The 51,781-nt window shown below is 64.3% G+C and carries 43 protein-coding genes and 4 pseudogenes; 20 read left to right on the top strand and 27 right to left on the bottom strand.

The genetic code is table 11. The features are described 5' to 3' along the window. From BN1233_RS46030 to hxsD, 5 genes and pseudogenes are all read right to left on the bottom strand, one after another. A pseudogene (locus tag BN1233_RS46030) lies at window positions 1-766 on the bottom strand (IS630 family transposase); the annotation flags it as partial. A gap of 132 nt (window positions 767-898) precedes the next feature. Beyond that, window positions 899-1,069 (bottom strand): peptidoglycan-binding protein, encoded by a 171-nt coding sequence (locus BN1233_RS44795; protein WP_187144322.1) that lies wholly within the window; start codon window positions 1,067-1,069, stop codon window positions 899-901. 605 nt (window positions 1,070-1,674) lie between these two features. Continuing rightward, window positions 1,675-2,835 (bottom strand): His-Xaa-Ser system radical SAM maturase HxsC, encoded by a 1,161-nt coding sequence (gene hxsC, locus BN1233_RS18795; RefSeq protein WP_046865149.1) that lies wholly within the window; start codon window positions 2,833-2,835, stop codon window positions 1,675-1,677. 5 nt (window positions 2,836-2,840) lie between these two features. Then, window positions 2,841-4,307, bottom strand: coding sequence for a His-Xaa-Ser system radical SAM maturase HxsB (hxsB, locus tag BN1233_RS18790; RefSeq protein ID WP_046865148.1), 1,467 nt, complete (start codon window positions 4,305-4,307; stop codon window positions 2,841-2,843). Next, the gene (hxsD, locus tag BN1233_RS18785) at window positions 4,304-4,603 is read right to left on the bottom strand and encodes a His-Xaa-Ser system protein HxsD (protein ID WP_187144321.1); all 300 of its coding nucleotides are present in this window, start codon (window positions 4,601-4,603) and stop codon (window positions 4,304-4,306) included. Before hxsD ends, hxsB begins: the two co-directional genes overlap by 4 nt. 286 nt (window positions 4,604-4,889) lie before the next feature. Between hxsD and BN1233_RS18780 the strand changes: the two genes are divergently transcribed. The 5 genes and pseudogenes from BN1233_RS18780 to BN1233_RS44790 form a co-directional block, all read left to right on the top strand. Next, complete coding sequence (locus tag BN1233_RS18780) at window positions 4,890-5,573, top strand: vWA domain-containing protein (protein WP_046865146.1); 684 nt, start codon at window positions 4,890-4,892, stop codon at window positions 5,571-5,573. Then, the gene (locus BN1233_RS18775; RefSeq protein WP_048707429.1) at window positions 5,555-6,349 is read left to right on the top strand and encodes a protein phosphatase 2C domain-containing protein; all 795 of its coding nucleotides are present in this window, start codon (window positions 5,555-5,557) and stop codon (window positions 6,347-6,349) included. The genes BN1233_RS18780 and BN1233_RS18775 overlap by 19 nt, the downstream gene beginning before the upstream one ends. After that, on the top strand, window positions 6,346-9,459 hold the full coding sequence (locus BN1233_RS43085) for a peptidoglycan-binding protein (RefSeq protein WP_048707431.1): 3,114 nt from the start codon (window positions 6,346-6,348) through the stop codon (window positions 9,457-9,459). The genes BN1233_RS18775 and BN1233_RS43085 overlap by 4 nt, the downstream gene beginning before the upstream one ends. Window positions 9,460-9,643: 184 nt before the next feature. Next, window positions 9,644-10,060: pseudogene (locus BN1233_RS18765) on the top strand (4Fe-4S dicluster domain-containing protein); the annotation flags it as partial. Between the two features lie 104 nt (window positions 10,061-10,164). Further along, a pseudogene (locus BN1233_RS44790) lies at window positions 10,165-10,339 on the top strand (aspartate 1-decarboxylase); the annotation flags it as partial. Window positions 10,340-10,401: 62 nt separating this feature from the next. On the opposite strand, the gene BN1233_RS46025 reads toward BN1233_RS44790, so the two are convergent. From BN1233_RS46025 to BN1233_RS18750, 3 genes are all read right to left on the bottom strand, one after another. Next, window positions 10,402-12,519 (bottom strand): DNA cytosine methyltransferase, encoded by a 2,118-nt coding sequence (locus BN1233_RS46025; protein ID WP_048707433.1) that lies wholly within the window; start codon window positions 12,517-12,519, stop codon window positions 10,402-10,404. A 333-nt stretch (window positions 12,520-12,852) separates the two neighbouring features. Beyond that, window positions 12,853-13,692 carry a hypothetical protein gene (locus tag BN1233_RS18755; protein ID WP_046865144.1) on the bottom strand — a complete coding sequence of 280 codons (840 nt, stop codon included), beginning with the start codon at window positions 13,690-13,692 and terminating at the stop codon, window positions 12,853-12,855. Between the two features lie 141 nt (window positions 13,693-13,833). After that, window positions 13,834-15,096 (bottom strand): RNA polymerase sigma factor sigma-70 region 4 domain-containing protein, encoded by a 1,263-nt coding sequence (locus tag BN1233_RS18750; RefSeq protein ID WP_046865143.1) that lies wholly within the window; start codon window positions 15,094-15,096, stop codon window positions 13,834-13,836. 1,110 nt (window positions 15,097-16,206) lie between these two features. Between BN1233_RS18750 and BN1233_RS18745 the strand changes: the two genes are divergently transcribed. Further along, window positions 16,207-17,118, top strand: a complete 912-nt coding sequence (locus BN1233_RS18745) for a hypothetical protein (RefSeq protein WP_046865142.1) — start codon at window positions 16,207-16,209, stop codon at window positions 17,116-17,118. A gap of 350 nt (window positions 17,119-17,468) precedes the next feature. After that, window positions 17,469-18,257 carry a DUF5983 family protein gene (locus BN1233_RS18740; protein ID WP_046865141.1) on the top strand — a complete coding sequence of 263 codons (789 nt, stop codon included), beginning with the start codon at window positions 17,469-17,471 and terminating at the stop codon, window positions 18,255-18,257. A gap of 577 nt (window positions 18,258-18,834) precedes the next feature. Here BN1233_RS18740 and BN1233_RS18735 read toward each other — a convergent pair. From BN1233_RS18735 to BN1233_RS18705, 7 genes are all read right to left on the bottom strand, one after another. After that, on the bottom strand, window positions 18,835-19,149 hold the full coding sequence (locus tag BN1233_RS18735; RefSeq protein ID WP_046865140.1) for a hypothetical protein: 315 nt from the start codon (window positions 19,147-19,149) through the stop codon (window positions 18,835-18,837). Further along, the gene (locus BN1233_RS18730) at window positions 19,146-19,661 is read right to left on the bottom strand and encodes a hypothetical protein (protein ID WP_046865139.1); all 516 of its coding nucleotides are present in this window, start codon (window positions 19,659-19,661) and stop codon (window positions 19,146-19,148) included. The genes BN1233_RS18735 and BN1233_RS18730 overlap by 4 nt, the downstream gene beginning before the upstream one ends. A 151-nt stretch (window positions 19,662-19,812) precedes the next feature. Beyond that, window positions 19,813-20,628 (bottom strand): hypothetical protein, encoded by an 816-nt coding sequence (locus tag BN1233_RS18725; RefSeq protein ID WP_046865138.1) that lies wholly within the window; start codon window positions 20,626-20,628, stop codon window positions 19,813-19,815. A gap of 639 nt (window positions 20,629-21,267) precedes the next feature. After that, the gene (locus BN1233_RS47085) at window positions 21,268-21,594 is read right to left on the bottom strand and encodes a hypothetical protein (RefSeq protein ID WP_048707441.1); all 327 of its coding nucleotides are present in this window, start codon (window positions 21,592-21,594) and stop codon (window positions 21,268-21,270) included. 749 nt (window positions 21,595-22,343) lie between these two features. After that, the gene (locus tag BN1233_RS18715; protein WP_046865136.1) at window positions 22,344-22,832 is read right to left on the bottom strand and encodes a hypothetical protein; all 489 of its coding nucleotides are present in this window, start codon (window positions 22,830-22,832) and stop codon (window positions 22,344-22,346) included. A gap of 125 nt (window positions 22,833-22,957) precedes the next feature. Then, window positions 22,958-23,263: a hypothetical protein gene (locus BN1233_RS18710; protein WP_046865135.1), complete on the bottom strand. Its 306-nt coding sequence runs from the start codon at window positions 23,261-23,263 to the stop codon at window positions 22,958-22,960. Window positions 23,264-23,388: 125 nt separating this feature from the next. Next, window positions 23,389-24,222, bottom strand: a complete 834-nt coding sequence (locus BN1233_RS18705; protein WP_046865134.1) for a hypothetical protein — start codon at window positions 24,220-24,222, stop codon at window positions 23,389-23,391. Between the two features lie 866 nt (window positions 24,223-25,088). Between BN1233_RS18705 and BN1233_RS48445 the strand changes: the two genes are divergently transcribed. Continuing rightward, the gene (locus BN1233_RS48445; protein ID WP_063776604.1) at window positions 25,089-27,023 is read left to right on the top strand and encodes a hypothetical protein; all 1,935 of its coding nucleotides are present in this window, start codon (window positions 25,089-25,091) and stop codon (window positions 27,021-27,023) included. Here the strand turns inward: BN1233_RS48445 and BN1233_RS18695 are convergent. Together BN1233_RS18695 and BN1233_RS18690 are read right to left on the bottom strand one after the other, a co-directional pair. Beyond that, the gene (locus BN1233_RS18695) at window positions 26,971-28,266 is read right to left on the bottom strand and encodes a hypothetical protein (protein WP_046865133.1); all 1,296 of its coding nucleotides are present in this window, start codon (window positions 28,264-28,266) and stop codon (window positions 26,971-26,973) included. The genes BN1233_RS48445 and BN1233_RS18695 overlap by 53 nt on opposite strands. Window positions 28,267-28,605: 339 nt before the next feature. Beyond that, window positions 28,606-31,422 (bottom strand): patatin-like phospholipase family protein, encoded by a 2,817-nt coding sequence (locus BN1233_RS18690; RefSeq protein ID WP_046865132.1) that lies wholly within the window; start codon window positions 31,420-31,422, stop codon window positions 28,606-28,608. 41 nt (window positions 31,423-31,463) lie between these two features. Here BN1233_RS18690 and BN1233_RS18685 point away from each other — a divergent pair, with 41 nt between their 5' ends. Then, window positions 31,464-31,700: a hypothetical protein gene (locus BN1233_RS18685; protein WP_147707382.1), complete on the top strand. Its 237-nt coding sequence runs from the start codon at window positions 31,464-31,466 to the stop codon at window positions 31,698-31,700. A 502-nt stretch (window positions 31,701-32,202) separates the two neighbouring features. On the opposite strand, the gene BN1233_RS18675 is transcribed toward BN1233_RS18685, so the two are convergent. Then, window positions 32,203-33,453 (bottom strand): DNA cytosine methyltransferase, encoded by a 1,251-nt coding sequence (locus BN1233_RS18675; RefSeq protein WP_048707446.1) that lies wholly within the window; start codon window positions 33,451-33,453, stop codon window positions 32,203-32,205. Between the two features lie 1,021 nt (window positions 33,454-34,474). Between BN1233_RS18675 and BN1233_RS18670 the strand changes: the two genes are divergently transcribed. From BN1233_RS18670 to ileS, 8 genes are all read left to right on the top strand, one after another. Beyond that, entirely contained in the window at window positions 34,475-34,855 is a 381-nt protein-coding gene (locus tag BN1233_RS18670; protein WP_046865129.1) for a hypothetical protein, read from the top strand. Further along, entirely contained in the window at window positions 34,855-35,109 is a 255-nt protein-coding gene (locus BN1233_RS18665) for a hypothetical protein (protein WP_046865128.1), read from the top strand. The genes BN1233_RS18670 and BN1233_RS18665 overlap by 1 nt, the downstream gene beginning before the upstream one ends. Continuing rightward, entirely contained in the window at window positions 35,109-35,513 is a 405-nt protein-coding gene (locus tag BN1233_RS18660; protein ID WP_046865127.1) for a hypothetical protein, read from the top strand. The genes BN1233_RS18665 and BN1233_RS18660 overlap by 1 nt, the downstream gene beginning before the upstream one ends. A 269-nt stretch (window positions 35,514-35,782) precedes the next feature. After that, on the top strand, window positions 35,783-36,106 hold the full coding sequence (locus tag BN1233_RS18655; protein ID WP_147707381.1) for a hypothetical protein: 324 nt from the start codon (window positions 35,783-35,785) through the stop codon (window positions 36,104-36,106). A gap of 700 nt (window positions 36,107-36,806) precedes the next feature. Then, window positions 36,807-37,358, top strand: a complete 552-nt coding sequence (locus BN1233_RS18645) for a hypothetical protein (protein WP_046865124.1) — start codon at window positions 36,807-36,809, stop codon at window positions 37,356-37,358. A gap of 106 nt (window positions 37,359-37,464) precedes the next feature. Further along, a complete protein-coding gene (locus tag BN1233_RS18640; protein WP_048707450.1) occupies window positions 37,465-37,764 on the top strand; it encodes a hypothetical protein in 300 nt (99 codons plus the stop codon). Continuing rightward, window positions 37,761-39,320: a DNA cytosine methyltransferase gene (locus BN1233_RS46015; protein ID WP_048707451.1), complete on the top strand. Its 1,560-nt coding sequence runs from the start codon at window positions 37,761-37,763 to the stop codon at window positions 39,318-39,320. Before BN1233_RS18640 ends, BN1233_RS46015 begins: the two co-directional genes overlap by 4 nt. Window positions 39,321-39,973: 653 nt before the next feature. After that, complete coding sequence (gene ileS / locus BN1233_RS18630; RefSeq protein ID WP_046865122.1) at window positions 39,974-42,910, top strand: isoleucine--tRNA ligase; 2,937 nt, start codon at window positions 39,974-39,976, stop codon at window positions 42,908-42,910. Window positions 42,911-43,107: 197 nt separating this feature from the next. Here the strand turns inward: ileS and BN1233_RS47080 are convergent, their stop codons facing one another. Then, window positions 43,108-43,254, bottom strand: coding sequence for a hypothetical protein (locus tag BN1233_RS47080; RefSeq protein ID WP_154678275.1), 147 nt, complete (start codon window positions 43,252-43,254; stop codon window positions 43,108-43,110). 395 nt (window positions 43,255-43,649) lie between these two features. On the opposite strand from BN1233_RS47080, the gene BN1233_RS18620 reads away from it, so the two are divergent. Together BN1233_RS18620 and BN1233_RS18615 are read left to right on the top strand one after the other, a co-directional pair. Further along, window positions 43,650-43,970, top strand: a complete 321-nt coding sequence (locus BN1233_RS18620) for a DMT family transporter (protein WP_046865444.1) — start codon at window positions 43,650-43,652, stop codon at window positions 43,968-43,970. 156 nt (window positions 43,971-44,126) lie between these two features. Beyond that, window positions 44,127-44,312: a hypothetical protein gene (locus BN1233_RS18615; protein WP_046865120.1), complete on the top strand. Its 186-nt coding sequence runs from the start codon at window positions 44,127-44,129 to the stop codon at window positions 44,310-44,312. A 90-nt stretch (window positions 44,313-44,402) separates the two neighbouring features. On the opposite strand, the gene BN1233_RS18610 is transcribed toward BN1233_RS18615, so the two are convergent. The 6 genes from BN1233_RS18610 to BN1233_RS18585 all read right to left on the bottom strand — a co-directional run bounded on the left by BN1233_RS18610 (window position 44,403) and on the right by BN1233_RS18585 (window position 49,112). Beyond that, window positions 44,403-44,597 (bottom strand): hypothetical protein, encoded by a 195-nt coding sequence (locus BN1233_RS18610; protein WP_046865119.1) that lies wholly within the window; start codon window positions 44,595-44,597, stop codon window positions 44,403-44,405. 379 nt (window positions 44,598-44,976) lie between these two features. Next, a complete protein-coding gene (locus BN1233_RS18605; protein WP_046865443.1) occupies window positions 44,977-45,606 on the bottom strand; it encodes an FMN-dependent NADH-azoreductase in 630 nt (209 codons plus the stop codon). Window positions 45,607-45,886: 280 nt separating this feature from the next. Beyond that, window positions 45,887-46,102: a dodecin gene (locus BN1233_RS18600; protein WP_046865118.1), complete on the bottom strand. Its 216-nt coding sequence runs from the start codon at window positions 46,100-46,102 to the stop codon at window positions 45,887-45,889. Between the two features lie 281 nt (window positions 46,103-46,383). Further along, window positions 46,384-46,845 carry a DoxX family protein gene (locus BN1233_RS18595; RefSeq protein WP_063776605.1) on the bottom strand — a complete coding sequence of 154 codons (462 nt, stop codon included), beginning with the start codon at window positions 46,843-46,845 and terminating at the stop codon, window positions 46,384-46,386. Between the two features lie 218 nt (window positions 46,846-47,063). Continuing rightward, complete coding sequence (locus BN1233_RS18590; RefSeq protein ID WP_046865117.1) at window positions 47,064-48,137, bottom strand: maleylacetate reductase; 1,074 nt, start codon at window positions 48,135-48,137, stop codon at window positions 47,064-47,066. A gap of 33 nt (window positions 48,138-48,170) precedes the next feature. Beyond that, window positions 48,171-49,112 carry a LysR family transcriptional regulator gene (locus BN1233_RS18585; RefSeq protein ID WP_197094510.1) on the bottom strand — a complete coding sequence of 314 codons (942 nt, stop codon included), beginning with the start codon at window positions 49,110-49,112 and terminating at the stop codon, window positions 48,171-48,173. 315 nt (window positions 49,113-49,427) lie between these two features. Here BN1233_RS18585 and BN1233_RS18580 point away from each other — a divergent pair, with 315 nt between their 5' ends. Continuing rightward, a complete protein-coding gene (locus BN1233_RS18580) occupies window positions 49,428-50,750 on the top strand; it encodes an MFS transporter (RefSeq protein WP_063776606.1) in 1,323 nt (440 codons plus the stop codon). Between the two features lie 76 nt (window positions 50,751-50,826). On the opposite strand, the gene BN1233_RS18575 is transcribed toward BN1233_RS18580, so the two are convergent. Both BN1233_RS18575 and BN1233_RS18570 read right to left on the bottom strand, forming a co-directional pair. After that, on the bottom strand, window positions 50,827-51,024 hold the full coding sequence (locus BN1233_RS18575) for a hypothetical protein (RefSeq protein WP_046865116.1): 198 nt from the start codon (window positions 51,022-51,024) through the stop codon (window positions 50,827-50,829). 193 nt (window positions 51,025-51,217) lie between these two features. Continuing rightward, window positions 51,218-51,427, bottom strand: a pseudogene (locus BN1233_RS18570) (pirin-like C-terminal cupin domain-containing protein); the annotation flags it as partial. Window positions 51,428-51,781: the final 354 nt, after the last annotated feature.

The raw sequence follows: 51,781 nt of genomic DNA, 5'->3' as shown, positions 1-51,781 counted from the left end.
GGACGGCAGGAAGAAGAGCTTCGCCCCCGCCGCCCGGATCGCGCGACGCACCCGCGGTCCTTTGTGGCTCCTGAGATTGTCGAGGATGACGACATCGCCGCGCCTGAGCGTCGGGACGAGCACCGTCTCGACAGAGAGCTCGAACAGCTCGCCATTGATCGGACCATCGATGACCCACGGGGCGTCGATCCGATCGTGCCGCAGGGCGGCCAGGAAGGTCATGGTCTTCCCATGGCCGGAGGGCAACCGTCATCTTCAGCCGCTGACCGCTTCGACACCAGCCACGCAGCGGCGCCATGTTGGTCTTGGCCCAGGTCTCGTCGATGAACACCAGCCGGGTCGCGGCAATCCGGCCCTGATCCTTCTGCCAGCGGGCCCGCTTGCGAGCCACGTCAGGCCGCGCCTGCTCGGCGGCCACGCGGCTTTTTTTGAAGGTCAGCTTCTCGCCATGCACGAAGCTCCACATAGTGTGATAGTCGACCCTGAGGCCGCGCGCGGCGAGTTCCGCGACCAGGCCCCGCAAGGTGAAGTCGGCTTGAGCCATGCGCGCCCGCAACCACGTGGCATCGTTCCCCACGAGCCGCCGCGGGCGATGGCCGCCCATCGGGCCGGCGGCCGCGCTGCCGGTCGCGCGAAAGCGCTGGGACCATTTCACAACGCTCGACGGGCTGAGGCTCAGGGCTTGCGCGACATCGCGGACGCTCTCGCCCGCCTGCACCCGCGCGATCGCCCGCTCGCGCAAATCCAGAGAAGAGGGGCGTGCCATCATCCAGGCCTGCGCTTCCACAACCTTGAAGCAGAACGCCAGCCTTTCGCGAAGCCCCACCGATTCCATCAAACCTCATCGTGCTCTAGCAGTTGGCGCCAATCGAGGGGATCGTCTTCACGCTCTATGCTCTCAATACGTGATGCCGAGCTTAGCAAGTGTGGCATTATCCATGTTGCCAGTCTCGGGCAGTCTCTGAACGAGTTGAAACGCACGGATGCTATTACGCGTATCGATGCTCATCCGCCCGTCGATTGGGCCATCGTAGTAGCCCCGCGACTTCAACTCCATTTGCACTCGCATGACCATGACCTCGGGGGCTACGGGTTTGGTGGCTGTGACCGTGCTTGGCGTAGCGGCGGACAGGCCCGGGGGTAGACTTGGGGACACAGGCCGCAATGGCTCAACCGGCGTTGTGTGCGAGGGAAGAGGTGACGTCCCGTTTCCCGGGACCTGAGGTGACACTCCCGGAGAAGAAGCCGCAGGCGGTGATGTCGGGGTCGGCGGGATGTATGAGGGGGCTGAAGAGGGTCGGGGCGTTGGCGGGCTATAGGATGGCGATGAGAGGGTTGAGGGAGGTGAGGGGGAGTAGAGCGGCGACGAGTAGGTCGATCCGGAGGAGTATCCGCCGCGCGAACCCGAGTAGTGGGATCGGTGGCTTGAGTGCGAGCGGTGGCTCGAATGGCTCCTATGCCCTGCGTAAAGCTGCGGACCGTCGAGATAGTTCGGTCGCTCGAAGGTAATCGGCTGACGCCGCGACGGTGTGCCCGCTACGATGGCATCCGACACAGCGTCGGTGGTTGCGAATGACGGCGTCCAGACGGTCGCCGCAGTGGTGGCGGGCATCGCCCAGGCCAGCACCGTCCTGATCATCTCGGACCATTTCCGTGTCATGCGAACACCTTGCTCTACGGAAGGGGTTGGATACCGCGGCTGCGCCATTGAGGGCCTGCCGACCGAAAGAAGCCGCAGCAGGAGTCGATAGCTGCGCAGTTCGCGCACTCGGGCGCACTGGCGCTCTTCCAGTCTGAGATGCTCTGCCGCGCAAACGGTCGCGACCGCCCGTCCAGCAAACAGAGTTGGACGTTGTAGATCGAGGCGCGCATGCGGCGCTGAGATAGCCGTCGGACGGCCTCTCCGAGCGCGGGAGCGTAGTCCAATGGATCGATCCACAGCAGGTCGCGGTTCATCCGCGCGTAGCCCATGGGCTCAAGCCCCATGAAGGCCACGTGCTCAACAAACGGCATGTTGCGGTAGATAAATTCCGCAAACCGCTCAAGGCGCCCGACTGTGAGACGGTGCAGGACGAACCGAACCTCAATCCGGTGGCTACGTTCGGCGAGGTTGTACAAGCCGTCGATAGTTTCTGCGAAGGCGCCACCGGCCTGGACGATGTGGTCGTGGTCTCGTGCGTTGTCCGCATAGAGCGGGATGGCCCAGAGGGCGCGACCGGTCACCGAATCGAACGAGTCAACAAGGGGTGCGCTCGCGAACGTGCGCCCGTTTGTGAGAACATGAAATGTGGTGTCCGGCAGAAGAGCCGATGCCGCCTCGAGAACGAGGCGCAGTCCTTCCCCGAGCAGCGTTGGCTCACCGCCGGTGATGCCAAGGGCGGGAACGGTCGGATCAATGAGAGGCAGCAGCTCAAGCATCTCAGCCACGCGCCAGCTAGCGTCTTCGTCCCGAGGCGGTTGGCTGCACATAAGGCAGCGGCTGTTGCAGGCTTCGGTCGCGAATAGCGTGTTCGCGTTGGCGCCCCGGCGGTAGAGCACGTTGACCTGTCCCGATGGGTGAACACGGATCGCATCTCCCGCACCAACAACAGCCGGGTTTGACAGGGAATGGAGCCGCGGTAGCGGCGATACGTCGGAATTACCCTCTTCAAGGATTACGGGAACCCCAATACCCTGCAGCGCGTCCCGATCCACATCACTCCGGCTGCGCAAATCAACCATGACTCGGTCCAGGGGCACGTGCGAGCCAAGCGCCTCTTCGAGCCGGAGCACCTTGAACAGCCTCGGGCTTGTGATCCCGTCGGTGGACCCGCGGGTGTGAAGTGGTGGGGCCATGATACTCAGCGCTCTGCCGGTGCCGGGCCATCCACCCAGCGACGGAATACCTCTGTGGCGGTTTGATCGTGCGCCAAGCGCTCAAACAAAATTCGAAATAGGCCCATATGCCTCTTGCAGTGCTCGCTCTCGGCCCGATGCCCGACCGGGTCACCATGTCGGGACAAGGAGCCGGCCGGATCGGGTCCGCAGTACGGGACGAACACGCAATCGGAGCACCCCGGCTGCGCTTCGGAGAGCCCGGCAGCTGCCAGCAACTGCATAGTGGGCGAGCGCATAAGCTCATCGTATGGCTGCTCAACGGAGCCGAGGCGAAGACTATCTTCGCCCATCTCGCGCAGCATCCGGCCCTCATCGGATGCGTAGACGCTGCCGTCATAATTATAGACGAGGGTGCCGAACCCGCTGCCGACCGGCGAGCGTAGATCCATGTAGGTCGTCGGGAACGGTGTCAGGATGCTGCTGAGTAGGATAGAGGCGTAGGTCTCTTCAATGTCGATTCCGCGAGCGTTTAGGGCGATGATGTAGTCGAGTGCTCGTTCATAGAACGCGAGAAACTCATCTGTCCCATAGCCGAGGCGGCGTTCCGACCGGCGAGCGAACCCGAAGGGGCTCAATGGACGCAGAAATACCGAGCGGAATCCGAGCCTCACATACTCGTCAACGATCGCCTCGGGGACTGAGAGGCTGCGACGAGTGAGAGTTGTGAGCGCCGAGATCTGATCCGAGCCGATCGCCTCGCGCACCCGTTCGATACCGCCAAGGGTGAGCGCGTGCGCGTCTTGTCCAGGCAGCGGCCGGTTAGCATTGTGGAGGCTGGCCGGCCCATCCAGTGACGTTGAGACTTGAAAGTCGTGCGCCTTCAGGAACGCAAGGACGTCATCCGTGAGGTGGTGGAGCGTAGTGGCAATAGCGTAGGTGATCCGCCGGCCCTCAGTGCGATTACGCGCCTCAATTTTTTCGACCACCCGACGAATGACCGGGAAGGCAAGGAGTGGCTCTCCGCCTTGGAATTCGACGGTCAGTACGCGTGGTGGGCTCTCGAAAAGCCGATCGACAGCGTGATCGGCTACAGCTGACGACATAACGAACGCGTCCGATGCATGACTCCGGCGCGACACTTGGCAGTACGGGCAACTATGGTCACATCCCAGTGTCACCACGAAGATGTGGAGCGAGGGCCCGCCCCGGAGGAATGATTTCCTGGACCGAAGCTTGGCCGCGAGGAGGCGCACCGCTGTGGACGGGTCTCCAGCATACACGATATGGCTGGACTCGAGGTTGCGCAGCGTCTCGCCCGTGAGCGGAGCTCCACGTGCTAGGGCTGCAAACTCCGTGCTATTCAGGAATTCGTGGTCGCCGGCCTCGGAGGTGACTAGCACCCAGTCGGCCGACAGCCTCGCGAACCGATATGGGAGGGCAGCATAGTCGACCGGAGCGAAGGCCGCTGCTGGTTGAAACGCTGGTCTCACGTTCGCCCCGTACCGGCGACCTCGGCGAAGGCCGTTCGCCAAATCAGCGTGCGAAGCTCCTGCGTCTGCCGCTCCACATCGACGCGTATTGCGAAATCGATTAACGCAGTCTGAAGCCGTTCGCAAACCGCCTCGGCGGACACCCCGGAATGGGCCCGCACATCAACAAGCAGCCGACCGGGCGGCAGATCCCGGAGGGAAACCACGGCCTGGTCCGCAAGCCAGTAGCTCGCGCGCAGGACGGCCTCAAGCGGATAGACCGATAGATCTATCTCAAAGCTCGCCCCCGAATTCATGCCCTGAGTATTGTCGCTGCCCATTACAAGCTAATAAACGGTCTTCGCTCCCGTCTGGCAAGCGGTCAAACTCTGAAAGCGGCTTTTTGTTCAGGGTTACCATAGGGTAGGTGGCGTGCCGGACGCCCTGTGGTGGGGTACCAAAGTGGATTCACGCTGCTCTTCAATGGCGAAAAGCAAACTTCCACTGCAGGCCGGCAGCCACTATGAATCCTCCTAACCGCTGCAGGATGGCGGTAGGTCAAGAAACAGCACGAACGCGGGCCTGACCCGCAAGGGGGCAGAAATGAGCGATACCACGTACGAGCAGCGACCGTTCGGCGACGCGGTCTTTGCAGAAAACCCGGAGAATCGGTGTGCCGTCCTGCTCCTCTTAGACAATTCAATGTCTATGAGGGGGCGTCCGATTGAGGAGCTCAATGCCGGCCTGCGGGCCTTCCGCGACGAGCTGTTCGCCGACAGCCTAGCGGCTAAACGCGTGGAGGTGGGAATTGTAACATTCGGCCCTGTGAAAGTCGAAGCGGATTTCACTGGAATCCAACACTTTTATCCGCCGACGCTTGCCGTGGCTGGCGACACTCCTATGGGCGCGGCAATCGAGCAGGGACTTGATCTCCTGCGCCGCCGCAAGGATGCCTACCGGGCCAATGGCGTTTCATATTATCGGCCATGGGTGTTCCTGATCACTGACGGCGGGCCAACTGACTCCATCGCCCGGGCCGCGGAGCTCGTGCGAGAAGGCGAGGCGAGCAAGGCTTTCATGTTTTACGCCGTCGGTGTCGAAGGCGCCAACGTCGACGCGCTGCGGCAGGTGAGCGTACGCGAGCCGCTGAAGCTGAAGGGCCTCCAATTTCGTGAGCTGTTCCAGTGGCTATCCGCATCGCTGTCCTCCGTGTCCCGGTCGCAGCCGGGCGAGGCTGTGCCGCTGGAGAACCCCGTCGCGCCGAATGGATGGGCAACCGCCGGATGATGCCTTACCACTGGAGCTGGATCGGAGCTTGCTCCATAGGCACTTCGCATCTGAGGGCCGGTGTTGGATGCGATGATGCAGGCGCCTGCGTGGAGACGCATGGCCCTAGAGGATCGGTCCTCATTGCGGTTGTCTCGGATGGGGCCGGCAGCGCGGCTCATGGCAGCATCGGCGCGAGAATCGTCGTGCAGAATTTCTGTCGACGAGCGTCTGCTCACTTCGCACGACCTGATGGCAGGACGATCAGCGACGAACTCGTTAGAGAGTGGCTCGACGACATTCGTGACCGCATCGGCGACCGAGCCGAGCGTGTAGGAGCATCGCGTCGTGACTTTGCGGCAACCCTCGTGGGGTGTGTTGTCGACTCTGACGGTGCAACGATCGTTCACGTCGGCGACGGAGCCTGTGTGCTGAGGCTTGCCGGGGTGGGAGTGTGGGAGGTTCCGAGCTGGCCCACTCAAGGCGAGTATGCCGCCACTACCTTCTTCGTCACTGATGATCCGGAGCCCCGTATTACCGTGCGTCGAGTGTCAGGGCGCATCGAAGAAGTCGCGCTACTCACGGACGGAGTGGAGCGACTCGCGCTCGATTTCGCATCCTCGACGGCCTTCGCCCCGTTTTTTGAGTCCATGTTCCGGGCCCTTCGCAAGTCTTCCCCCGGCCGGCAGCGGCGCCTGTCTGCGGACCTTAGGGCTTTTCTGGACGGATCTGCCGTTACCGAGCGAACCGACGACGACAAGACCCTGATTCTAGCAAGGCTTGCAGAAGGCCCATGACGAGCGGCGTATTCCAGACGCCCCTCGGCCGGACCGTTCAGCTAACCACCCTTCTTGGGCAGGGTGGCGAGGGCGCAGTGTACGAAGTGCGGGGAAGCACAGATCTCGCGGCGAAGATCTATCTTCCTGGTCTCGCCGCAGACCGGCGCGATAAGATCGGTGCTATGGTGCAGGCCGGCTGGCACGAGGGCGCCTCTTTCGTTGCCTTCCCGGTCGAGGCGCTGTTCGCGAGGGATGGCACCTTCGCGGGGTTCACGATGCGTCGGGTGGGCGGGCACAAGCCGATCCATCAGCTCTACTCACCAACAAATCGCAAGACAACTTTTCCGAAGGCTACATTCCCGTTTTTAGTGCGCAGCGCGTCGAACGTAGCGCGGGCAGTGGCTAGCGTGCATGCAACAGGCTGCGTCATTGGCGACGTGAACCACTCCGGTATCTTGGTGTCAGATGATGCCACTGTCACCCTGATCGACAGCGACTCCTTTCAGGTTGTGCACCGAGATCGGACGTTCCCGTGCAAAGTCGGCGTACCAGACTTCACTCCACCGGAGTTGCAGGGCAAGCCGCTCGACCAAGTGACGCGCCAGGCTAACCACGACGCGTTCGGCCTCGCCGTCCTCGTGTTCAACCTACTGATGATGGGGCGCCACCCGTATGCTGGGCGTTACCAAGGACTAGGCGATATGCCTATGGAACGGGCCATCGCTGAGCTCCGCTTCGCCTACTCGGCGCGTAGGCGAGTTACACTCATGGAGCCGCCACCGCATGTCCCAACGCTGATGGATCTGCCGCCGCAAATCGCTGATGCCTTCGAGCGCGCATTTGGGGCCATCGGGGCGAGCGGCAGCCGCCCGACCGCCGCCGAGTGGATGACGCTGCTCGATGCAGCGGAAGCTACGCTTGTGCGCTGCTCAGCGAACGCGGCACACCATCACTTCCGCGCAGCGACGTCGTGCCCCTGGTGTCGCATGGAGCAGGCCTACCCTGGGTTTACGGCCTTTGTGCCAATAGTCCCACAGTCGGCCACCGGCCGGCCGTTCGATGTGGGCCAGCTGATCGCGGCAGTCAACGCTGTCCCCGACCCGGGACCCGCACCGGATTTGGCTTCGCTCATGCGGCAGGCGACGCAGGCAATGCCTGCACAATACTCACAACCCCTGCGATCGGAGCGCCTAAAGACAATCGGGAAGGCTGCGGGCTGCGCGTTCCTGGGCGCAGCGCTGTTGTTCGCGGATGGGCCTGGGCCCCTCCTGGGGCTTGGCCTTCTCGGAGTTGCACTATATCTCGCATCTGTCCTTCCGACCGCTCTCGCGTCAACAGGCCGGGCCCTCACGCGGGCCCGGGATGCGTGGGCCACTGTGGCGGCGCATTGGCACCAAGCCGCTGGCAATACTGCCTTTAGCAAGATCCGCCGTGACGCCCAGTCGCTTGTCGAAACCATCCGGAAGCTTCCGGCCGAGGAGGCCAGGCGACTGGCGGCACTCGACGGTATGCGCTTGGAACTGCAGAAGCGGCAATACCTGGAGCGGTACTCCATCGATCGGGCCACGATCCCCGGGATCGGACCCTCCCGCAAGATCACACTCAAGTCCTACGGCATTGAGACCGCAGCAGACGTCGATCGGCGCCGCATCGAATCTATCCATGGTTTCGGTCCGAGGAGGGCGCGCTCTATCGTGAACTGGCGAGAGGGCTTGGAGCGCTCGTTCGTGTTCGACCCATCGATCCCGGTCAGCCCTGCCGATACCGCAGCGGTGCGGTCGGATATCGCTCGCGTGCGCCTCGATGCAGAGGCGCGATTGCAGCAAACGCTTACGTATCTGCGCAAGGCCGAGGCCGATGCAAGAGCGCTCAGAGCGGCGCCGGGTCAGCCCGTAGCGGCAGCATGGAGTGCGTTGAAACAGGCGGAGGCCGAACAGCGAAGCGCCGCGGGAATCGGACGTGGTGGCGGGATCGTCGGCGTTGTAGCGGCTGCGGTCGCCGGACTGGCTGTCGGTTCCGCCTTTGCAACCGGCGGGACGCCGCACCTGCCGACCTCTCGACCGGTCGTTCACCACGAAATTCCTGCTGTCCCGAGCCGACCCGTGGACGTTGCACTTACTCCGTCCGCTGACGCCGGGGAATCTGCTTCGTCACAGGCCTCGTCTGCTGAGGTCTCGCCCGCAGCACAACAGATAACTTCGCCATCAGCCGAGCAAAGCTCACCTCCGGCGTTCGACGCATTAGCGCCAACGACTGCCGCAGAGCCGGCAACAGTCGCGCCGCTTCCTGCTCCAATCGAGATACGTCCTGCCGCCGAAACGCCAGAGGTCAGCGCCGCACCGCCGCCTTTGCTTGATCTACTCTCTCAGGCCGACGCATCTCGTGTCCAAGATCGCCTGAAGCACCTGGGTTATCTCAACGGACTTGCAGATGGCGTATGGGGACCCCGCTCGCGCGCCGCGCTTCAGGCCTTCCGCAAGGTTCATGGGTTTGGCTTGGACGACCGCTGGGACCGCCCGACGCAGATGGTCTTGCTCTCCGATGCGGCACGGCCCGCGGGATCACCGGCTTTGCCGCTGCTTGGAACGCCAGAGCCTTCTGAGTCCGTGTTTCCGCCGCCACTGGGTGCGACCCGAAACCCGCTTAATCCGACCGATGCTCTATGGATCCAATCCCGTCTGCGGGACCTCGACTACTACTCACTCGACGGGGAGGGAGTCTGGGGAGCAGCCTCCCGTGAGGCGCTCCGGGATTTCCGGGCGATGAATAACATCAGTTCGCCAGACGAGTGGGATGCGGCCACCGAGCAGGCATTGATAAACCCGTCAGCCATTTCAGCCTCGCAAACTTTCGTCGGGCGCTGGGCGGGACAGCCTTCTCAGTGCGGGCCGACGCTGGCTGACGCTCCTGTGGTCATTAGTTCGACACGCGCCGAGGCGAATGGTGGTCTATGTGAGTTTCAGGATGTGCAGGCTGAAGCGAATGGATGGCGTGTTCGCGCACTCTGCACTGCTGCAGGGCGGTCGTGGACCGCAAACGTACGCCTCTACCTCTCCGGACAATCCCTCACCTGGAGCAGCGAGCGAGGTACGACCGTCTATTGGCGTTGCACACGTTCAGGACATTGAGGATACAGCGAAGTACATCGCGCATTGTTGAATTGCGTCCCGAGAATTTTGAAAATCAGGAGATTGCAGACGGTGGAGAGTCCGCCCGTTACTGGTCTTTAGGCGAAAGGCCGACCAGTAACAACAAGCCTAGTTTGTTCCATTCTGGCCTTGCAAACAGCGGGACATATGGCTCACTGAGCTGTTCGGCTGGTCGCCGTTCGGCACGATGCGCCACGGCAAGCCGGATTCCGCATGCCTGAAGCCGCTCGCAGAGGTGAAGCCGATCGCCTATCCGAAGCCCGACGGGGTGCTGACCTTCGACAAGCTCTCGTCGGTGTTCCTGTCGAACACCAACCACGCGGAGGATCAGCCCGTTCACCTCAAGGTGACGGACCTGGCGCTGCAGAAGCGCTCGGAGCACGACGTCTATGGCGGGCCGTCGCAGCGCTATTGTCCGGCCGGCGTCTACGAGTGGATCGAGGAGGGCGGGAGCGTGCGCTTCCAGATCAACGCCCAGAACTGCGTCCACTGCAAGACCTGCGATATCAAGGACCCCAACCAGAACATCACCTGGGTCGCCCCCGAAGGCGGCGGCGGACCGAACTACGTGAGCATGTGAGGTGGGCCGGCTCGAGGCACATTCGTAATTGGGGGCTCCCGTGACGTTCGCTGGCCGACTCTGAAAGGCTGAGAGATGAAGGGTCTTGCCCGACGAGAAAGGGAATCGCCACCAAGCGCCACGGCATCCATGTACTGATGCTAACGTGGATGATCATGGCTCGATCCCCATCACTGCAAGAAAGCCGGGGTCCTGCCGCTGGAGTTCGTTGAGATCTGGAACAAGAACTCTGGCGCCTGCATCTCGACTTATGTCATCCTCGGCACTCGCGGTTCGCGCATGCTGGCACCATGGATCTTAGCGCCAACCGACCCATCTCCCGCCGCAGCATGCCGCTCCGGTCATTCGGCTGCCTCGGCAAGTTCCCTGGCGAGTTCGAGGGCTCTTAGCTCCGCAAGATCGATCCTCTTGAACAGCGGCGCCTGGAGCGCGATCCGGAGATCGATCTCTACCCCGGACAGCGCGCGCAGAATTGCAAGCCCCATGACGCGTGACAGGCGCGGCGGGAATGCGTTGGCGATTTGTCGGAACTGCCAGCGCCTCGACCCGGCAAAGAGCCAGTTGTCCGGGAAGTCCTGAAGCCGCGCCAGCATCGGCATAGTGAGGTATGGCTCGCCCTCGAAGTCTGGTCCCGGCGCCTCGCGCGCCACCCAGCGGGGATTGATCCCAAGCCTGGTCCACGACTCGCGCGATTTCGGCTGCGCGAGGTCCATGCCCATCTTCTTGGCGCTGCCGCCGATCAGGGTCGGCGCGACGCGGTTCGCCTTGGCGACCCACCTGTCGAGGCCTTTCCAGCCACGGGCTCCCATCAGGTCCCTCAGCAGGGTTCCCACCGGCATCGGCGCCATCTCGGGTGGGAGCGGCCAGCGGAACCGATGCATCAGGCCGGGTTGCATCGCGACCAGGATGGCGCGGCGGCGGTTCTGCCCCAGGCCGAAGCTCGGCCCGTCGATCACGCGCCACTCGGCGTCGTAGCCGAGGCTCTCGAGCGCCGAAAGGACCGAGAGCCGCCGCAGAATGTGCGTGACATGCGTGATCCCCACGACGTTCTCGATCATCACAGCCCTCGGGCGGACGGTCTCGATGATCTGGAGCGTGCGGTCGAAGAGATCGCGCTCGTCTTCTGCGCCGCGGCGGTGCCCCGCCTGCGAGTAGGGCTGGCAGGGCAGGCCACCCGCGATCAGATCGACGCCCTTGAACTGGGAGACATCAAGCGTGTTCAGGTCGGCTTCGATGATCGGCCACGATGGACGATTGGTCCGCAGCGTCTCGACCGCCTCCGGGTTGTTCTCGACGATGCCGGCGTGCCAGAACCCGGCCGCGTGCAGGCCGATCGCCTGGCCGCCCGCACCGGCACAGAGCTCGAGCACGGTGTATTGGAACGCAGAAGAGGGGCGGGAGGCGGCACTCCGCGGCTTGCAGTCGAGCGGCGCGACCCCCTTCGGAATGGGGCGTCGGCGACCCTCCAGCTCCGGGATCTCCTGGCCGAGGGCCCAAACGAGGTCCTTGTGAAAGATCTCCTCCATCCAGAGCGGATGGGTTTCCGGCCAGGACCAGTCCTCATCAAGGCACAGCTTTCGATCTGCGATCAGGCGCAGGGTGCTGTAGACCTGCCCCCAAGAGCGTCCGTCGTTTGGCCTTGCGGTGAACAGGTCCGCCGGGGCAGCCGCAGCAAGGCGATCCGCAAGCCGGCGCGCATCGGCTGCCAGCGCGTCGACCCGCGCCACCGTTTCGGGCGAGCGGTCTTCCGGGACGGTCTCGTTGTAGAGAGCCGCATAGGCGTTCGCCAAGCCGGCAAGATCCTGAAGGAGCCGCTCGATGAAGTTGCGCGCCCGGGTTCGCACCGCCCGCTGGAGTTCCTTGATGGGACTGCGGTCCGGCTTGCCGCGCTCCTCACCGGCGAGCACGTCCTGCCGCAGCGCACGGAGGCTGGCCCGCGACAGGGTTCGCCCGGAGCGCAGCATGCTCAAGGCCTCGGTGCGTACGGCCTCAGGCTGCTTCAGCAACTGGAACAGGACCGGGACCTCGACGGCGCTCTCCTGGAGCATCTCACGCTCCGGACCGAGCACTTCGGTGAGCTTCAAGTAGCTCTGTGCTTCCGTTCGCGGGATACGGCACTCTTGCTCGATGAACGCGAGCACCTGAGCGCTCGGGAGTCTCTCCGCGAAGGCACGGCATTGGTCCGCGAACTCGAACGCCTGAGCGACCGCCCGACGCCGCAGCTCAAGAGACCGGTCACGAACCGTTTTCAGGTTCTCGAGCAGCGCGCGCTCTTCCGCAGCGGCCTCGTCGACGGGCATGCCATCCGGAGACTTCTTGGTCCGCCGGGTTTTTCTGGTAGCGCGCAGCGTGCTTGTCGCTATCTGCGCGTGGACGTCAGAATCGATTGCCTCCGAGATCGCGTTCTCGGACTCGACGCGTGAAATGCTGTCGTGAAAAAGGGATGCGGATTCGCTCATGGCCTGGGCTCCGGAAACTGGTCGCGGGCACCCATGCCAGGGCGGCTGTGCAATTCCCGTGAGGGAGATGGATAAAATTCGAGCGATCCACCCTCCGGCGAGCAGGGGATGTGCGGGCGATGTCTCAATGGCCCAGGACATCGGGCGCACGGAATCTCTCTCCCCTGAGACGGTCGTCTATTGTCTGGAGCGTCTGTTGGTTGCCGCTGTCCACGGCAGCTTACTCTTTCCACCAGCTCTGCGTTCTCTGAGCACCGCAGCGATGCTGGGCAGAAATTGACGTTTGTGCTTCAGCTCGTTCTGCGAAGGCCGGATTCAACTACGTTAGATCACTCAACCGACTACCGTATGGGATCGAGAAACTTCGCCCAATTCTGCCGAGCCACGAAAGAACGGCGCGATCCAGCGCCGCTCTTCCAGCGGGCGCGTGTTCTTGCCCCAGGTGTAGCCTCGCACGAGATGCTTCCGGCGCTTGGGTCCGGCGGCACCGGGATCGGTGTGTCCTGGAGTCTCATCCAGAGGCACCCTGATGATGGTGTGGGAATAATCGCGGAAGCGCTTCGGCAGGCCCGCGCTCTTCTTCCGGTCGACGCGTTCGGTGACTGCTTGTCCCGTCGCGAGCGTCACGAGAAACTTCTTGAGCGCATAGACGGCCTCTCCGCATTTGCGCTTGACGTGAAAGCGCTCGGGATAAGCCAAGGGCTCGGCCACGGTCAGCAGGATTTCGACTCCGTTCAAAGCGAACGTATGCTTCGGTTCCGCCAGATCGATTTCGATGCGCGGCTCGAACACGGACAGCCAGGGACCACGAGGCCCCAGGTCGGCGCCGTGGAACATGCGCACTTCGATCCTGGTGCCATGCTCGATACAAAGGTAGAAGTGCCGCTTGTCCGGCTCACTCTCGAACGGGTCTTCGATCCACGTGACGGGATGGGGAAGGTGGAAGAGCCCCGCCTGCATCATCTCGAGCGCCGTCTCCCGAACCGCACCGACGAAGTCGTGATCGTTGTCCGTCCGCGAGTCGAAGATGAACTTCTCCGCGCGTGCCATCTGAGGCGCCAACGCGATGGTGCTCGAATGGGCGCGACGGAAGGAATGGGGGCCGGTTAGGTCACACCAGACGATTGCCTTGTTCGTCAGGTGGTCGAGAACCTTGGGGAGCAGGAGTTTCATTGTGGGCTCGCGAAGAATGAGACGTGTGGCCCGCTGGCCGTGCACGCTGCGTGAGTGCGATGGATTGAATTTGAACTAATTGATCTGCCGCAGCCCCGGGATCCCGGACGGCTCGAGCCATCCGGGAATGTTCTCGCGGCGTCAGCGTCTGACCTGGAAGCCTGCTTCTTCCAGGGCCTGCACGGCTGCGGCGGCCCGGGGTGCGAAGGCGCGCCAGACGAACGACCACGGCGTTGAGAAACCGCCTTCGGGGCTGTCGAACACGCCGTCGAACCTGAACGCGCCGTCGATGCCGTAGACCCCGGCCGCACGCTCGTCCGGGTCGTGTCCGGCGTGCCGGCACAGATCGCGGGCCAGCACCTCGATGGCTCCAGGATCACTCGTGGGGAGCGCCTCGTCAGTGGTTGCGGAACTGGCAGCCTCGGAGGCCATGTCCGGCCTGCTCCGCCCGCCTGCCATGCCCTTCACAAACGACACGCCGAGCTCCTTCGCCCTGATCCGCATCGTCTGCGGCGCGACCCCGGCAATCTCGGCCGCCAAGGTGATCGGCAGGTCGAGGCTGGCGAGCAAGCGGACACCGTCGGGCGTCAGCCTCTGTGCACATGTCCCGGGCGCTTCGTCGTCCATGATGACCTTGCCGCCCGCCGCCCCGATCGCGCGGATCAGGTCGGCTTCGTGGCAGCCGCATGCCTGTGCCGCGCATGAGGCCGGCACCCGGGCCGTCGTGATCGCATCAATCAGAGACGGAGTGATCTGGTGCGCGTCATCCCCGGACATGATCGAGGTGCGAGCAACCGCAGCCTCGAGCAGGTAGGTCAGGTAAGCGTCTGCCGGGGCGGACCTGCGTGCGACGTCGTCGGGGAGCGAAGCCTCCCAATGTTTGCGCACGGTCTCGTAGGAGAGCTTCGTGCTGCGTGCGACTTCGGCGCGCGACGGCAGGAAGCCACGCTCCTTCAGGCTGGCCGCGATGGCATCCGCGACCGTCTTGGCGGCGGAAGCCGTCCGTGGGTCAGCCTCTCCGGGTTCCAAATCCGGGCGCTCAGCGTCAGGAGGCGCTGACGCATCGTCAGCGATCATCTCTTCTGGAGCGCATTCATCGTCGGTCGGGACAGCCAACTCCACCACGCTGGCCGGCTCCGTCGTGCGGGGCTGATACCCGGCCCGGATGAGGGCAGCGCGGACGGTTGAGACACTCAGGTCGAGCAACGTGGCGATCTGCCGGCACGAGAGCTGCGCCTGGTCCGCAGCCTCGAGAAGCTGCCGCGGAATAGGCGGGGAGTGCATGCCGCCGGACAGGAGATGCAAATCCCGGTGACGACGGTAATCGGCAGCGAGCTCATTGAGCCGGAAAACCGGTTCGGTCTTGGAGTGCCAAGGAGCGGGACGAAGAGGTGGTGTAGGCATGGTGCAATCCTCGATCTGGTGGCCGCGACCAGCACTACTCTCGATCGAGCCGAGAGCTGCTGCCCTGTTCGCGACATCTGGAAAGAGCCTGACCCGGGTTTCGGGCCGGCTCAATCCCCAAATCCATCGCCGAGGTTGGGATATGTGCGTATGGTGCCTGGAAAATTTAGCGTTGACACGCTCTCGACTTGTGCATTTGTGTGCGCGCGCATCCTCCACGAGTGCAGTTCACACGGTCGCAGTCGCGCGGTGCGCCTCTGCTGGGCTACCTCGAGCGTGCCCCGCATTGAATCCGGGAGAGATCTTTGCATGGTCCGCCGTTCTCTCGTTGGTCCAGTACGAGTGTCGTGACAGCCGCAGCAGAGCCGGGACGACCGTGAGCGCCATTCTTGAGCAAAGGAAGCCCAGGTCTGAGAAGGTCATGCGCTCCACTTGTAAGCCGGAAGTCCTGCCTTGGAACCTGTTCGAGAAGTCGTAGCTCATTTTCTGTGCCGACAAAATTTCTGCGCCTGCGCAGCGCGCACAGAATGCGATCGCCGAGAAGCGCCTACACCGACGATGTCGTAGCCGCCCCAGCCAGATGAACTCTCTCAAGAGCTTCCAATCCCGTTTTCGGCGTCTCCGTCATGGTCGTTACCGGGTCTGATGACTGACGCATGGGTGAGTGTTGCTGGCACTGTAGTACACGGCGAAAATCAGGATAGGACTCGTCGTCGTGCGAGCGAGCCAGGTGGCATTCACGACTTTGGAACTTGGGGTGGAGCCGGCTTCAAGGATCTGCACCAGCGGGGCCAGAGAATGATTCTGCTTCGACTGTGAGACCGCAGGAGTGACCGTAGAGGATATGTCCCGGGTTGGTGCCGCGGGCCAGCACTATCGCGGTTCTGTCTATTTGGTGAGTGCACCCGAGCTACAATGAACCTTTCGCTAACGGCAAAGGGTGGCGCTCGCGCTTCCTGACAGGCAAGCCCTTCTGATCGATCAGTCCCCGGCATGCGTACGGAAGCGTTTACCATCGCAGCACAAGCGGCGGTTTTTCTGCTGAAGTTGGCCATCTGCCCCCGGATTTCCTTTCGGCCATGCCGCACCATCTGATCAGGAGGTGCGATCATGATGTGGTTAGACAGTCACGCGGAGGATTACCGCCTGAAAGTACAGGCAACGCTGGACAGGCTCTCGTCACTCGGCGTGGATTATGACCGAGATGACGCAGAGCTGAGAGCGGCAACGCAGGATGACGGCAGCGCCTTGCAATACACTGCGAAACGGGGGGTTGAGGCTTTCAACGCATTGCAGACGGGACAGCTACGTGTCCCGGACGCGATGCTCTCCAAGATCGTCTGGCACGCGGTGCTCGGCCGCTTCGTCCTGGGTATCCCCTGTGACCCAACGGCTGCTGTTCTTTCGCCCGATCTTGTCAGCGTCCTCAGCGACACTCGCATTTCCAACGAAATCCGCACGCGAGGTCGGCTCGAGGCGAGATCTCGCACTCTTACTTACCTGGATCTTCCGGATCGGGCGTTGAGGGTCGCAAATGAACTCCAGGTGCGTGCCCTCTTCATTGGCAGCGCTCCTGGGAAAGCGGACGAGTTCTCAATCCACTACACGGCGATCCTGACACCGCCCGGCCGGAGCAACTGGCGGCGCGTCGCGTGGAGCGAAGACCGAGCCGTAATCCTGACCGATGACTACGAGCAGCTCGAACTGGCAACAGCGGCGACACATGATTGGAATCTTGGAAACAGGCTCGTCGAACCGCTCGAGGACCTCGTCGGGCGGGCAGGGCTCGTGCTCCGCGAGGTTCTCGAGGACCTCGAAACGTTCAGCCTTCTGGCCCTGAGCTACATCGGCACACATGAGGAGGACGAAGCGGCCGAGCCCTGGCCCCTCGTGCCGCATTTGCCGCTCGAACATCCCTGGCGCCGTGGGCGGAATGCACGCCAGGTCGCGAAGAAGTTCTCCTTCCTCAAGGCACAGCGAGTCGGCATGGTAGCTGGTCGTCTGGGACGGCTGAATAGCTAGGGTGGCGGTTTTGGATGCAGGCTTCGACGCCGCACGGAAGTGCGCGGGCGCTTTCGCTTGCAGCCACACGGCCCGTGCCGGAGTCTGCGCCACCTGCAATGGATTGCGCCGCACATGCGCGGTCCTCGCGATGGCATCCTGAGCACCGAGCTGATCCGGTTCAGTGCCGACAACGACGTGTGGCAGGGGAGGCGGCCGCATAGCCGGCCCGTTCTCCCGACGTCCCACGAGCACGTGTCAAACCTGCGAGCGTCCAGCACAACGAAGATCAATGCTTCTGGAGGGCAACCAGCAGCTTGCTTCGGCCAATGAACAGCGCCAGCCTTGAATGGATCCGAATGGAGGACCGAATGCCTTTCCAGCCGTTTCTGGACCTTTCCACCGCGCACCTCACCGATCGGGATGTTGAACTGCTCCGGAGCCTTGCGGGCAATGATCCCGGCATCATGGAGAATGAATATGGATGGGTCGTCTCGACCGCGTCGTTGATCTCGGAAGATTTTCGAGAGATGAAACTCGAGAACCTGCGTGCGGATGGTTTCTCGGAGCTGTTCATCACGCTCGCGCTGTACGCGGGCGTGAACGGTGCCTGGCTCATGCGCTTTGATGTCGACGCGGACCTCGAGCCGGGTCTGCCTGTGGGCGGCGGCGGACAGGATGAGGATCAGGGCGAACTGTTTGCAGAAGGGCCGATCATGGGCAGCGAGGATCCCTGCCAACATCGATTCTGTGCGCCTCCGTTCACCCCGGAGGAGATCAGGCTGCTGCTGCAACCCCCTAAGCCATCGACGCGGTATCTGGTGTGCGAGGCATGGGGCCACGTCTTCCACGAACTCTACGGCCGGGAGACGGTGCGCTGGGTCGCGGAACGACATCCCCGTCGCATGATCGCCATGCAAATGCTTGACAGGACCGGAACCTGGTTCGATCTGCCTCACGAGCAATGGGACGAGGTCGCCAACCGCCTCAACCGGATTGGCATTTTCGTCGAACCCGAGCCCTGGAAGGAGGTCATCCAGTCGAACGAGACGCCGGAGTGGACCTGTGAGAGCACACCTGTTGATGTTGCACGCACAACGTCAACGATCGGTCCTGTTGGAATCGGGCACGGGCTGACGCAGCGGCGGCATACGGCCTGAACTCCAGCGCGTGGGATTTCACCGAGCCGCGCCGATAAGGCGTCCTGGATAACGGGACGCCAATCCGGCTGATATCTGGCCAGCGGCCGACGCCCGCCTTGGACTTGGAGGCGATGCGCCCGTCTCGTATGCGCAGGCGATCCGCCGGCCGCCGGGAACGCCCCAGGCCAGAACTGCCGCATCCACCGCTTCGCCGGGAGCCCTGCGGGCAGGGGCCCGCTGTAGTCCTCGATCCACGCCCTTCAATCAGTCCGCAGATCGTTGGCCTGGGAGGCCCGGAGCGGTGCAGGATCGGTCGCGACGATAAGGGCTGCATCGGTCGGCCCCGGACCGCGATCCCATGTTGGGCCAAACACAGTCTGGTCGCTGAGTTGAACTCGAAACAGACGGCGTCGGCATGGAAAATTCCGCGATGTATGAACGGCGCCCGCTTGCTCGATGACGGGACCCGGCAGAGTTCAGCGTGCTCAAACAAGAGCCGTTGAAGAGGGGACCCTCTGAAGCCGCCGTGGTGCCGTGAATCCGCGAGGCCCTCGAGCCGCGTCAGGCAAGGGGGCCGGAAACGAGCGCGATCACATCAATCGCGCTTCACCCTCACTTGGTCGTCACCAGGGGCAAGCGAGCCGATGAGGTGGACGCCCTGGATGATGCTGGCCGCTGCGCCGTCGAGGAGTTCAAGGTACTCGCAAACACGCTGGGTCACTCCCGATGGGAGAGCCGTAGAGGCTTGCAACTGCACCATCACCTCACCGAAGGACATTGAAGCGCGATGGACACGCCCTGGGTACTGTTGTCCTTCATCCACGCTGTTGGGAGTTTGCTGCCCAGGGTCAAACCCAATCAGTTGACGCTTGGGAAAGACAAGAACTTGGGCTTCGATCGGGTCAATCACTGTTGCGGCGCATGGTTGAGCAGACAGCGACTCCTGCGCGGCAACACAGTTGCTGCCCAGCCCGGGACGTCATCGGCCTCTACGAGATCCCAGCCCTCACGGTCCCACAGGGCGCCGTCGTTCGCGTGGACGAGACTGTCCTCGACATCGGCCATCTCTTCCGGAAGGGCTCCCTCCCAGTCAGCGCAAGAGTGTTCCCGGACGTGCAAGGCCGCGAGACGCCAGAGGTGTCGGTCGAAGACCCAGCGCGTGTCGGTGTCTCCCCGCGCTTCCGAGAAGATGTGCCCCCACCCATCGCAGACCACGAAGCGACGCCGGATCATCGCCCGGGCATGGCGAGCCGCCGCGACCTCCCGCTCCTTGCGAGCCACGTACTCCTCGAGGACCCGGATGGTTTCTGACAGCTCCGCGCAGGGGCCGGGCAGATCGTCAGCCGGTATGTCCAGCCGCAGATGGCGGGCGATGAGCTCGCTGACGCGCTTCCAGCCGATTGCTTGTTCGCGGTCGTTCATGGTCTCTCCCTCCGAGTGTTCTGATACCAGTGTCGGCTCCGGAGCAGCGGGGTGTCGCCGATGCTCAGTCAGGCGCCCGGTCTCGAGTTCCCCGCACCGTCTTCGGTTCCGTCGGGCGGATCCCAACGCTGCCCATTTCCGTCCCCAGCGCTCAACGATCAGCTTCGACAGGGGCACACGTGAAGCTGCCCGCGTAATTTCCCCAGCGCTCAACCAGATCGGCGTCTTCGGGGGCAAATTCGATGACCTCTGGAACCCAGTAGGCGAGGTAGACGTGATCTCCAGCCGCATTGCGGGAAACGCGCTCCAGCTTCAGTGCAGCTCCGATGCTTACGCCGAGGTTAGAGGCCCCCTCGGATACGTCGGCTCCTCTTGCACACACGCGCCTGGAGTTCCGCTCGAGGAGGACGACCTCGGTCTGCGGGTCGACGCGGAAGTCGAGATCGAAATCGTTGTTGGCGCGCCTGGCTTCGCGGGTAAGCGTATCGATGATCTCTTCACGGATGCGCTTCCGGCCACAGGTATTCCACTCCTCCTCCGAGATCTCGGCGTCGATCACCTCCCGCGCCGTGCAGGACAGGCGATCCCAGAGCACGTTCAACCGGTCACCGTCTGAGATGGAGACGTCAGCCCGGACCTGAGAGGCGATCTTCCTGATATGCGTGAGGGCGGCGTCGTCCAGCATCTCCCAGCGATACGGGTCTGACAGCCATTGCAAGCGCTTCTGCCTCAGAAGCGCATTCCAATGCATCCGCGTGTAGCCGACCTGCACCTCAACCCTGAGAGGCCCCACCCAGAGTGCGAACGTAGGCACGTTCCCAACGCCTTCGCTCTGAACGAACGGATCGCACCGCAAGAAATCCTGAAGGAAGCTGTCGACAATGGTCTCGATATTCGCGCCCTGCATCTCGCGAAAGTCATCGATGGCGCAGTGCAAGTCGAAAGACATGTTCGGCTTCAGTTCCACCTCTGCTCTCCTGCCATAAACCGCCCACCGGCTCGCGCCTGCGGGATCACACTACAAGGGTTCAGCGGAAGCTCAGCACTGGCAAGAGAATTCATTTTGTATTGACGAGTGCCTCATTCCCACAGAGGGGGTCGCCCACGGTCTTGGACAGACAGTCGAAAATCAATGAAACGCGAATCTCGATCTTCGAAACGGCTGCTCGGACATTTGCAACGGATGTGCGCAATTCGTCTCACCTTGCTTCGATGCACACGCGCGTCGCCAGAGATTGAAATCCATGTGTATGGCATCGGGATGGGCTCGCGACCCACGATCGCGCCCGAGGCCGTCCGGTACTGAATCGCATTTCCAGATATTTGCAACGCTTATGCGCAACTTGTTTTGATGTGAGATGACGTGCCGACACGTTGCAACACTGTGCCAGCAACCGGATTCCCTGTGCCGAAGGTCGAGCTTTGCCCGGGAGGGATGAAGAAGGCTTCGTGCTGGCCATCGACGAGCCACTGTGTCGTGCCGCCCGCATTAAACCTCACTCAGTGAGTACGTCACCCGAGATGTCCGATCACTCGGTGAAAGTGGAAGTAATGGGAGCGCCGGCCCGCTGGGCAGGAGGATTCCGCAGACGTCCCGCGCTTGCGCTCATCTCCCCGGCCAAGGCGGAATGAGCGCAAGGCTAAGACGCCTCCGCGCTTTCTCGCGGTCGTAGCCCTTGCGCTCGAGTCGATCGAGGACAGTGTCGAAGACTCTCTGGAGGAAGTCTTCGACGAACCTTCTGTAGTGTGGATCGTGGGGCAGCTTACACTTGTCTCGATCCTTTCGGAGCCGGAACGCGGCCTGCCGGATGACCCGGAACACCTCGCGCTGGACGTCGTCGCTCTCGGGCGCACGGGCCTCCCTCAGGCGCGCGCGGTAGTCCGCCTGCCGCTGCCGATGGGCGGCTGCCTTGGCATTTGATCTCTGAGCCATTTTATACTCTGGTCCCGTCACTTGGTGATGCCGAGCATGGCGTTGCAGTGCGCAAGACACACGATTCAGCAGTTGCCAAAGGGGAGTTGCACCTGGGACCGGGAATCCCTGTGAGCTATGCGGCTGTGATGTCCGGAGCACCATCGACGAGCTGGGTCGCCCTGGGAGGGCTGACAGAGAGCTGAAGAGGCGGCCTCCACAACGCCTCACTTACCCTCGACCGAGCACAGGAGCCGCAAAACCTTGATGCGATCGACAGACCCAATGATGGTGTCGAGAGTCGGATAGCCCCAAGACAACAGGCGGACTTCGTTCATAATTCACCGGAAGCCACCGAGCTTCGGCTGCGAGTATACGCACGGACGCCTACCCTTAGTCTTAGGCCCATGCCTCGCCCCTCGGATGTCGCCAGCATCGGCCTCAAGCCCGTTGTCACCTCCTTGTTCTTCGCTCTGTGTCGGGAGAGTTGTTCTGTGCCTCCCCAGAGAGGTGAGTGGGGTCGCGGCCCCGCCTTATCGCCAGGCTGTCCTCAGCCTGATCGCCTCGCAACCCAACCCGGGGTCCCGACTAGGCTGCTCGAACTGCATCTTCTCCCGATCAAGGACGTGCTGCGGTAGGACCAGCACGGTCCGGCCCGCATGGCCGTTCCGAGTAACCCTACCCCGGGCCTGTCCAGGACCTCGGCCAGTCTCGGATCGAGAAGCCCAGCGCCTGGCGGCGTTCCCGGAAGCACGCGCTGTGGTTGGCCGTCATACGGCTCCGGCGCGGCGTCCGGAACCGAAGAGCGCCTGCGCCTCTGACACGAGCAGCCTCTCGTATTCGACCTGATCTCCGTCCTCTACGGCAAAGGCGGCACTGCGCATCGAGAGATTGAACTGCCCGTCGCAACATGCCCAGTCCGTGATTCCGTTAGTGGTGAACGCCTCGCCCGGGGCAATGAGGTCGTAGTTGTCGACGTATTCCGCCGCGTCGTTTTTCGCCATCTCGACGATGAAGGCCTCCTTGGCGTCCGCGTACGCCGTTTCGTCAGTGCGAAGGAGATCACGCACGTCTTCGGCAATCGCGTCCTCCATCAGCGTCTCGAGCCTTTGCCGGCGATACCGAAGCAGCCAGTCGGCGAGTCCCGCGTCTGCGTCGTGATCCATCCTCAGATCAAAGGACGTCACCGCGACCACCGCGATGTCGCGACGGCGGAGTTCCTCGATCAGCGCCATGTCGCTTGCCTGCCGGATGTCCATGTCCCAACCCCCTTCTGATGTGCCGGGATGCCCCTCGGCGCGATGATTGACGTCGCCTCTCCTCACGAGCGCCGCCCCTCGGCTCTCCGGTGAAAGAGCGGAGGCGCATGGCCCCCGCCAGTTGATCAGGCTGGCTCGGCAGCCTCTGCTCGCAGGATCTCGAGCGCCGCGGTGACGGCTTGGATCACAAGAGCGCTCTCGTCCTCGTCAATCTCCTCGAGCGGGACACCCTCGGCAGTGGCGGCCGGGACGTAGGATTCAATCGCCCACTCGGGCGTCCAAGTGCCGTAGGTGCCCGGCCCGTTACCGTCCTCGTTATCGAGGATGCCGTCGATGACATGAATCGCGAGCTCTTCGCCCGCGACAGTCCGGAAGTTGATGCTGTCCGGGATCAGTGGGGCGATGCGGTCGATGCTGGTGTTGAGTCTCATGGCTCGGTTCCCTTCGTGCTGGGCCGGGATGCCGCCCGGTTGGTGAGTGGCATCGCCCCTCGTCGAGAGAGCCCCGCGGCTCCCTGGAGAAGGGGCGGGGGCCACGCGCCCCCGCTGCCATGGGCTCAGGCCGCCTCAGCCGTCTTCATGAGGACCACGTAGTCGCCCTCGTGCCGCCCCCAGCGCATCACCCGGTCCTCGTCCCCCGCGAGCCACTCAACACCAGCCGGGATGGACCAGGCGGTCATCTCCGCATGGCGGCCACCGCAGCCGACTTCGTCGAGGCCATGGATGTTCGGGTCGAGAGACCGCAGGCTGCGCGCGGCGTCTTCCACATCGACGCCCTGGGCCTGGATCGTGTCGTTGCCGGGGGCGATGAGCACGATCTCGCGGTCCTCCGTTTCATTCTGGAGCTGCTCATCACAGCACGCGATCTCGCTGGCGATGGCCTCCTCGAGCGCCGCGATGAGTTCGTCGGTGATCTCCTCGCGGGCCTCGCAATCCCAGATCGCCTCGGAGATCCTGGCGCCGATGGCGTCCTTGGCGGCCTCCGAGAGGCGCTGCCAGATTTCGTCATGATGATCCCGCGGATGGACGCCATCGTCGTCCTCGACCTCTTCCCGGACCCTGTCGACCTCTGCCGCGATCTCCTCCGGGAGCTCGTAGTTGCCGCGCGGGTTGTCGATCCAGTCCCCGCGGTTGTTGGTGACGACATCAGCCCACGCTTCGGCCGTGTACCCGATGTCGCGCAGCGTGAAGTCGTGCACGTCGATGCTGAACTCGACCACAGTCTTCAGCGTAGGATCATAGCCGTCGCCGGAGGCTCCGATGAAGGGGGCGCAGTTGTCGACCTCCTTCAGGAGGATTTCGATGACCGCGCTGGCGTCGATTGCCTCCAGCGTGTCGATCGCATCGACGATGTCGCAAATGTCGGCGGATGCAGTGTTCTTCAGTTCCATCTCACACACTCCCTTGCTGGCCCCTTCGGGCCTCCAAGCGCACCGGTCCTCCCGGGGATCGGCACCGCTCGGTGCGGCATCGATGATTGGAGTGTGCGGGGCTGAATACAGCACAGCAAGCGTATTCATTGCGACAGTGCGACTGTCGTAAAGATTATGTTGCATAGGGACATGTTTACAATGCCAAGCTATACAATGATGGCATGTAATAGTCAGAACAACACAAGTGACATTCTCACCGACTCGGCAATGCAGAATGCGTTGCCGAGTCATGGATCCGCTTTCTTCGCACATCCGAATTCCTGATTGCGGACCTTATGATCAGGAAATCCCTCGAGGCCCTCCGGAGGCTGCGGAAGCGCGCGCTTGTGCGCTTGGTCCCGGATCTGACAACCGGCAGGTGCCGCCAAGGAAGGAGTGCAGCACGCGACCGAGATGCCGATGCCGTTCGACGTGAACTACGAGGCGTACCCGCAGCCTCACCGGACCGGACGACATAGCGCCCGGGGCACAGCACAGACCCTGGTCCCGGCAGCAGGTCGCGAACTCCATGCATGTCGGCGCGGATTCGGTAGCCGCTGCAATCATTGGACCGCGCACGCGTCCTCTCGGCGCGTATGCTCTTTCCTACGGAAGTTCCCTACGCATAAGCGAAATCCGTAGGGGAGTGAGGCGTGATTGGGAGGGGAGGGCAGTTCAGAGCCGTCCTCACCAGCTCAAGGGCTTGTCTCACGCTCCGCCGGCGGTTCTCATGAATGAGAAAGCGCCGGATCATCGGGCCGTGGCGGCCCTGCCTGGTGCTTCTGTGGAGTGGTCAGGATGCTCATCGGCGCAGGTGACGTCGAGTTTGTCGGGCAGGTCGCCCGGTGATCCGGTGGTCGGGAGATAGCCCCGACCAGACAACGCCCGCTTCTGACCTCAAGGCCAAAAATGTTGACGAGAAACGCAGGAACGAACCTGCGTCCGTCGATCTCACGCATCCGGCCCATCGGATCGCTGCGACTTCCGTCGTGCGCTTCGAGACGCGCTGGGAGGAAGAGCGGCGTCTGCGGAACATCATGTCGGGTTGGCGTGCAGGGACCCCGCGGGTCTGCCGGAGTGAGGATGACCGCTTCTTTACGGAACGCGCCAGGACGCGCCGGGAGCTCATCCGGCTGCGCCTGAGTGTGGGATTCGTCTGCCATGGCGAGACCATCGGCGGAAGGTGGCGACCTGCGTTCCAGGAGACGGGTCTTCGATCCAAGCTGGGACATGTCCAACGGCGCTTCGTGCAACTGACGCCCAGGGCGTATCGGCTCCAGACCGGACGCAGCAAAGATGTCGTGACTACAAGCGACTCGAAGCTCCTGGCGCTCGATGACCCGTGGGTGGTGCTCAACCCCACATTCCGCGGGGCCTTTCGCATCGACCTCGACATGTCGTTTCCGTCCTGGGACGCGCTGCGCTACTGGCTGGAGCAGCTCCCATTGCCCTGTCTGCCCAATGCCGCCGTCGCTTATGAATGCCCGGTCACAGGCGCGATCGAGCGACCGCACCTCTGGTACCTGCTCCCCTACGGCTCCGAGGTCTGGTGGAACCGCGACGATCCCCGCTGCCGACGCGACATCATCGACCTGTTCCGCGGTGTCCATGCCGGGATCGTCAAGATACTCCTGCCGCTCGGGGCCGATCCGGGTGGCCTCGCGAACCCGATGCGCGGCAAGAACCCGCTGTCGCCGTTCTGGTCGGTTCGGACCTGGAACGAGGAGGTTTTTCTCGATTTGTCGACCTGGGCGAGCTGGGTGAATACACGCATTGACCGGACGCTCCTGGCTCGCGAGAGCGCCGCGGCAGTGTCCGGGATGGAGAAGGCGGCGAGCAACCGAGCCTTCACCCTGTTCCGCGAGTGGGTCCTCACCGCACTCAAGGAGTGGCACGAAGAAGGCGGGGCTGAGTATCAGGCCGCGCTGGCCGATCGCGACTTCATGGCCAAGACCTTGTTCAATCGCCTAATCGGGCGCGCCATCAAGGCGGTCGAGGGCAGCGCCAGACAGCTCAAGGCGATCCTCTACCGGGTGGTCGACTACGCTTCTGCGCATTGGGATCCAGCGCGACACCGCTCTCCAACACGAGATCGCGGCGTGTGTGCCGGTGCCGTCGCGGGCAAGACGCTGCGCGAACGGCAGGCGATTGGCGGACGCCACGCCGCATCCGTCGTCGCCAACAGAGTGCTGGTCGTCCTCATTGATGCGATGAGGGAGCTCCGGAAATCCGGGGAGCGGGTCACCAAGACAGCGGTCGCGCTGCGATCCGGACTCTCGCGTCCAACCGTCCACAAGCATTGGCTTCCAGCATTGGGCGCCGTGGAGGCGGAGTGTAAAACCCAGTGTATAGATAAAAAGGCAGCCCAAGCCTCGGCCATGGATGGCGCGGGAATGAGCGACAGTCCGGTCGGGCATATTCCGTGTGTAGATCGGGCGTCCGGCGCTCCGGGGCATAGCGCGACGGACGAGGTGGCTTCCTATCGTACGCCCCTTCATCTCGTCCGTCTGTGCGCACGATCCGTCGATGCTCAGGGCGCTAGTGGTCGCAACGACACGACACGCCACGGCGGCGAGGGCCAGGATTCCGAAGCCTCGGAATCATCGGCATGTCCGGGAGTGCCCCGAACGGGCCATGCACATCGACGATCGCGCTGGCCGGGAGTGCTCGATCTAGCGACGTGGCGCTCCGGCACGAATGCACGGGAGCGTCACACTGGAATTCCAATCAGGTGCTGCGCCCCAGCTCAGCAGCCTTCTTCGCTTCACGAAGTTGCTTGAGAAAGGGCGGCGGCCTCCATCCCCGCTGTGGGGCTTCCGGTACGGCGATTGTTTTGACCGCATCATCGTGAATCCCGCGAACCACTACGACAGCATCAACCTCATCCGGTGTCTCGTCGGCGTGGTCCGCATCCGCGCGCGGTGCCGCCTCAATCACCACACCTGCATTGGTTGCAGCATGAGACACCGCGACCATGTCATTCGCGCCATCCCGGTGTGCTGCCGTCGAGCCCACACCGTCTTCGCTTGCGTCTGAGTCAGCCGCGGCCTCGAGATTCCGAAGAGCACCGTTCGCATCGCCAGCCCTGATGCCCATCGGGTCCATTGCGCGAGCAATGGCGAGAGGCGCCTTGCCGTCGGCCGCTACATCGACCGCCCGCTCCAATGCCCATTCCAGGACGGGAACGATCTTGTTCCGGAGCAGCGGCTCAAGCTCGTCGAGCTTGATGGTCTCCATGCGATCAATGTCATGCAAGGCGAGATAAACGTCCTTCCACGGCCCGCTCGGCCAACTCGGACGGTCCTCATAAGCGATCCCGATGTGGTCACTCGCTTTGTTCCAGAAATTGAACCCGGTCATCCGCTCGAGCTCAATTAGAAGCCACTTGGCTTGCCACGAAACCACATCGACAAGATCACCCTTCCGGAACTTCTTGGGACCATCATCACCTGGCAAGGCCGTCATGATCTTCGCATGCACAGCGGCAAGGCGGTCGAACCATGTTTCGATGCTGATGCGATTACACTCGTTCACGAGTGCGGTGAGACCCTTGCGTCCGGGATTGTGCTTGGCGCCTTCGCTGCCAGCCTTGTCCGGCTTCGGGCGATGGGAGCGGATGATCGCCTCGACCTGAGTCCCGATCAGCGCCTCCCCGGACTCGGCGCGAGCGAACACCTCGTTGACGGCCTCGTCCGGCGCCGTCGCGAGCTTGATGAGCGAGGTCGGCTTCAAGCCGAGTGCCTCTACGACATCCTGACGGTCCCCGAAACGGGCGACGATGCGCATGTAGTTGCCGGCGGTCTTTGGCGTCATGCCGGAGCATTCCCGCGACACCCACTTCTCGAACCGGCGTGGCAGCAGTTCCCTGGCGCGCGTGAAGATCCTGCCGAGTTCGAAGACCTGGCTGGAGGACTTACGGGCAATGACCGAGTACTCCGCCTGGAGTGCGCGCAGTGCCTCCCTGTCGGCGAGCGAGAGAGCACCGTAGTCGAACGATTTGGGCTGGCGAAGAGATTTGGTCATGATGGCCCCCTGTATTTCTGAGAGCCCGTAAGGTCGTGACATTAACGACTGTTCCTGCCCTGCCAGTAAGATGCGAGCACAGTGAATCAGGCACTAATACAGGTACTGTACTGCGGTTGGTGGTCATCTATCTCACGGCCGGGGTTTCAGGACAGGGATAGATAAGAAAGTGCAAACCGGAAATAATATCCGGTTTGACGTGCTATTCGCCGACTTCCCTGCCTTACGGGGCACGGGACTGCTCCATGTCTCCGGCCATGGCTGGAGATGCCGACCTCCTGAAGGACAGGAACCAGGCAGCCCGTGGAAGGGGCGGCGTGCCGCAGGAACGCAGACACCTCACGCACCGACTCTCGGCATCACTTCGCCATCCGGCATGCCGTCCCCGCACAGATGGCCATTTGCTGGGATGGCGGGAGACACACGTGAGGGGCGAGGCAGGAACGGCCTCTCGGTCGCCCCTCTGGATGCGCGGGCGATGATCCGGTTCCGTGCCGCCTCGGGGATGTTGGCATGCTCGAGCACGCTCCCCAGAAGCCCGATCCACTCGCGGTATCTGTCCGCAGGGAACATGCCGAATGCGTCGTCCCCCGAAAAGAAGCCCAACGCCGCATGGAAGCCGAGCGCCCGGTAGACCTCGAACTGCTCCTCGCTGAAGAACTGGTCCGCCGTCGTCTCGTGCGGGAAGGCTTCGTTGCGCCTCTTGTAGTCGCAGATGAGGTCGTTCTCGTCCCCCGACGTGGACGCTTTGATGTAGATCAGCACCCCTTGCTCGCCCGGGCCGTAATCGATCCTGCCGACGCACACATGCGGGCCGCGGCACCTTTCCGTCCGGACGGGCCTGCGCCAGCCCTCGGCGGAGACGGAAAGGGCCGAGGCGCGCACGGACTCCCAAGGCAGGTCGATGCGGGTGCCGAGGTCGATGCGCGCGTGGCACTGCACGCGAACGAAGGACTGGAAGTTCATCCTGGGATCCGCCTCGGCATCGACGGCGATGATCAGCCTGCACCGCCGCTTCAGCAACTCGTAGAGGCCGAGATTGTCGAAGTGCCCGCCGTCCGTGAGGTAGACGTTGAGTGTCTCCTCGCTGAGACGGCCAGCGGTCTCCATGGCGTAGTAGAGCGGCCCGATGGAGGCGAGAATCCTGTTCCAGCCCTTCCATTTCCGCGCGTAGCGGGGGTTCGGTATCCAGTAACCCAGGCGGACGTTGAGCACCGCAAGGCTGAAGGTGAGCGGCTTGATCGTCCGGTTCCCCATGTTCGCGGAGGCCGCGGCGCCGGAGGCAGCCATCGCGGTGCCCAGGTTGATGCCGGGATCCAAGCTCTCGAGGAGGCGGGTGTCCGAGTAGCCCGTGGCCTCGCTCCCGATGAACAGGGGACTGAAGACGAAGGAGTCGGCGTTCCGTCCGCGTCGGTTCAGGTAATCGGATGCCCCGAGATTGACCGCGGTGTTGACGAGCAGGTACGGCGCGAAGCGGACATCATCCATCCAGCCGCCCTGCGGATCTTCCTTCTTCAGCGAGGAGAACGCGAACCTGTCGACGTCCGTAGGAGGCACCTTCCCGGGGACGGGCTTGGACTCGTTCTCGAGACCGGACCTGGGCTGCGGGGCAGGACAGGAGCACGACACGCTCCCGTTGCTCTTCTCGCTCGCGGCCTTTTCCAGTTCGTCCAGTTTCCAGAGGAACGCCCGGCTGAGCCGATCGCGGTAGTAGAGATGCAGTGAGCCGGCGTTCGGCCTCACGAAGAGAGACACGAACAGCAGGCACGTCCCGACGACGGCATACAGCAGCGCGATGCCATGCTCGGGCGGGACCCACTCGGCCAGCCATGTCCGCAACCACCCTGCCGACCCAATCAGCCAGTCGGGCACGCCGGGATGGTTCGGATCGGTGATGTTCGTCCGGATGCCCCAGTAGCTGAGCACGATGAAGACGAACCAGAGCATGAGCGGGACGACGGCCGCGGCAAGGTAGAGCCCGGCCCAGCTCGCCCAACGCTTGAACGTTCCCGTCCAGGTCTTGTCGCCGATGGTCGTCTGGGCAACGGCAGCCAACTTCCCGGCGGAAGCTCCGAGCACGAGCGCGGCGATCGGGGCGAGCGCGGCCCAGAAGGCCGACAGGGTCGATCCGACCCAGGTGGCGAGATCCTGCTGGACGAGATGGGCGAGCACGAAGTCCTGGAACTCGGCGAAGGCGATCACCAGCACACCGACGAACACCCACGAGAGCACGTCGGCACCCTTCTCCCTGAAGGTCAGCGTCCGCCTCCTTCTCGCGAAATGGGAGGCGATGATGGCGAACCCGAGCTGGCAGGCCATGAAGAGGCCAGCGGTGATCAGGGTGAGCTGGAAGAGTCTCAGTCCCGGGATGTCCCATCCGAGGAGGTGCAGACCCGGAAACCCGAGGTGGAGTTCGTCCGCATTGGGGTTGACCCAAATCATGACCGCGGCGAGGAGGAGCAGGATGCCGAGGAAGATCGTCGCGTTGATCAGCAATCCCCGCGAGACCGCGATGAAGCCGAGGAGGTAATCCCGCGCACCATCGGGCACGAGGTAGTTGGAGTAGTCGCGAATGTGTTGCGTCTCGATCGTCTCCTCCTGATCGAGCTTGCTCTTGAAGGGAAAGCAGCCCTGCGCCTGCATGAGGCCGCTGACGAAGGATGTCCCGGTGTATCCCCCGCCGGACACGGTCGACAGGTAGTCGATCCGGTCGAGCACCTGGGGTTCGCGGTCCTCCCGGATCGCATCGATGGCCTGGAGGACACCGAGGCAGAAGGCGGCCGACCGGATACCGCCGCCTGACAGGGCCAGTCCCGTCAGGTTATGGCCGGGCGCAGGCCGGGGCACCTTGCGCCTGCGCTCGTCCGGAAGGGACTTGGATGCCTCGCCGATGCGTTCCTCGATCTGGACCTCGACCGCTCTCCCTTCCTCGGGGGACAGGGGCAGGATCTCGTCCGGTCCATACCCCCGGTCCTTCGCCAGCCGGCCCTCCGCCACGGCATACCGCCGCTCGTTGATGACCTCGGCCTCCTTCACGAAGACGTCGTAGAATGTCTTGAAATCGCTGTACTTGGCCGTTCTTGGGAAGAGTTCGTTGAACCTCTTGGAGAGGCGGTCGTAGAACTTCGGCGAGTTGCGGTGTTCATCGGATGGCATGGCAGCGCCTCCGCGTGCTCCTGCCTGACGATACCGCCATCATGCCTGACCTGAATGTGCATGCCGGCACACCGACAGGGCTGCCGCACGGATGCGCGGCTATCCCCGCGCTCAGCCTTGGCGGGATCCCACCGACCGGCGGCCGCGGTAATTCCCGCGATTCTGTCCCCAGCATCGCTTTCCCATCGCGGGATATCGATCGTGAGCGGGAAGGGGTCGACAAGAGGATGCGCCTCGCCGATGAGGAGCGAAGCAATACATCGATCCGCTTCGGCTAGCCGCTGGCTTCGAGCCGGATGAAGGAGGCGCTGACCCGTAAGGACGGTGCAGGACGCAGGGCAGGCACCTCCACAAGGTCATGGTGGGATCGATGTCGGGCATCCAGCCGACATCCCGGACGACCCGGGTTCTGAACATCAGGCGGCCGATGCGGTGGACGATGCGCGAGCGACACGACGTCGATTGAGAAGCTCGAACGATGTTGCCCGCGTCGCATGAAGGCAAGGCTCGGCGGGCCGAGGAACGAGGGCTGGAAGAAGCTCCCGTTGGGTCCGTTGGAAACGAATAGATGTTCGACCACGAACACGGTTCCCATTCGCGAGTGGCCCATCCGGAATTTCACAAATCCGAACCTACGGGTCGCACGGGTGAGGTCGACAGCAGGCGAGTAACGGGATGTAGGAAAAACAGACATGGAACGGCTATCGGCGTGCTCGATTAGCGCCTAGGGCAGAATGGGAAGGTCCGTCTACGGACAGGTCGCGGGAGTTGATCGGACCCTCATTCCCTCAGAACTCCTGTCAGCAAGCACTCGACGTAGCACTCGCGGTGAAGCCTGAGGGAGCTTTTGAGGTTTGCCTTCCGCTGCGGCGAGACTTTCGCGAGTGCCGGATGGCGGTCCAGCAACCCCAGCGCAGGACGTAAAGGACCAACGGCGGTCGGACCAAGTAATCCTTGCACCGCTCGAAACAGGGATCTCTGATCCCGCAGCGCCGTCCCCTTGTACCGCTCGCGCAGCCATTCGTCGTAGTACCACGGGAACTCCCGCGGGATGTCCGGCCGTTCACCCCGAGAGTGAGCCAGCACGCACTTGCCAATTGCCTCGGCGAGCGGGGGCGGCACGGAGTTGGCGAGCATCTGATTCATCGCGCTCGGGCTGCCCGCGGCGGACCGGTCCCAGCCCGCGGGGAAGCCCTGGATGCGGGAGAATTGATCTGGCGTCGGCTGAACAAGATCGCTCCAGCCCGGCACATCGCCCTTCTTCGGCTTGTACTTGTTGCGACGATTGACGATTGTCTTCCCGGTAATCGTGGGGGAGGGTTCGCAAACCCGGCGGGTTCCCGTGCTTTCGCCGCCGTTCGGTTGGAACCAGTAGAGTTTCCCGCGACCATCGCCATGGTCCTCGCCGAAATCAGCGCCGAGCACATCCGCGACCGTTACTCGGTGATCGCTTCGCGCGGCGGTCAGATGCTCCCCGAGAAAGTCGTCGACCTCGCCCAGGCAGCCTACCACTATCAGACGCCGTCGGGCCGTTGCCGCGCCATAGAAGCTGGCGTCGAGGACATGTTCGGTGAGCCCGTACCCAGCATACTTGAACATCATCCTGGCGCGGGCATAGGCATCCGACACGGCCGCATCCGGGACGTTCTCCATCACGAAATACTGTGGGCGCACCGAGGTGACGATGAGCGCGAATGCAGCGGTCAGATCGGCGCGGTCACCCTCCTTGCGCTTCTGGTTGGCTGACGAGAAATCCTGGCAGGGAGGCCCGCCGATCATGAGATCCGCATGCAACTCTGTCATCTCCGGAATCACGCGAGTCAGGGCGGACAGGTCACGGACCTGCATCGTCGGGACGCCGTAGCGGAACAGCTTTGACATGAAGCTTCCCGGTGCCAAGCGAATGACATTTGCCCGATGAACCGCCAGAGCCTGCTCCGACACATCGTAGGCTTGCTCGATTCTCATGCCCGCACGGATCAGGCCGAAACCCGCTCCACCCGCGCCACAGAACAACTCGACAACCCGCATCCATACCCTCGTAGTGAACTACATTCACGACCTCCGTAGCCCACCTTGGTTTCAAGATCTTTGAGAAGTCTGAAATGTGAGACCATACCTTGCGTACAGTTCGACCATTCTCATCACGTTGCGTCATGTCGTGAATGGCTTTCACGATCGCATCGAAGGTCATGAACTTCCGCCTATCAGGTTAAGACCGTTCACGACCCGGTGCTTTACGGGGACCATGTTGAGATGTCACTGACATCAGAACGTCCCTGGGTGTCCTTGTGCTGCGGGTGCCTGAATCCCTCGTGAGCGGTATGGTCCTCGAGAGTCCGGCAAGGAGGACCAACCGTCGTCTAGGTGACTGCTGCCTGACCTTCGTCCTGTTGAGTGGTCAGACGCGATGATTGCATCAGTCGCCGCTCCGATTCGAATTGCTGTGTGTGCAGGATGGGAGTGCTGTCAGTTCAGTCTCGCCGACTGACTGGGCCGGAGAATTGTCTGGTGCTGCGGCGCGCATTGCCCATAGATCGGGACTGCGGAAATCGAATCTTCGCGGTGCGTTGCACCTCCACCGTTGCCGTGAAGAGGAAAGCAAGGACCGTGCAGTAATCCCCGCCAGACTTCATGTCAGGTCCCACGGTAGCGCGACTCATATCCCGACGACTGCGGTGCCACGGTTATCGACCTCTCCGAGGGCTGGAACCAGCAACCGCATCAAAAAGCGATCGGGACTGCGCAACCGCCGATCAAAACATCGCGCCCGCACCGCATAGAGAGGTCGTCTGGGCGCTGGTGCAGGCGGCATAGATGCGGGTGGTTGGGTTATCCACAGACTTTCTGCGGTGTTCGTTGTGGTCGCGAGTCCTTCCAGGTCCGGCCGCCGCAAGGATTCGGCCCTTGCCGAGCGCGAAAGTATTGCTGCGATTCCCTGAAGCAAACAACTCTATGCAATGCTTTAATATTCCATCGCATGACGTTCTCGTCTGGACTTATCGTCCCCTCGTTTGAAGACTGTGCGTGCCCACAACGAAGGAGATTGAGGATGGACGATCTGGACGATTTGACGGGTGAGCCTCTTGGGATCGACGGCTTCGACTGCTGGCAGCAGTGGACCGGCCTCGTGCCCGAACTGATGACCGCCGACGAGTTGGTGGCTGCACTGGTGCACGCCATTGAAGCAGGATCCTGCGATGGCGATCTCCGGGACGCCGTCACGACGACGGGCGATCAGCGCCGCGACCCCGCCCGGATCAGCGCTCGGGCGCTCTACCGGCGACTGCTCACCTGCCGCCCGGTCGATCATGCCGAGGGCATGATGATTGCCCATGCCATGGCCGGATTGCCTGTGCGGTGGCGGGACTTGCAGCCCCGCGACCCCATTCTCCGTGCCTGTCTGAATGCCGTTACCGGGGAGGTCCGGTGATGGGATCGGTGCATCACATCCGGCCGCGGCTGCGCACGACCGCTTGGGACGGTTCGCCGGGTCACTATGTGGCCGAGGCGGACGACGGAGTTCGGGTTGTCGGCCTTGGCGTCCAGCGCGTCGGAAGGCAGTGGAATTGGGAGGTGGTCAATATCATTGACGAGACTCTCAGGTCCGGGTCGGTGCGGACCATGCGCGAGGGTCGAGATCTCGCCGAGGCCGCGGCCGCGGCGATCATTGCGGCGGCCGCGTGATGAGTGACAATCCTTCACTCGATTTCATCACCGCGCTCGACCCGGATTTCTTCGCCGAGGCGGACACCCGCATTCGCGAGCACTTCGCGGAGCGGGAACGGCAGGCATCGAATCATGCCACTGCGAACCGTCTTCCGGGACAGATCGTTGCCAGCGCGAAGGTGCTGGCGACGAGAATCGCCGACCTTCCGCAAGCGGTCGCCGATCACGTCGCGGCGATGCAGGTTGACCGGCGCGGTGCTGATGTCATTCGTCGCGGATTCGGTTCATGGCGGTCCGAGATCAACGGCATCGTGACCCGGGCCGTGCTCTATGGCGATGGTCGCCAGGCCGAGACTTTCGTCATGACTGTCGACGAGGCAGTCATGGACGAGGTCGAGGGGTGGTTCGACGTGGAGCTGTGACCGAGTCCAGCTCCGGCGATTTCGTCGTGCGATGTGGAGCACTCCATCGGCAGTTCCTGAAAGGAACGCTTCTTCCGTTTTGGAAATCATCGCGCTGGTCCGGTCCGACAGGGCCCGTTACAGCTTGCGTGTAGGCACGGTCGATCCGGCTTCGGTTCTCGTCGCAAGGCTGGAATGGCGAGAGCGGGTTTCGCCTTCCGCCTCGGTTTTGGTTCCCCTCGAGGGGGAGTGTCGCCCTCCGGTGACACGTGAAGAACCAGGAGGGAGCCGTGCACGCAATCGATGACGTGCGATCCGCAGTACGGGTCCCGAGAGCCGCGCTGGATGCGATCGAGACAGGGGAGCCGTGGTACCAACCGCAAGCGTATACGCTGGCTGCTCAGAAGGATTGCGACGACGCGATTGCCTTGATCGGAAAGGAGGGACTGACCCCGGTTACGCGCGATGTCGCGGTGATGGCAATTCGACAGGCGGCCTCCATGACCCGCTACAAGGGCGAGGCGCTGACCCCTCTGCACTGGGCTTCGCGCCTGGAAGGGAAATGCAAGAGCATCGAGGAGCTGTCCACCGAGCTGGAATCCCTCAGCGGGTAGAGAGCATCCCCACCCTCAAGTGATATCATGTTGGCTCGTTTGGCATCCGTGGGCAAAGCCACCCATGGTGATGCGGCTGTGCGGGCATCCCGGGCTGATCCGAGAGGTGGTGCCCTGTCTGAGAGCGCTAATCAGCCGGAAGCCAGTCAGGGCGAGCATCCCGCGTGCTGGCAGAGCGCTCTTCGACATCCCGGCGGCTGAGCAACCATCCCCTAGGACCGATGCGAATCTCAACTCTACGATTTGGCCGAGGAAATCCCTCCAGCTCGAGTCCTACGCCCATGCCGCGGCGGCGCCGCAAAACAGCTCGATTGCACACATCTCACCCGCGCCCGAGTCGTGAATGTGCTTCACGACGGGGCTTGCGTGAATGCTCCCGCTCGTCGGTAGTGAAAGATATTCACTTCGGAAGTTTCCTTGAGCGGCGGCGGCTGCTTTATTAGCGTCGAACCACTTCGTCGATTGAACTCCCAATGCGGCGGACGGCTGGTGCGCAAGAGGGTTTGCGAACAAACTGAACCCAGCACTGAGCGCGCTGCCCGGCAGCAAAACGGACCAACCAACTGCAATTGGTCGTATCACTCACATGACACATTAACCGTCTGAGTATCACACCAAGGTCCCCCCTCCTGACGGCAGCGCTCGGACGAGTCCACGCTAAGCACACTCCTGCTTCGGGAGTGAAAGAAAGGGGTGGATCATGATCGAGCTGTTGAACGGAATGGTGGTCTTCGGTCGCGGCGACCGGACGCCTTACCCGATTATTCCCGATGGAGCGACGCTCGCGATCGGTCCTGGTCCGTGGATCATGATCGCATCTCTCACCAGGCCGCTTGCTAGCGAGGTGAAGGCGTTGCGTCGCGCCCCGCTGGATGTAGCCGTGTTGCGGGAAGGGACCACGGCGATCGTGGTGTGGCGCTTTGGACGCGATCTCTTCCTTGAGACACCGTTCCACATGGGGTTGTTGCCGACCCAGCGACGGTACGTCGATCAGCGATCTGGGACTCAGGTTCGTGCCGTCACCATCGTTGCGCAGGATCAGCGGGGCATCTGCCACGGCCTGCGGTTCACGAGCCTCACGCCGGCGGTGTCGGATGCGATCGATCAGATCATCGCGGAGCAGATTGGGGAGGCGGCATCCGTTTCGTGGTCTCGCAGAAAGCACGACAGCGAAGCGGAGGCATTCTTCCGTCGTTGGGAGGATCCGTCCCAGGCATTCGCTTTTGCGAAGAGCTGCGGAGCCATGCACTGACACTGGAACACGGACCGACGTGGGGCGAACAGCACGCTCCTTTCGGGGACGTCGCTTGGACATCCCGGACAGAGGGCGAACCCTCATTCACCATGGAGCCAGAAGGATGAGCATGACACCAGAAATGCAGGAAGTACGGAATGCCGTAGATGCAGCCCTGCGCGGCAGAGACGAGGCGGGTAAGCAGGTTCTGGCCTGCTTGCACAGGCATGGAGTGTGTCCCAGCAACAAGCGCGAGCGACAGGAGGAGCACGAGAGCCGCGTTGCGTTCCTGAGGGCATGTCTGGCCGTCCAGGTCGCGCAGGCAGCTTGGGAAGCGAGCCGTGAGACTCGGAACAGAGCCGAGAATATCGGCTCCGATGCAGTGCCGCAGATCGAGCCGCATGCCCGCGGGGTGCTGTCGTGAGGTTCGGCAGCCTGTTCTCGGGGATCGAAGCCGCGAGCGTGGCTTGGCACCCCCTCGGGTGGGAGGCGGCCTTCGTCGCGGATGTCGACCGGTTCGCCTGTGCGCACCTGGCACATCGCTTCCCGGAAGTCCCGAATCTCGGCGACGTCGCTGCCGAGGACTTCGTGGAGCGTGCACGCGCATGCGGTCCGATCGACGTGCTCGTTGGAGGAAGTCCGTGCCAAGCCTTCAGCTTTGCGGGCAAGCGCCAGTCGCTGGCGGACGACCGCGGGAACCTCACGCTCAGATTTACGGAGATTGCAGATGAGCTCGACCCCGATTTCATCGTCTGGGAAAACGTCCCGGGCGTCCTCTCGACCAAGGACAACGCCTTCGGATGTCTGCTGGCAGCCCTTGCCGGAGAGTCGAGCGGTCCTCTGGTCAGCCCAAGGCGAAAATGGCCGAACGCAGGTCACGTTGCTGGACCACGGCGAACAGTTGCATGGCGCGTTCTCGACGCTCAACATTGCGGAGTGGCACAACGACGCAAGCGCGTGTTCGTTGTCGCAAGTACTCGAAAGCGATGTGCCGGCGACGTACTCTTTGAGTACGGCAGCCCGCGCCGGGATCAAGCACCGCGCCGCCCGGCGTGGCAAGCACCTGCCGCCGCTGATCCGGGCGGTGCTGTAGCCCTTACGGGGCTCGGCATTGATGGGGAGTCGCTGCCGACCCTGCGGGCATCCAGTGGCGATTGTGGCGGCGGGAGCGAAGCTCTGATCGTGCAGGCCGCGGCCTTCTCGGCGGGCAACTCCGAGAAAGCGCGCGGGATTGGCTACACCGAAGAGGGCACTCCCCCCTTGCGCGCGGGGCAGAGCGGCTCGAATCAGGTGCCGACGGTGGTTTACGGGATCATCGATGCCGAGACCGTCGCCGAGGGTGTGCTTCCCACGATGACGGCGCGCAGGGAGGGCGGCGGCAACATGACTGCTATCGCTTACCCCGAGGTCGTTGGCACGCTCTGCGCCAGCGGGGCGGGAACGGCTCGACCCGCAGGGCAGGGCAGCGAACTCGACTTCGTGATCGCGCAAGCATCGAACGACAACCGCACGCGCTGGATCGTACGCCGCCTGACCCCGCGCGAGTGCGAGCGTCTCCAGGGCTTCCCGGACGATTGGACTCTGGTGCCGTATACGCGCGGCAAGCTTGCGGCCGACAGTCCGCGCTACAAGGCGCTTGGGAACAGCATGGCTGTCCCGGTGATGCGATGGATTGGCGAGCGCATCGCATCACTCGTTGCATCAGGGAGGATGGCACCGCCCGAACTCTACCCCGAGCACCAGGTCGCTGATCCTGCACCACAAGAGACAGATCCGGTGCCAGTTGCGCCGAGGGACGCTGGCGTTCCGTGCGAGAATCGCATGGTAATCCCGCTCCGGGAGAAGCGCCCAGCGCGGCGAATCCGTTTGGATTCGTGGCATGCTCCTCGAGGGCAGACGGCTTCTGCTGCCAACGACATTGATGGCGGTCGTGCGCTTCGGAGAACGGAGCAAACCGGGGGAAGAATCCCGCTTCGCTGATGTCGACGGGCACCAGGTTAAACGTGACCACCCATGACCGATGATTCAACGGCGTCGTTCAATGGAAGAGTTGGCACAGCGTCTGGCGCAGCGGCCTCGGACATCGTCAGTCCGCTTCGCCTAGCTCTTTGAAATCGTAAATGCTTTGTCTTGGACAAGGCTCATGCGAGCGTTGTCGTCTCACGTGGATGACGGCATCGCATTAGTTCGTTGAGGCGAGGATCCTTTCTGTGGGTCGGGATTCGCTTTGAAAGTGAGCGGTTGAATGCATTCGCCCCGACCACGTATTGATGCGCTTCAGCGCGGCACTTAAGAATCGAGCCAGGTACCTCGCTGAATGTTCAGATTGCGGAAGGTTCGCACTGGGTAAGCGCGAAGTGGGATCCGTTGAGATTACCCAATTCTGTCCGGTCCGGATGAGCGAAGAAGGCGCTGCTGACGACCGGGCGTAAGACGGGATCGCTTCAGGGCTCGAACTTCCGGTTTCGCCCAAAACGAGTTATGTTGGAGCGATGGCATCTCTCGGAATGCGCATAGTCCGCGCGAACGCGGTCCTTCGAATTATCCGCCCGGCCTCCGTGCGCGGCTGAGGCCGCACGGCCGGAGCGCCGGGTCGTTCGCCCAGAACCCACATCCCATTCCGAGTGAAACAGATGACCGACCGCCATGACGCGGACGGCCTCGACTATGCGTCGACGCTGTTCCTGCCGAAAACCGATTTCCCGATGCGTGGCCCCAAGGAGGAAGGGGAGAAGGCCCTCCTCGACCGCTGGGATGCCATGAAGCTCCATGACCGCCTGCGCGCGTCCTCTGCGGGGCGCAGGCGCTTCGTCCTACACGACGGCCCGCCCTACGCGAATGGCAACCTCCATCTGGGACACGCCCTCAACAAGGTGCTCAAGGACGTCGTGGTCCGCTCGCGGCAGATGACGGGCTGGGATGCACCCTACGTTCCCGGCTGGGACTGCCATGGCCTCCCTGTCGAGTGGAAGGTCGAGGAGTGGTTCCGGGCCGAGGGCCGCGACAAGGCCGATGTCTCGGTTCCGGAGTTCCGAGAGGCCTGCCGCCGCTACGCTGCGCACTGGGTGGGCGTGCAGGCGGAAGAGTTCCGCGCGCTCGGCGTCTCGGGCGACTTCGAGAACGCCTACACGACCATGGACTTCGCCTCCGAGGCAGCGGTCGCGGCCGAGCTGATGAAGTTCGCCGCGTCGGGCCAGCTCTACCGGGGGTCGAAGCCCGTCATGTGGTCGGTCGTCGAGCGCACCGTCCTGGCCGAGGCCGAGGTGGAGCACCTCGACGACCAGTCGGACGCGCTCTGGGTCAGGTTCCCCGTATCCGCCCGGGACGGGGACCTCGCCGGGGCGAGCGTCGTCGCCTGGACCACGACCCCGTGGACATTGCCCGGCAACCGTGCGCTGGCCTACTCGCCGCGGGCCGCATACGGCCTCTATGAGGTGACGGAAGCCCCTAAGGACAACGGGGCACGGCCCGGAGAACGCTACCTTCTGGCCGATGCGGCGGCCGAGCCGACCTTCGGGGCCGCGAGGGTCTCCGGTTATGCGCGGCTGCGCGAGGTGCCGCACGAGGAACTCGCGCAACTCGAGTGCGCGCACCCGTTGCGGGAGATGGGCTATGGCTTCCGCGTGCCGCTGCTTGCGGGCGACCACGTGACGGCGGATGCCGGGACGGGCTTCGTCCATACGGCTCCTGGACATGGCCGCGAGGACTACGACGTGTGGATGGCCAATGCCCGGCAGCTCGCCGCGCGAGGCTACGACACCTCGGTCCCGTTCACGGTGGCCGATGACGGACGGCTGACTGCCGCAGCACCCGGCTTCGAGGGGAGGGCGGTCCTTACGGAGACCGGAGACAGGGCCGATGCCGACGGGACCGTCATGGAGGCGCTCACGTCAGCGGGTATGCTGGTCGCGCGGGGACGGGTAAAGCACCAATACCCGCACTCGTGGCGATCGAAGAAGCCCGTGGTCTTTCGGAACACGCCGCAATGGTTTCTCCACCTTGACAAGGACCTCGACCGGCCCGGGGACACCCTGCGGGCGCGGGCGCTCGACGCCGTCGAGCGGACGCGCTTCCATCCGGAGGCGGGCCGGAACAGGCTCCGCGCGATGGTCGAGGCTAGGCCGGACTGGGTGCTCTCGCGCCAGCGGTGCTGGGGCGTGCCGCTCACGTTGTTCCTCCACGAGGCGACCGGAGAGGTCGTCCCCGGGCAAGGGTTCGCCCGCAACAGGGAGTATGTTGCCCGGGTTACCACCGCCTTCGAGGCCGAGGGGGCCGACGCGTGGTTCGCGGAGAATGCCCGCGAGCGGTTCCTCGGCGACCTCGTCGCCGACCCCTCCGAGTGGACCAAGGTCACGGACGTGCTCGACGTCTGGTTCGACAGCGGCTGCACCCATGCCTTCGTGCTCGAGAAGCGCCTCGGCCTGACTGGACCGGCCTCCCTCTACCTCGAGGGCTCGGACCAGCACCGCGGGTGGTTCCAGTCCTCGCTCCTCGAGAGCTGCGGCACCCGCGGTCGGGCTCCCTTCGAGGCGGTTGTGACCCATGGCTTCCTCCTCGATGAGGACGCGAGCAAGATGTCGAAGTCGAAGGGCAATGGGCTGACCGCAGCGCAGGTGGTCTCGCAGTCCTGCACCGATGTCCTCCGCCTGTGGGTGGTGTCGTCGAACTTCACGGACGACCTCCGCACGGGGCCCGACGTCCTCAAGGGCACGAGCGAGGCCTACCGGAAGCTCAGGAACACCCTGCGTTGGATGCTCGGCAATCTCGTGCACCACGATGGCACGGGCGTGCCCTACGCAAGCCTGCCTGAGCTCGAACGGTGGGTGCTGCACCGCCTGCACGAACTCGATGCGGTCGTCCGCGCGGGCTATGAGGCTTACGCCTTCCGGAAGGTGGTGGCGGCGCTGACGCATTTCATGGCGGCGGACCTCTCGGCCTTCTACTTCGATGTCCGCAAGGACGCGCTCTACTGCGATCCGGCCTCGTCGCTGCGGCGACGGGCGGCACTGCACGTGGTCGACACGGTATTCGGTTGCCTCGTGCGGTGGCTCGCGCCGATGCTGCCCTTCACGGCGGAGGAGGCCTGGCTCGCGCGGCACCCGTCAGCCGATGGCTCGGTCCATCTCGAGCAGCTCCCCGAGCTGCCTGGCGCGTGGCGTGACGATGCCTTGGCGGCGCGGTGGGCGAGCGTCCGGCGGGTCCGGTCCGTCGTGATCGGTGCACTCGAGGTCGAGCGCGCCGCCAGACGCCTCGGCTCTCCGCTCGAGGCCGCTCCGGTGGTGCGCGTGCCGGAGCGCCTACTCGAAACTCTCTCGGGTGTCGACCTGGCGGAGGTCTGCCTCACGAGCGCCTTATCGCTCCGGATAGAGGAGGCATCTGACGACTCCTTCCGCCTCGACGGGGTGGAGGGCATCGCGGTGACGGTCGAGAAGGCCAAGGGGCGGAAGTGCCTGCGCTCCTGGCGGTTCGATCCGGCGGTGGGCACTGATCCCGAATACCCTGACGTGACGCCGCGCGATGCGGCGGCACTGCGGGAATGGGCCGCTGGACGCTCTCGTCGGGCAGCCTGACGGTCTCGGCCGTAGGGCCGCGAGCAGGTCCCACGGCAACCCGGCTGACGCAATGCGAGGCACCAGCAACCAGCGTGACACCCCTCGCGCGGGTCACCGCGAAGTCCGGGACGTGCCACTCGTCCCGGTGGTGCAGGACGCGTGGCAGGCAGGTTCACGACACCACGGTGGGATCGACGTCCAGCAGGCAGCCGACCTCACGGGCGGCCTGCGTCCTGAACAGCGGGCGGCCGATGCAGCGGACGGTGCCGCGGGAAGGCGAGGCCGGAGGCCTCCTCCCGGAGGCGGGCCAGGAGGTCCGGATCATCGTCCGTGCGGACGACGGCTTGCGAGGTGATGGGCATGGATACGCTCGTCCCAGGGCGGACGGCACCGTCCGCGTGAACCGATCAGGGGCAGGGGTCCGGGAGCGTCAGCGTATGTACGAGAAACGCGCGACGACGGCGAAGCGCGGGGGGGCGCCGTCCGAGGCCAGGGTCGATGTGGGCGCGTTCAACATGATGTCGAACAATTGGAGAACGTGAGTAGAATTGTCAAGTTGTTTTTACGACGCGGTTCCGTTGGAGGCGATGGCTTGCAGTACTTCGCGAACGGGAGATCGACCCCGGTGTGCAGTGTGCAGCGTCTGGCAGCCGTGTTCGATTCAGCAACCCTGCCCGGGGTGAACTCGACGATGACCTCTTCGGTTGAGGACAAACCCGCCAGGACGGCCTGGCCCGAAGCGAGAGAGGTTTTGACGATGGCTTGGCTTTATCTCGTCGTCGCGGGGCTCCTGGAGGTCCTGTGGGCCTTCACCATGAAGCAGTCGCTGGGGTTCACGAAGCTGGTGCCGAGTCTCGTGACCCTTGTGGCGATGATCATCAGCTTCTGGCTGCTGTCGCTCTCGATGCGGGTGCTTCCGCTCGGTACCGCCTATGTCATCTGGACCGGGATCGGGGCGATCGGCGCCTTTGTCGTCGGGATCGTGGTGCTCGGCGAACCCGTCACGGCGTTGCGGGTGGGAAGCGCCGTGTTCATCCTGATCGGCCTGATCGGCCTCCAGATAGCATCGGATCACTAGGCCTGCCGGGGTGCTCGAGGAGGGCGGCGCAGAGCATGGGAATCGACCCGTCCGTCAAAGCCGCAGGGCGGATCGGACAGGTCAGGTTGCCCCGCCCATCCCGGTTGCGGGCAGGGCGTGCCACGGGCAGGATGCCCGGGGTCCAGGAGAGTGACCTTGGCACGGAAATCCGAACCTCGTCCCACGCACGAACCGCGTCCGGCCACGAAGGCCAGGACATTCGGCGAGGCGCTCGACGAGATCGGCTTCGTTCCGGCGCACGGGGCCAGTCGGATCGTTGTCCGGCAAGGCCATCCGGGCGAGCCGCTCACGCGCTGGAGGAAGCCCGCGGACCAAGGCTGAGGTGTCACCAATCCCTGGCCGGGATGGACGTCCGGACGGGCCGTCCTCCACGGCAGTCCCACGTGCCGCTGTCGAGGCACGCCGGCACGGTCACGGGTCGGCATCGTTGGTTCGGTCGTTGTTCAAGAGAGATTGCGGCTGCCCGCCCAACGCGCGAACGCGCGTGAAGACGAGCATCCGGCCAGCCTCGTAGGAGTGTCCGTCGACCTCGACCCTGCCCTTGGCGATGTACGCCGCGCGTTCGGCATGGCCGCACGGCAGGCTGGAGATCGTCAGCCGTGCCATGAGCGCGGCGTACCCATCCGGACCCAACAGGGCGAGAGGGAGGGGCCCTTGGCTTCGGGTCAGGAGGGAGGACGTATGCCGGCGATGCGCCGCGGGGAAGTCAGCGGCGGATCCCACGCCGTCGGGCCTGCAAGCCCCGTCAGAGGAAGAGCGGCAGGTAGAGCGCGCCGAGCGCCCCTGTCAGCGCCAGCACGGCAGCGATGGCGGCTCCGAGCGAGCCCTGGTCATTGTTGCGGTCCATGGCCTTCCTCGCAGGATCCGGTCGTATCGGCCGGATCTCGACCCCTTCGTCGGGAGGGTCAGGAGAAGGGCAGGTGGCCTGGGAGCATCCCCGAAACCCTTCCCCCGGTTCAGGCAGCGACCTGGCGTGCCCCGTGCGCTACGCCGCGGCGGCCAGGGCCGTCCCGGTCAGGCGCCCGAGCTCGGTCCTCGCCCCGCCAATGGCCTGGTCGCGGATCTCCGGCCCGAAGGCCAGGCGCTCCGCCCGGACGAAGGCGACGTCCGTGATGCCGATGAAGCCGAGCATCGTGCGGAGATGCGGCTCCTGCGAGTCCATGGCCTGGGCCGGGCCTTCGCTGTAGAGGCCGCCGCGGCTTTCGACCACGATGGCGCGCTTGCCCGTCACGAGGCCTTCGGGGCCGACCTCGGTGTAGCGGAAGGTCAGGCCGGCGCGCAGCACGTAGTCGAACCAGGCCTTGAGCGTCGACGGGATGCCGAAGTTGTACATCGGCGCGCCGATCACGATGACATCCGCGGCCTTGAGTTCGCTGATGAGTTCGTTCGACAGCGCCTGTGCGGCCGCCTGCTCCCGGTTGACCGGGTCGGCGCCGCGCAGGGTGGTGGCGGACGCCGGGGTCAGGTGCGGGATCGGATCGGTGCCGAGATCGCGCGTCACGACGCGAAGGCCGGGATCCTGCGCGCGCAGGTCGGCCACGGCCTGCTCGACCAGTTGCCGGGACACGGATGCCGCGCCGCTGGCGCTGCTGTTGAGGACGAGAACGGTGGACATGAAATCCCTCCAGGGGCGGGTTGCGTTGCCGATGGAGGGAAAGTAACGGTTCGCGGGGCCGACATAATCCCCCGAGTTTCGAACACATTGTTCGATATCAGGAAACATCCGGCAAGGGCCTCCCGCCGCCATCGCGTCCCTGAACCGGGGCGACCAAGCCGCCGACCGGCGGCTCACACGGAACGGACCCTAGGGACGGCGATCATCCGCTTCCGGGAGGAAGCACGGGGGCCGCAGGGACTTGCCGGGGCAAGATGGGGCCAGCCCGCCGAGCGCGGTCTCAGGCGCCTGCCTCGAGCGTGAACCCGGCCTTGAGCACGACCTGGAAGTGACGAACCTCGCCATTCTCGACATGGCCGCGGGTCTGGATGACCTCGAACCAGCGCAGGTTCCTGAGCGTCTGGTCCGCCCGTTTGATGGCCGTCCGGATGGCATCCTCGATGCTGTCGGTCGAGGAGCCCACGAGTTCAACCACCTTGTAGACATGATCGTCCATCGGACGCTCCGGCTGGCTTTGCCCGGCGGGATCTAGCGCGCCGCATCCGGACGTCGACCGGACGGGCCGCAGATGGCTCGCGTCAGTGCAGGAACACAAGCCAGCCGACCAGGGCCAGGGGCGCAACGATGCCAAAGGCAAACGATGCAATGCGGGCGATCATGACAGGCCACCTCATCGCACGCGATGGGTTCATCACGTGCAGGGCGTTCATTACGGGGCAGGGCGCCGGCCTGCGGTACGGTCCCGCACGAGGCCGCGCGGAACCTCGCGTCCCGGGGTCAGGTCCGGCCGCGCGCGATCCGCGTGCCGGCGGCCTTCGGCACGCCCCAGCGCGGGAGGAGCCGCGCCGGAACACGGTACGTGCCGGGGCCGCTCACGAAGTAGAACAGCAGGCCGCCGATGATCGCGACGTTCTTGAAGAACTGGGTCTGCTGGGTCTGCTGCGCGGCCTCCGGAAACGCCCAGAAGCTGTGGCCGATCAGGGTCGCGACCACCGTGAAGGCGATCAGCAGCAACGCCGTGAGGCGCGGGACCACGCCGAGCACCAGGGCAACCGGGCCGATGATCTCGGCGGCGACGCCAAGGGCGGCCAGAAGCTCCGGGAAGGGCACGCCCTTTCCGGCCAGCGAGGCCGCGAAGCCGGACAGGCCGAACAGCTTGCCGATGCCGGCGGGGAGGAAGAGGGCGGCGACGGCCAGGCGCGCGACGAGCAGCGCCACATCATTGGTGCGAGCGATCATGGAGTTCTCCGCCATGGGTGATGGTCGTGGGAAGTCCCTGAAGGACGGGCCGTCTCGAGGAGCGGCCCGTAGTTTCCAGGAAGGAACCTTGGAGTGTCGTCACAGGGCAGGGTCGCCGACGACGCGAGGAGTTATGATCCCGCCGACCCGCCGAAACCACCGGCATCCGCCTGTTGCGGCGCAATCCGGAGATTGCACGGGCGCACATCACGGGTCCGTCAGGCGCGCCACGCGCGGGGCGGATCGCCGTTCCAGGCCCGGGTCAGCAGATCGCGCAGCCCGTCTTCCTCGATCGGGCGGGGGTTCCAGTAGGGAGCCGCCATCGCGGCGCTGACAGCCTGCCCGATCCCGTCCGCCGGCATGCCGATGTCCCGCAACGCCCGCTTGGCCCCGAGGCGTCCGGCCAGTTCGTACAGGCCCTGCGCGGCATCCGTCGTCCCCAGGATCCGCGCGACGCGCTCCATGGCGTCGGGTGCGGCCGACGCGTTGTAGGCGACGGCGTGGGGCAGGACGATGGTGTGGGTCTCCGCATGCGGCAGATCGAAGGCCCCGCCGAGCGCGTGACAGAGCTTGTGGTGCAGCGCCATCCCGACCGCGCCGAGGCAGGTGCCGCACAGCCAGGCTCCGTAAAGGGCACCGGCCCGCGCCTCGCGATCCTGCGGGTCGGCGGCGATCCCCGGCAACGCCCGGGCGAGGCTTCGGATGCCTTCCTCGGCCACCAGCGAGGTGACCGGGTTGCGGTCCTTGGAGTACAGCGCCTCGACCGCGTGGGCCATGGCGTTCATCCCGGACGTCGCGGCGACGGACGGTGGCAGGCCTAGGGTGAGGTCGACATCGTAGAGGACGACCTCCGGCATCACCTTCGGTGTCCGCTGCGTCGTCTTCACGCCGTCCCGGGTCTCGCCCAGGATCGGCGTCATCTCCGATCCGGCATAGGTGGTCGGCAGGACGATCTGCGGCAGGTCGGTGCGCAGCGCGATGGCCTTGCCGAGCCCCGTCGTCGAGCCGCCGCCGACGGCCACGACCGCGTCGGCGGCAAGCTCCCCGACCACTTGCAGCGCCTTCTCGGTGGCCTCGACGGGCGTGTGCATGACCGCCCCGGCATGGACTCCGACGGCGAGATCACCCAGTGAGGCGGCAACCTCGCGCGCCTGCGCCTCGCCGCGGCCCGGCGTGGAGAGGACGAGAGCCCGGCGCACGCCGAGGCGCTCGGCCTCGGCCCCGAGCCGGGCGACGGTGCCCGCGCCGAACACCACGCGGGTCGGAAGGGCCTCGTAGACGAAGGGTTGCATGGCTCGCTCCTTCAGGATCGGTCCGGATGGCGATCAGGCCGCGCGGGTCCGGAACCGCTCCAGCGGCAGGTTCCGGTCCCAGTAGGGATCCCGGCCGAGGGCCTTCGACAGGTGATCGAGGAAGGCGCGGACCTTGAGGACGTCGACGCGGCCGGGCGGCATCACGGCGAAGAAGGCCGGCTCGACCACCGACCAGTCGCACAGCACGGGCTTCAGCGTGCCGGCCCGCAGCGCCTCATGGGCGATGAAGGTGGGGGACAGGATGATGCCGTGGCCGTCGATGGCGGCCTGCATCAGGACCTCGCCGTTGTTGCCGCGCAGCCGGCCACCGACGCGGACATCCTCGCGCACGCCGCCCCGCTCGAAGCTCCACGTCCCGTGCCGGGCGAGATAGTCGTAGACGAGGCAATCGTGACGTTCGAGCTCGTGCGGGTGCTCCGGCTCGCCCCGGCGCTCCAGATAGGCCGGTGACGCGCAGACCACCATGCGGGCGGGCGCCAGGTGTCTCGCGACCAGCGTCGAGTCGTCGAGGCGGCGGATGCGGATCGCGATGTCGTAGCCCTCCTCGACCACGTTCACGACGCGGTCGTCCAGCGTCAGCTCGACCTCCACGTCCGGGCACTGCTTGAGGAAGTCGCTCACGATGCGTCCGAGGTGGAGGACGCCGAACGACATCGGCGCATTCACGCGCAGCGTGCCGCGTGGGCTGGCGGTCGAGGCCCGGATGTCCTGCTCCGCGGTCTCCAGCAGCCCGAACAGGGTCGTCGCCGTCGCATTCAGGGTGCGGCCCGCCTCGGTCAGACTGAGCTGGCGGGTGGTGCGGTTGAGCAGCTTGACCCCGAGCTCCGCCTCCAGGTCGGCGATGTGCTTGCTCGCCATGCCGCGCGAGATCCCGAGCTTGTCGGCCGCCCGCGCGAAGCTCCCGAGCGCAGCGATCGTGGCGAACGTCTTCAAGGCGATCAGGTCGCGGATCACGGGATCCTCCGGTCGAGAAGGGCAGGGGCACACCCGGCCTCTCCGGCGGCTGGGTGCAGCAGGACCTCATATGGTGTCGTCATTGTTCAATGATGAAGGATAGACAGTTCAAAACTGGGCTGATTGTTCAAACGTGGCAAGCCGAGCATCTCCTGCACGAAGAGGCGTACGCCACCCGTGAGCCTCCGTAGGAGATCCTGACATGCGATTCCCCAGCGTTCCGAAGACCCTCGACGCCCTGCTGCCGATGGGACTCGGCATCGCACCGGCCGAGGCGGCCCTGCCGGCCGAGAGCCTGCTCACGCCGGACGACCGATGACGATGACCATGCGCTCGAACGTTCCAACGGTGGCCGCGCTGCTGCTCGGATACGCGCTCATGCAGGCGGGCAATACCCTTCAGGGGACCCTGCTGGGTGTCCGTGGCTCCCTCGAGAACTTCACGTCCGCCCAGGTCGGGGCCGTCGGTGCGGCCTTCTGGATCGGCGTCGTGCTGGGATCGCTCCGGGCCGGCTGGTTCATCATGCGCGTCGGGCACGCCCGCGCCTTTGCGGCGTTGGCGGCGGTTGCGTCCACGGTGCCGCTCCTGCATCTCCTGGTGGTCGATCCGCTGGCGTGGATGGTCGCCCGGGCGATCACCGGCTTCTGCTTTGCCGGCCTGTTCATGGTGGTGGAGAGCTGGCTCAGCGCGACCGCCACACCCGGGACGCGGGGGCGGACCTGTAGCCTCTATGGCATGACCGGATTGGTCGCCGGGGTGAGTGGGCAGATGCTCCTGCCGCTCGGCGACCCGTCGGGTTTCGGGCTGTTCGGTGTCGTGGCCGTGATCATCGGAATGGCCCTGGTGCCGACGGCCCTGACGCGGACAGGGCCGCCGGGCCGCGCCGCAGGCGGGACGAGGATCGATCTCAAGGGCCTGCATGCCTCGTCGCCCTTCGGCGTGCTGGCGGCCGTCCTGTGCGGCATCACCACGGGCTCGTTCTACGCGCTTGGCCCCGTGTTCGCGCGGGCGCACGGGCTGGATGCATCCGGCATCGCGATCTTCATGGCCTGCGGCACCCTTGGCGGCTTCGCCATGATCTGGCCCCTCGGCTGGCTCTCCGACCGCATCGACCGACGCGTCGTGATCATCGGAATGGCATCCATCGCGGCCACCATCCTGTTCGGCTTCGCGATCCTCGTCCCGGAGCGTCCGGCGGCGTGGGTGGTCTACCTGTGCGTGGCGATCCTCGGCGGCAGTGTCATCCCCACCTATTCCATTGTCGCCGCCCATGTGAACGACACGGTCAGGTCCGGCGGGTTCGTGGCGGCGTCCGGAGGGCTCCTGATCCTCCATGGCGCGGGATCGGCCCTCGGCCCGGTGGCGTCCGGCCTGGCGATGGGCCTGTTCGGCACGCCGGGCCTGATCTACACGATCATCGCGGCGCAGGCCGCGATGGCGCTGTGGGGCACCTACCGGATCAGGTGCCGGCCAGCGCCGCTCGAGGGCGGCAAGGCGGTGTTCCGGCCCGCACCGGTGGTTCCCGTCGGGACGGGTCTGGCGGCAGGCTATCGTGCTCCACGACGGCCACCGGTCGCCGATGCAGCGTTCCACCAGCCGGGCGCCGGATCCAGGATCGCTCCGGCTTGCCGCACCTGAGCGGCTGCCGGTGTTCGAAACGAGCAAGACAAGAGGCCCGGGCTGTCTGCCTGGGCCTTTCCATGCCGCGGGTCGCTTATGGCTGGGGTCCTCCGGCTCCATCCCGGGCGTAGCCGCCATTGCGGATCTGGTCGGGCGGCAGGTTCACGGGGCCGGCGTGATCGGGAAGGATGAACGGCCCGACCATGCGCCACTTCCGGAAGGGCAGGACACGGGCGACGTTGAACCCGCCGCCCAAATCGGCCGGCCGCGCATCGATGACCAAGCCAGGCATGTCAGCCTCCCGGGGCCGGAATCGTCACACCAGGACGTCCAACGTGTCCTTCGCGTGCTGGGAAGGACGCTCGACGGCCGGAAGCGAGGTTCCATCCCCGGCCTGCCCGGTGCGGACGGCTGCACCCGCCGACCTCGGCCAGACCAGAGACGACCTCGCTCTCTCGGAACTGGCAGGCGGGGTTCGTGCTTCCTCAGGACAATGGCTCGGCGGCCGGCACCCTGCTGCGTTCCTCCGGAAGCGGGATGAACTCGGCATCGTCATTCGGCGGCAGCGGAATGCGACCGGCCTTCCAATCGGCCTTCGCCTGCTCGATGCGCTCCTTGCGGGACGACACGAAATTCCACCAGATGAAGCGCTCCCCAGCAGGCTCGCCACCGAGGAGCACCCAGGCCACCATCCCGTTTCCATCCAACCAGCGGAAGCCGGAAGTGATCCCTGCCAAGCCTCGATGTCGACGTGGCTGGTTTCGCTGCCGGCCAGCAACGCCACCAGCGTGATGGATGCCATCCCGACAGATGACGCCGACCCGGAAGCCACGTCGTCCTTCACGGTCCCGTGGAGGAGCGGGAGCAGCGCCGGACTCCCGACGCAGCCCCGTCCGCCGCCCTAATGATTCGTTCTTCGCCGGGAATCATGCTCTTCGGCCCGTCGGATGCTTTCGGTGCCGGAATGCGCGGCGAGCCCATCCTTGAACTCGGCCATGGCGGAGCTTGCTGCTTCGCGGATCACTTCCGCTACCGCCTCGAGGGCCGGG

Source organism: Microvirga massiliensis (genome assembly GCF_001006805.1).
Taxonomy (GTDB): Bacteria; Pseudomonadota; Alphaproteobacteria; order Rhizobiales; family Beijerinckiaceae; genus Microvirga; species Microvirga massiliensis.
The sequence above is the reverse complement of the archived record's forward strand: the minus strand, read 5'-3'. Positions and strand labels throughout refer to the sequence as shown.

Excerpts from the sequence above, each read along its gene's own strand:
- BN1233_RS18745 (WP_046865142.1), top strand. The coding sequence starts at position 16,207 with ATGATGTGGTTAGACAGTCACGCGGAGGATTACCGCCTGAAAGTACAG.
- BN1233_RS47080 (WP_154678275.1), bottom strand. The coding sequence starts at position 43,254 with ATGCCCATCACCTCGCAAGCCGTCGTCCGCACGGACGATGATCCGGAC.
- BN1233_RS18675 (WP_048707446.1), bottom strand. The coding sequence starts at position 33,453 with ATGCGGGTTGTCGAGTTGTTCTGTGGCGCGGGTGGAGCGGGTTTCGGC.
- BN1233_RS18665 (WP_046865128.1), top strand. The coding sequence starts at position 34,855 with ATGGGATCGGTGCATCACATCCGGCCGCGGCTGCGCACGACCGCTTGG.
- BN1233_RS18605 (WP_046865443.1), bottom strand. The coding sequence starts at position 45,606 with ATGTCCACCGTTCTCGTCCTCAACAGCAGCGCCAGCGGCGCGGCATCC.
- BN1233_RS18610 (WP_046865119.1), bottom strand. The coding sequence starts at position 44,597 with ATGGCACGGCTGACGATCTCCAGCCTGCCGTGCGGCCATGCCGAACGC.
- BN1233_RS18620 (WP_046865444.1), top strand. The coding sequence starts at position 43,650 with ATGGCTTGGCTTTATCTCGTCGTCGCGGGGCTCCTGGAGGTCCTGTGG.
- BN1233_RS18685 (WP_147707382.1), top strand. The coding sequence starts at position 31,464 with ATGCCTGACCTGAATGTGCATGCCGGCACACCGACAGGGCTGCCGCAC.
- BN1233_RS18660 (WP_046865127.1), top strand. The coding sequence starts at position 35,109 with ATGAGTGACAATCCTTCACTCGATTTCATCACCGCGCTCGACCCGGAT.
- BN1233_RS18575 (WP_046865116.1), bottom strand. The coding sequence starts at position 51,024 with ATGCCTGGCTTGGTCATCGATGCGCGGCCGGCCGATTTGGGCGGCGGG.
- BN1233_RS18715 (WP_046865136.1), bottom strand. The coding sequence starts at position 22,832 with ATGGACATCCGGCAGGCAAGCGACATGGCGCTGATCGAGGAACTCCGC.
- BN1233_RS18670 (WP_046865129.1), top strand. The coding sequence starts at position 34,475 with ATGGACGATCTGGACGATTTGACGGGTGAGCCTCTTGGGATCGACGGC.
- BN1233_RS18750 (WP_046865143.1), bottom strand. The coding sequence starts at position 15,096 with ATGCCTACACCACCTCTTCGTCCCGCTCCTTGGCACTCCAAGACCGAA.
- BN1233_RS44795 (WP_187144322.1), bottom strand. The coding sequence starts at position 1,069 with ATGCGAGTGCAAATGGAGTTGAAGTCGCGGGGCTACTACGATGGCCCA.
- BN1233_RS46025 (WP_048707433.1), bottom strand. The coding sequence starts at position 12,519 with ATGAGCGAATCCGCATCCCTTTTTCACGACAGCATTTCACGCGTCGAG.
- BN1233_RS18705 (WP_046865134.1), bottom strand. The coding sequence starts at position 24,222 with ATGGAACTGAAGAACACTGCATCCGCCGACATTTGCGACATCGTCGAT.
- BN1233_RS18590 (WP_046865117.1), bottom strand. The coding sequence starts at position 48,137 with ATGCAACCCTTCGTCTACGAGGCCCTTCCGACCCGCGTGGTGTTCGGC.
- hxsC (WP_046865149.1), bottom strand. The coding sequence starts at position 2,835 with ATGGCCCCACCACTTCACACCCGCGGGTCCACCGACGGGATCACAAGC.
- BN1233_RS18640 (WP_048707450.1), top strand. The coding sequence starts at position 37,465 with ATGAGCATGACACCAGAAATGCAGGAAGTACGGAATGCCGTAGATGCA.
- BN1233_RS18740 (WP_046865141.1), top strand. The coding sequence starts at position 17,469 with ATGCCTTTCCAGCCGTTTCTGGACCTTTCCACCGCGCACCTCACCGAT.
- BN1233_RS18710 (WP_046865135.1), bottom strand. The coding sequence starts at position 23,263 with ATGAGACTCAACACCAGCATCGACCGCATCGCCCCACTGATCCCGGAC.
- hxsD (WP_187144321.1), bottom strand. The coding sequence starts at position 4,603 with ATGAATTCGGGGGCGAGCTTTGAGATAGATCTATCGGTCTATCCGCTT.
- BN1233_RS18645 (WP_046865124.1), top strand. The coding sequence starts at position 36,807 with ATGATCGAGCTGTTGAACGGAATGGTGGTCTTCGGTCGCGGCGACCGG.
- BN1233_RS18775 (WP_048707429.1), top strand. The coding sequence starts at position 5,555 with ATGGGCAACCGCCGGATGATGCCTTACCACTGGAGCTGGATCGGAGCT.
- BN1233_RS18580 (WP_063776606.1), top strand. The coding sequence starts at position 49,428 with ATGACGATGACCATGCGCTCGAACGTTCCAACGGTGGCCGCGCTGCTG.
- BN1233_RS43085 (WP_048707431.1), top strand. The coding sequence starts at position 6,346 with ATGACGAGCGGCGTATTCCAGACGCCCCTCGGCCGGACCGTTCAGCTA.
- BN1233_RS18780 (WP_046865146.1), top strand. The coding sequence starts at position 4,890 with ATGAGCGATACCACGTACGAGCAGCGACCGTTCGGCGACGCGGTCTTT.
- BN1233_RS18730 (WP_046865139.1), bottom strand. The coding sequence starts at position 19,661 with ATGAACGACCGCGAACAAGCAATCGGCTGGAAGCGCGTCAGCGAGCTC.
- BN1233_RS18690 (WP_046865132.1), bottom strand. The coding sequence starts at position 31,422 with ATGCCATCCGATGAACACCGCAACTCGCCGAAGTTCTACGACCGCCTC.
- BN1233_RS18695 (WP_046865133.1), bottom strand. The coding sequence starts at position 28,266 with ATGACCAAATCTCTTCGCCAGCCCAAATCGTTCGACTACGGTGCTCTC.
- ileS (WP_046865122.1), top strand. The coding sequence starts at position 39,974 with ATGACCGACCGCCATGACGCGGACGGCCTCGACTATGCGTCGACGCTG.
- BN1233_RS18755 (WP_046865144.1), bottom strand. The coding sequence starts at position 13,692 with ATGAAACTCCTGCTCCCCAAGGTTCTCGACCACCTGACGAACAAGGCA.
- BN1233_RS18595 (WP_063776605.1), bottom strand. The coding sequence starts at position 46,845 with ATGATCGCTCGCACCAATGATGTGGCGCTGCTCGTCGCGCGCCTGGCC.
- BN1233_RS18600 (WP_046865118.1), bottom strand. The coding sequence starts at position 46,102 with ATGGACGATCATGTCTACAAGGTGGTTGAACTCGTGGGCTCCTCGACC.
- BN1233_RS47085 (WP_048707441.1), bottom strand. The coding sequence starts at position 21,594 with ATGGCTCAGAGATCAAATGCCAAGGCAGCCGCCCATCGGCAGCGGCAG.